The sequence below is a fragment of the Rhodococcus quanlei genome (assembly GCF_055231015.1).
This window is the reverse complement of the sequence record NZ_JBUYWD010000001.1, coordinates 57106-114776: the sequence shown is the minus strand read 5'-3', so window position 1 is coordinate 114776 and position 57671 is coordinate 57106. Positions and strand designations below refer to the sequence as shown.

At 64.2% G+C, this 57671-nt stretch carries 53 protein-coding genes and 1 pseudogene (2 of these 54 only partly in view); 18 read left to right on the top strand and 36 right to left on the bottom strand.

Going from position 1 to position 57671, the window contains the following annotated elements; translation table 11 throughout:
• Positions 1–956 carry the start of a cobaltochelatase subunit CobN gene (locus ACZI8Q_RS00570; protein WP_463371551.1) on the bottom strand. 2665 nt of this gene lie to the left of the window's left edge, so 956 of the gene's 3621 nt are visible here — the first part of the coding sequence; it begins with the start codon at positions 954–956; its stop codon lies beyond the left edge, outside the window.
• 195 nt (positions 957–1151) lie between these two features.
• On the opposite strand from ACZI8Q_RS00570, the gene cobG reads away from it, so the two are divergent.
• The 3 genes from cobG to cobJ are packed head-to-tail and all read left to right on the top strand — an operon-like array spanning position 1152 to position 4424.
• Positions 1152–2285, top strand: coding sequence for a precorrin-3B synthase (gene cobG, locus ACZI8Q_RS00565; protein ID WP_463371550.1), 1134 nt, complete (start codon positions 1152–1154; stop codon positions 2283–2285).
• Between the two features lie 34 nt (positions 2286–2319).
• Complete coding sequence (locus ACZI8Q_RS00560; protein ID WP_463371549.1) at positions 2320–2946, top strand: precorrin-8X methylmutase; 627 nt, start codon at positions 2320–2322, stop codon at positions 2944–2946.
• Entirely contained in the window at positions 2943–4424 is a 1482-nt protein-coding gene (cobJ, locus tag ACZI8Q_RS00555) for a precorrin-3B C(17)-methyltransferase (protein ID WP_463371548.1), read from the top strand. The genes ACZI8Q_RS00560 and cobJ overlap by 4 nt, the downstream gene beginning before the upstream one ends.
• Positions 4425–4453: 29 nt before the next feature.
• Here the strand turns inward: cobJ and ACZI8Q_RS00550 are convergent, their stop codons facing one another.
• The 4 genes from ACZI8Q_RS00550 to ACZI8Q_RS00535 all read right to left on the bottom strand — a co-directional run bounded on the left by ACZI8Q_RS00550 (position 4454) and on the right by ACZI8Q_RS00535 (position 7847).
• Positions 4454–5068, bottom strand: coding sequence for a hypothetical protein (locus ACZI8Q_RS00550; protein WP_463371547.1), 615 nt, complete (start codon positions 5066–5068; stop codon positions 4454–4456).
• 188 nt (positions 5069–5256) lie between these two features.
• Positions 5257–5997 (bottom strand): Clp protease N-terminal domain-containing protein, encoded by a 741-nt coding sequence (locus ACZI8Q_RS00545; RefSeq protein ID WP_463371546.1) that lies wholly within the window; start codon positions 5995–5997, stop codon positions 5257–5259.
• Positions 5998–6045: 48 nt separating this feature from the next.
• A complete protein-coding gene (locus ACZI8Q_RS00540; protein ID WP_463371545.1) occupies positions 6046–6957 on the bottom strand; it encodes a serine hydrolase in 912 nt (303 codons plus the stop codon).
• The gene (locus ACZI8Q_RS00535) at positions 6954–7847 is read right to left on the bottom strand and encodes a LysR family transcriptional regulator (RefSeq protein WP_463371544.1); all 894 of its coding nucleotides are present in this window, start codon (positions 7845–7847) and stop codon (positions 6954–6956) included. The genes ACZI8Q_RS00540 and ACZI8Q_RS00535 overlap by 4 nt, the downstream gene beginning before the upstream one ends.
• Positions 7848–7960: 113 nt before the next feature.
• On the opposite strand from ACZI8Q_RS00535, the gene bla reads away from it, so the two are divergent.
• Positions 7961–8932 carry a class A beta-lactamase gene (bla, locus tag ACZI8Q_RS00530; RefSeq protein WP_463371543.1) on the top strand — a complete coding sequence of 324 codons (972 nt, stop codon included), beginning with the start codon at positions 7961–7963 and terminating at the stop codon, positions 8930–8932.
• A gap of 18 nt (positions 8933–8950) precedes the next feature.
• Here the strand turns inward: bla and ACZI8Q_RS00525 are convergent, their stop codons facing one another.
• From ACZI8Q_RS00525 to ACZI8Q_RS00505, 5 genes are all read right to left on the bottom strand, one after another.
• Complete coding sequence (locus ACZI8Q_RS00525; RefSeq protein WP_463371542.1) at positions 8951–9430, bottom strand: transglycosylase family protein; 480 nt, start codon at positions 9428–9430, stop codon at positions 8951–8953.
• A gap of 165 nt (positions 9431–9595) precedes the next feature.
• Positions 9596–10336 (bottom strand): cobalt-precorrin-6A reductase, encoded by a 741-nt coding sequence (locus ACZI8Q_RS00520; protein ID WP_463371541.1) that lies wholly within the window; start codon positions 10334–10336, stop codon positions 9596–9598.
• A gap of 2 nt (positions 10337–10338) precedes the next feature.
• Positions 10339–11088 (bottom strand): precorrin-4 C(11)-methyltransferase, encoded by a 750-nt coding sequence (gene cobM / locus ACZI8Q_RS00515; protein WP_463371540.1) that lies wholly within the window; start codon positions 11086–11088, stop codon positions 10339–10341.
• Positions 11085–12308 carry a precorrin-6y C5,15-methyltransferase (decarboxylating) subunit CbiE gene (gene cbiE, locus ACZI8Q_RS00510; RefSeq protein WP_463371539.1) on the bottom strand — a complete coding sequence of 408 codons (1224 nt, stop codon included), beginning with the start codon at positions 12306–12308 and terminating at the stop codon, positions 11085–11087. The genes cobM and cbiE overlap by 4 nt, the downstream gene beginning before the upstream one ends.
• Positions 12305–13075: an SDR family NAD(P)-dependent oxidoreductase gene (locus ACZI8Q_RS00505; protein ID WP_463371538.1), complete on the bottom strand. Its 771-nt coding sequence runs from the start codon at positions 13073–13075 to the stop codon at positions 12305–12307. Before ACZI8Q_RS00505 ends, cbiE begins: the two co-directional genes overlap by 4 nt.
• A 30-nt stretch (positions 13076–13105) precedes the next feature.
• On the opposite strand from ACZI8Q_RS00505, the gene ACZI8Q_RS00500 reads away from it, so the two are divergent.
• Positions 13106–13516 (top strand): TIGR03618 family F420-dependent PPOX class oxidoreductase, encoded by a 411-nt coding sequence (locus ACZI8Q_RS00500; protein ID WP_463371537.1) that lies wholly within the window; start codon positions 13106–13108, stop codon positions 13514–13516.
• 9 nt (positions 13517–13525) lie between these two features.
• On the opposite strand, the gene ACZI8Q_RS00495 is transcribed toward ACZI8Q_RS00500, so the two are convergent.
• Positions 13526–14662 (bottom strand): M24 family metallopeptidase, encoded by a 1137-nt coding sequence (locus ACZI8Q_RS00495; RefSeq protein ID WP_463371536.1) that lies wholly within the window; start codon positions 14660–14662, stop codon positions 13526–13528.
• A 38-nt stretch (positions 14663–14700) separates the two neighbouring features.
• Between ACZI8Q_RS00495 and ACZI8Q_RS00490 the strand changes: the two genes are divergently transcribed.
• Entirely contained in the window at positions 14701–15669 is a 969-nt protein-coding gene (locus ACZI8Q_RS00490) for a 5'-3' exonuclease (protein ID WP_463371535.1), read from the top strand.
• On the opposite strand, the gene ACZI8Q_RS00485 is transcribed toward ACZI8Q_RS00490, so the two are convergent.
• The 7 genes from ACZI8Q_RS00485 to pafA all read right to left on the bottom strand — a co-directional run bounded on the left by ACZI8Q_RS00485 (position 15666) and on the right by pafA (position 24120).
• Positions 15666–16325 (bottom strand): DUF4333 domain-containing protein, encoded by a 660-nt coding sequence (locus ACZI8Q_RS00485; RefSeq protein WP_463371534.1) that lies wholly within the window; start codon positions 16323–16325, stop codon positions 15666–15668. The two genes, ACZI8Q_RS00490 and ACZI8Q_RS00485, sit on opposite strands and share 4 nt — an antisense overlap.
• 114 nt (positions 16326–16439) lie before the next feature.
• Entirely contained in the window at positions 16440–19205 is a 2766-nt protein-coding gene (locus ACZI8Q_RS00480; protein WP_463371595.1) for a DEAD/DEAH box helicase, read from the bottom strand.
• An 18-nt stretch (positions 19206–19223) separates the two neighbouring features.
• Positions 19224–20174, bottom strand: coding sequence for a twin-arginine translocase subunit TatC (gene tatC / locus ACZI8Q_RS00475; protein ID WP_463371533.1), 951 nt, complete (start codon positions 20172–20174; stop codon positions 19224–19226).
• Positions 20175–20268: 94 nt separating this feature from the next.
• Positions 20269–20538, bottom strand: coding sequence for a Sec-independent protein translocase subunit TatA (gene tatA, locus ACZI8Q_RS00470; protein WP_463371532.1), 270 nt, complete (start codon positions 20536–20538; stop codon positions 20269–20271).
• Between the two features lie 135 nt (positions 20539–20673).
• Positions 20674–21702 carry a helix-turn-helix transcriptional regulator gene (locus tag ACZI8Q_RS00465; protein WP_463371531.1) on the bottom strand — a complete coding sequence of 343 codons (1029 nt, stop codon included), beginning with the start codon at positions 21700–21702 and terminating at the stop codon, positions 20674–20676.
• Between the two features lie 20 nt (positions 21703–21722).
• Positions 21723–22733 carry a helix-turn-helix transcriptional regulator gene (locus ACZI8Q_RS00460; protein ID WP_463371530.1) on the bottom strand — a complete coding sequence of 337 codons (1011 nt, stop codon included), beginning with the start codon at positions 22731–22733 and terminating at the stop codon, positions 21723–21725.
• Positions 22734–22761: 28 nt separating this feature from the next.
• Positions 22762–24120 carry a Pup--protein ligase gene (gene pafA / locus ACZI8Q_RS00455; protein ID WP_463371529.1) on the bottom strand — a complete coding sequence of 453 codons (1359 nt, stop codon included), beginning with the start codon at positions 24118–24120 and terminating at the stop codon, positions 22762–22764.
• Positions 24121–24204: 84 nt separating this feature from the next.
• Between pafA and ACZI8Q_RS00450 the strand changes: the two genes are divergently transcribed.
• Positions 24205–25656 carry a phosphatase PAP2 family protein gene (locus ACZI8Q_RS00450; RefSeq protein WP_463371528.1) on the top strand — a complete coding sequence of 484 codons (1452 nt, stop codon included), beginning with the start codon at positions 24205–24207 and terminating at the stop codon, positions 25654–25656.
• Positions 25657–25665: 9 nt separating this feature from the next.
• Here the strand turns inward: ACZI8Q_RS00450 and prcA are convergent, their stop codons facing one another.
• The 5 genes from prcA to ACZI8Q_RS00425 all read right to left on the bottom strand — a co-directional run bounded on the left by prcA (position 25666) and on the right by ACZI8Q_RS00425 (position 29847).
• Positions 25666–26415 (bottom strand): proteasome subunit alpha, encoded by a 750-nt coding sequence (prcA, locus tag ACZI8Q_RS00445; RefSeq protein ID WP_463371527.1) that lies wholly within the window; start codon positions 26413–26415, stop codon positions 25666–25668.
• Positions 26412–27296 carry a proteasome subunit beta gene (gene prcB / locus ACZI8Q_RS00440; protein ID WP_463371526.1) on the bottom strand — a complete coding sequence of 295 codons (885 nt, stop codon included), beginning with the start codon at positions 27294–27296 and terminating at the stop codon, positions 26412–26414. The genes prcA and prcB overlap by 4 nt, the downstream gene beginning before the upstream one ends.
• Positions 27293–27487, bottom strand: a complete 195-nt coding sequence (locus ACZI8Q_RS00435; protein ID WP_463371525.1) for a ubiquitin-like protein Pup — start codon at positions 27485–27487, stop codon at positions 27293–27295. The genes prcB and ACZI8Q_RS00435 overlap by 4 nt, the downstream gene beginning before the upstream one ends.
• 147 nt (positions 27488–27634) lie before the next feature.
• Positions 27635–29134, bottom strand: a complete 1500-nt coding sequence (gene dop / locus ACZI8Q_RS00430) for a depupylase/deamidase Dop (protein WP_463371524.1) — start codon at positions 29132–29134, stop codon at positions 27635–27637.
• Positions 29135–29232: 98 nt separating this feature from the next.
• Positions 29233–29847: a hypothetical protein gene (locus ACZI8Q_RS00425; protein ID WP_463371523.1), complete on the bottom strand. Its 615-nt coding sequence runs from the start codon at positions 29845–29847 to the stop codon at positions 29233–29235.
• Between the two features lie 558 nt (positions 29848–30405).
• On the opposite strand from ACZI8Q_RS00425, the gene ACZI8Q_RS00420 reads away from it, so the two are divergent.
• Positions 30406–30948: an NUDIX domain-containing protein gene (locus ACZI8Q_RS00420; protein ID WP_463371522.1), complete on the top strand. Its 543-nt coding sequence runs from the start codon at positions 30406–30408 to the stop codon at positions 30946–30948.
• Positions 30949–31023: 75 nt separating this feature from the next.
• Here ACZI8Q_RS00420 and arc read toward each other — a convergent pair whose 3' ends face one another.
• Positions 31024–32799: a proteasome ATPase gene (arc, locus tag ACZI8Q_RS00415; RefSeq protein WP_463371521.1), complete on the bottom strand. Its 1776-nt coding sequence runs from the start codon at positions 32797–32799 to the stop codon at positions 31024–31026.
• A 183-nt stretch (positions 32800–32982) separates the two neighbouring features.
• Here arc and ACZI8Q_RS00410 point away from each other — a divergent pair, with 183 nt between their 5' ends.
• The gene (locus tag ACZI8Q_RS00410; protein ID WP_463371520.1) at positions 32983–33477 is read left to right on the top strand and encodes a WKL family lipoprotein; all 495 of its coding nucleotides are present in this window, start codon (positions 32983–32985) and stop codon (positions 33475–33477) included.
• 77 nt (positions 33478–33554) lie between these two features.
• Here ACZI8Q_RS00410 and ACZI8Q_RS00405 read toward each other — a convergent pair whose 3' ends face one another.
• Positions 33555–34409 carry a tRNA (adenine-N1)-methyltransferase gene (locus tag ACZI8Q_RS00405; protein WP_463371519.1) on the bottom strand — a complete coding sequence of 285 codons (855 nt, stop codon included), beginning with the start codon at positions 34407–34409 and terminating at the stop codon, positions 33555–33557.
• A gap of 68 nt (positions 34410–34477) precedes the next feature.
• Between ACZI8Q_RS00405 and ACZI8Q_RS00400 the strand changes: the two genes are divergently transcribed.
• Entirely contained in the window at positions 34478–35389 is a 912-nt protein-coding gene (locus tag ACZI8Q_RS00400) for a RecB family exonuclease (protein WP_463371518.1), read from the top strand.
• Positions 35386–36204: a thioesterase family protein gene (locus tag ACZI8Q_RS00395; RefSeq protein ID WP_463371517.1), complete on the top strand. Its 819-nt coding sequence runs from the start codon at positions 35386–35388 to the stop codon at positions 36202–36204. Before ACZI8Q_RS00400 ends, ACZI8Q_RS00395 begins: the two co-directional genes overlap by 4 nt.
• Here the strand turns inward: ACZI8Q_RS00395 and hisG are convergent.
• From hisG to metH, 6 genes are read right to left on the bottom strand one after another with little or no spacing between them, the layout of a single operon-like run.
• A complete protein-coding gene (hisG, locus tag ACZI8Q_RS00390; RefSeq protein ID WP_463371516.1) occupies positions 36182–37033 on the bottom strand; it encodes an ATP phosphoribosyltransferase in 852 nt (283 codons plus the stop codon). The two genes, ACZI8Q_RS00395 and hisG, sit on opposite strands and share 23 nt — an antisense overlap.
• Positions 37034–37086: 53 nt before the next feature.
• Positions 37087–37368 carry a phosphoribosyl-ATP diphosphatase gene (locus ACZI8Q_RS00385; protein WP_463371515.1) on the bottom strand — a complete coding sequence of 94 codons (282 nt, stop codon included), beginning with the start codon at positions 37366–37368 and terminating at the stop codon, positions 37087–37089.
• Between the two features lie 30 nt (positions 37369–37398).
• On the bottom strand, positions 37399–38292 hold the full coding sequence (locus ACZI8Q_RS00380) for a pseudouridine synthase (RefSeq protein ID WP_463371514.1): 894 nt from the start codon (positions 38290–38292) through the stop codon (positions 37399–37401).
• A 6-nt stretch (positions 38293–38298) separates the two neighbouring features.
• Entirely contained in the window at positions 38299–39159 is an 861-nt protein-coding gene (gene trhO, locus ACZI8Q_RS00375; protein ID WP_463371513.1) for an oxygen-dependent tRNA uridine(34) hydroxylase TrhO, read from the bottom strand.
• A gap of 59 nt (positions 39160–39218) precedes the next feature.
• Positions 39219–39932 carry an HAD family hydrolase gene (locus ACZI8Q_RS00370; protein WP_463371512.1) on the bottom strand — a complete coding sequence of 238 codons (714 nt, stop codon included), beginning with the start codon at positions 39930–39932 and terminating at the stop codon, positions 39219–39221.
• A complete protein-coding gene (gene metH / locus ACZI8Q_RS00365; protein ID WP_463371511.1) occupies positions 39925–43494 on the bottom strand; it encodes a methionine synthase in 3570 nt (1189 codons plus the stop codon). Before metH ends, ACZI8Q_RS00370 begins: the two co-directional genes overlap by 8 nt.
• 51 nt (positions 43495–43545) lie before the next feature.
• On the opposite strand from metH, the gene ACZI8Q_RS00360 reads away from it, so the two are divergent.
• The 6 genes from ACZI8Q_RS00360 (at position 43546) to ACZI8Q_RS00335 (ending at position 54355) form a co-directional block, all read left to right on the top strand.
• Entirely contained in the window at positions 43546–44475 is a 930-nt protein-coding gene (locus tag ACZI8Q_RS00360; RefSeq protein ID WP_463371510.1) for a PAC2 family protein, read from the top strand.
• Between the two features lie 269 nt (positions 44476–44744).
• Positions 44745–45842, top strand: a complete 1098-nt coding sequence (locus ACZI8Q_RS00355) for a helix-turn-helix domain-containing protein (RefSeq protein ID WP_463371509.1) — start codon at positions 44745–44747, stop codon at positions 45840–45842.
• 174 nt (positions 45843–46016) lie between these two features.
• Positions 46017–47141 (top strand): hypothetical protein, encoded by a 1125-nt coding sequence (locus ACZI8Q_RS00350; RefSeq protein WP_463371508.1) that lies wholly within the window; start codon positions 46017–46019, stop codon positions 47139–47141.
• Between the two features lie 229 nt (positions 47142–47370).
• The gene (locus tag ACZI8Q_RS00345) at positions 47371–48822 is read left to right on the top strand and encodes a TIGR02677 family protein (protein ID WP_463371594.1); all 1452 of its coding nucleotides are present in this window, start codon (positions 47371–47373) and stop codon (positions 48820–48822) included.
• Positions 48819–50171, top strand: coding sequence for a TIGR02678 family protein (locus ACZI8Q_RS00340; RefSeq protein WP_463371507.1), 1353 nt, complete (start codon positions 48819–48821; stop codon positions 50169–50171). Before ACZI8Q_RS00345 ends, ACZI8Q_RS00340 begins: the two co-directional genes overlap by 4 nt.
• Positions 50168–54355, top strand: coding sequence for a TIGR02680 family protein (locus ACZI8Q_RS00335; RefSeq protein ID WP_463371506.1), 4188 nt, complete (start codon positions 50168–50170; stop codon positions 54353–54355). The genes ACZI8Q_RS00340 and ACZI8Q_RS00335 overlap by 4 nt, the downstream gene beginning before the upstream one ends.
• Before the next feature lie 66 nt (positions 54356–54421).
• Here the strand turns inward: ACZI8Q_RS00335 and ACZI8Q_RS00330 are convergent, their stop codons facing one another.
• The 3 genes and pseudogenes from ACZI8Q_RS00330 to ACZI8Q_RS00320 form a co-directional block, all read right to left on the bottom strand.
• Entirely contained in the window at positions 54422–54724 is a 303-nt protein-coding gene (locus tag ACZI8Q_RS00330; protein ID WP_463371505.1) for an addiction module antidote protein, read from the bottom strand.
• Entirely contained in the window at positions 54721–55035 is a 315-nt protein-coding gene (locus tag ACZI8Q_RS00325) for a type II toxin-antitoxin system RelE/ParE family toxin (protein WP_463371504.1), read from the bottom strand. The genes ACZI8Q_RS00330 and ACZI8Q_RS00325 overlap by 4 nt, the downstream gene beginning before the upstream one ends.
• A 104-nt stretch (positions 55036–55139) precedes the next feature.
• Positions 55140–55274: pseudogene (locus ACZI8Q_RS00320) on the bottom strand (cysteine--1-D-myo-inosityl 2-amino-2-deoxy-alpha-D-glucopyranoside ligase); the annotation flags it as partial.
• A 287-nt stretch (positions 55275–55561) separates the two neighbouring features.
• On the opposite strand from ACZI8Q_RS00320, the gene ACZI8Q_RS00315 reads away from it, so the two are divergent.
• Positions 55562–55687, top strand: coding sequence for a hypothetical protein (locus ACZI8Q_RS00315; RefSeq protein ID WP_463371503.1), 126 nt, complete (start codon positions 55562–55564; stop codon positions 55685–55687).
• Positions 55688–56020: 333 nt separating this feature from the next.
• On the opposite strand, the gene mshC is transcribed toward ACZI8Q_RS00315, so the two are convergent.
• On the bottom strand, positions 56021–57265 hold the full coding sequence (gene mshC / locus ACZI8Q_RS00310; protein ID WP_463371502.1) for a cysteine--1-D-myo-inosityl 2-amino-2-deoxy-alpha-D-glucopyranoside ligase: 1245 nt from the start codon (positions 57263–57265) through the stop codon (positions 56021–56023).
• 118 nt (positions 57266–57383) lie between these two features.
• Positions 57384–57671 carry the final stretch of an SCO1664 family protein gene (locus ACZI8Q_RS00305; RefSeq protein WP_463371501.1) on the bottom strand. 516 nt of this gene lie beyond the right edge of the window, so 288 of the gene's 804 nt are visible here — the last part of the coding sequence; the start codon falls outside the window, past its right edge; the stop codon is at positions 57384–57386.

Below are 57671 nucleotides of genomic sequence, written 5' to 3'. Positions count from 1 at the left end.
CCCGCCACGCGGGCGGCACGCTCCGCGTCCGGTACGTACGTCGAAAGACCGTCCTCGTCGATCTCCTTGAACGAGAACGGCACGGTGATGAGCCGTCCGTCGAACTCCGGAACTGCCACCTGCGTGGCCACGTCCATGGGTGAGAGACCGTCGTCGTTCGCCTCCCATGCCGCCCTGCTGCTCGTCAGGCACAGACCCTGCAGGATCGGCACGTCCAGCGCGGCAAGTTCCGCCACGTCCCAGGCTTCGTCATCTCCGCCTGCTCCGACGGTCGCGGGTTTGGTGCCACCCGCGGCGAGCACCGTGACCACGAGGGCGTCGGCCTCGCCGAGTGTCTTCAGCAGTTCGGGTTCAGCCGTGCGCAGCGAGGCACAGTAGATCGGCATAGGGTCGCCGCCGGCGGCATCGATCGCCTCGCACAGCGCTTCCACATACCGCGTGTTCCCGGCCAGGTGCTGCGCCCGGTAGTACAACACCCCCACCTTCGGCTGTGAGTGGTTGACGAGTCCCTGGACTCGCTTCTCACTCACAGAGGAAAGGTGCCCCCAGCTGGGCAGGTGGACGGGCGGTTCGAACCCGTGCCCGGTGAGCAACAGCGTGTCGGACAGAAAGTTGTACAGCTGCCCCAGGTTGTCTGCGCCACCCTCGGCGAGATAGTTGTGCGCCTCGGCAGCAACACCGGCAGCGACGGTGGAATGTTCCATCAGTTCGGCGTCGGGTGCGTGTTCACCGCCGAGTGCCACGACGGGAATACCGGACGCCAGCACCGCGTCCAGGCCTTCTTCCCACGCCCTGCGTCCGCCGAGGATGCGCACCACGACGATGTCGACGCCGTCGAGCAGCGCAGGGAGGTCTTCGTCGACGAGCAGGCGCGCGGGGTTCGCCCACCGGTACTCCGCCCCGCTGGCGCGGGCGCTGAGCAGGTCGGTATCGGACGTCGAAAGCAGCAGGATCACGAGATGAAGCCTTCCTGGGGTGTCGCGCCCCGTGGCAAGAGTCGAGTGTGCCGCAGGTGAGGGTCTGGCTCGCCCGATCGTCATCCTGAACGAGCGGGCACACAGTGGCGCGACCGCACCGGATTCACACCGGCTTCCTCTCCTGCAGTCGCAAGTGCTCGTGATGCTACCGGGGTGCCGCAGTAGCCTGTGAGCATGGCCCGATCCCGTTCTCAGCCCGACGCCTGCCCTGGTGCACTACAGGTTCACCAGGCTGCCGACGGCGCGTTGGCTCGGGTCAGGCTGCCCGGCGGCATTCTCACGTCGACGCAGGTTCAGATGCTGGCGGAGGCCGCTCACACCTTGGGCAACGGTGAGCTCGAGCTCACCTCCCGAGGAAACATCCAGCTACGCGCGGTCAGCGATCCGACCGAGTTCGCCGCACGTCTAGCCGACTCCGGGCTGTTGCCGTCGCTCACCCACGAGCGCGTCCGGAATATCCTCGCGTCACCGCGCAGCGGCCGCAGCGGTGGCGAATCCGATGTGCGCAGCCTGGTGCGTGACCTGGATCAGGCACTGTGCGCCGAGGCTGCACTGGCCGGCCTGCCCGGCCGGGTCCTGTTCACTCTCGACGACGGCCGTGGCGATGTCACACCTCGCGGCGGTGATTTCGGGATCCAGGCGGTGAACTCCACACAGTCCGCGCTGATCCTCGCCGGCCGCGACACCGGCGTTCGGATCTGCACCGCAGATGCGGTGTCGGTGCTGATCCGGGCTGCGCACGTATTCGCATCGATCAGAGAGGCGGAGTGGCGGCTCGGCGAAATCGAGGACGGTGCGACCCGGGTGCTGGCCGAGCTGGGTCTGGCACCTACCGCCATCCCGGACGGTGCCGCCGTTGAGCCGACGGCACCGATCGGGTGGATCGGTCAGGACGACGGCCTCGTCACCCTCGGTGGCGCACTGCCGTTCGGGGTTCTGGGTGCCAGACTGGCCGAATTCTTGGCAGCGGTCGAACGGCCTGTGATCGTCACACCCTGGAAGACGCTGCTGCTGTGCGATCTCACCGAGCACATGGCGGAGCAGGTGGTTCGCGTCCTCGCACCGATGGGCCTGATCTTCGACGAGAACTCGCCCTGGCTGCACGTCACCGCGTGCACGGGCAAGCCCGGCTGCAACAAGGCGCTGGCCGACGTTCGGGCCGACGTTCGCACCGCTATCGAGGCAGATCAGCTACCCGTATCCGACGACCAACACTGGTCGGGCTGCGATCGCCGGTGCGGACGGCCCCGCGCCGATGTCACGGACATTGTCGCGACCACCGCCGGATACGAGTACCGGACTCCCTGACCCGCTCTTTCCGCGGACCTCTATCGTCTAGCCCATGATCGAGTACATCCGGGACGGCGCAGAGATCTACCGCCAGTCGTTCGCCACGATCCGTGCAGAAGCCGATCTCGACAGGTTTCCGACGGACGTTTCGCAGGCCGTGGTCCGGATGATTCACGCAAGTGGCCAGGTCGATCTGGCTGCGGATATCGCATTCACCGGGGGCGTCGTCGCTGCAGCTCGTGACGCCCTGAAGAACGGCGCACCCGTCTTGTGCGACGCACACATGGTGGCCGCTGGGGTCACCCGTACGCGGCTGCCCGCGGACAACGAAGTCGTCTGCACACTGCGCGACTCCAGGGTTCCCGACCTCGCCGAGAAGATGGGCGATACGCGCTCCGCCGCAGCTCTGGAACTGTGGGGAGACAAACTCGACGGCGCGGTCGTCGCGATCGGCAATGCGCCCACCGCACTCTTTCACCTCCTGAACATGATCGAGGCGGGGGCTCCCCGCCCCGCCGCAATCGTGGGTGGCCCGGTCGGATTCATCGGTGCCGCCGAGTCGAAAGAGGCACTCATCGAGTACTCGAGTCACATCGAGTACCTGGTCGTTCGCGGTCGGCGCGGGGGTAGCGCCATCACCGCGTCGGCGGTCAACGCGATTGCGAGTGATGTCGAATGAGCGGCAAATTGTGGGGCGTCGGTATCGGTCCCGGTGACCCGGAACTGGTCACTGTCAAAGCTGCCCGGGTGATCGGCGACGCCGATGTCGTTGCCTTTCACAGTGCCCGTCACGGCAAGAGCATCTCGCGCGGGGTCGCCGCGCCGTACATGCGCGAAGGTCAGATCGAGGAACACCTCGTCTACCCGGTCACCACCGAGACGATCGACCATCCCGGCGGTTACCAGGGCGCGATGGACGAGTTTTACGAAGAGGCAGCCGAAAAACTTGCCGCACACCTGCAGGCGGGGCGCACCGTTGCCTTGCTCGCGGCGGGTGACCCACTGTTCTACAGCTCCTACATGCACATGCACAAACGACTGGCGCACCGATTCGATGCCGAAATCGTCCCCGGCGTCACGTCGATCAGTGCAGCGTCCGCGACGCTGGGTACCCCGCTGGTGGAGGGCGAGGAAATCCTCACCGTGCTGCCCGGCACACTGCCGCCTGCCGAACTCACCCGACGTCTCCGTGAGACGGATGCTGCCGCGATCTTGAAGCTCGGGCGCACGTACCCGCATGTGCGGCAGGCGCTGACCGACTCGGGCCGGTTGGACGAGGCCCGATACGTGGAGCGTGCGAGCACCGAGAAGGAACGGGTCACCGCTGCAGCCGATGTTGCCGATGACGAGGTGCCGTACTTCTCCATCGCGGTGGTTCCCAGCCCGTCGAACAACCCGGACCTGAGCGATGACTCAGGCAAGGGAGAGGTCGTCGTGGTCGGTCTCGGACCGGGTGATCAGCGGTGGACCACCCCAGAGGTACAGCACGAACTATCGCGTGCCACCGATCTGGTGGGATACGGCCCGTACATCGACCGTGTTCCGCACCGGCCCGGGCAACGGCGCCATTCGAGCGACAACCGGGTCGAGGCCGAACGTGCCGCCATGGCCCTGGATCTTGCGAAGAACGGCTCGCGTGTGGCGGTTGTATCCTCGGGTGACCCTGGTGTCTTTGCGATGGCTGCCGCCGTTCTCGAGGTTGCTGCCGACGAACAATGGCGAGACGTTCCCGTGCGCATCCTGCCCGGTATGACAGCGGCGAACGCTGTTGCCAGTCGTGTCGGAGCACCACTCGGACACGACTATGCCGTGTTGTCGCTGTCCGACCGGCTCAAGCCGTGGGATGTGGTGGCACAACGCATCTCTGCTGTGGCCGGCGCCGATATGGCGTTCGCCGTCTACAACCCGGCCTCGAGATCACGTACCTGGCAGGTGGCGGCCATGCGTGATCTCGTGCTCGAGCACCGCTCCCCCGACACCCCGGTCGTCATCGGTCGTGATGTGGCGGGTGCCGAGGAGAACGTGCGGGTCGTGCGCCTCGCCGACCTGAACCCCGCGGATGTCGACATGCGGTGCCTGTTGATCGTGGGGTCGTCCACAACGACGGTGATCGGTGACGCATCGCGCGTGTTCACCCCGCGCCGCTACCCGAACTGAGCCGTTCAGCGATTCATGGAACTTGGGATTCATGGAACGTGGATGGTTCTCGCCGCACCCAGGTGGGGGAAGTTGGTCGCCACTGCCACCTGCACGCGTCCGTGCCCGGTGGGCAGGTACAGCTCGTAGCCATTGCGGGGAGGACCTGGAGGCTCCGGCGCGAACGGGGTCAGGAGCTGACTCACCGCACCGGCAGCTCCGGTGTCCAGATTGGTCCAATGCACGGTGGCGGTGACACGGCAGGCAAGGATGCTCACATCGGAGACCTGGTCGAACAATCCCCGACCCGATTGGAGTGTGACCTGCACCGAGTGCGGAAGGTTCGGTTCGGGCATCGTGTACGAAGGTGAGCCGACGCCCGCTTGGATCAGCCGGCCGTCATAGGCGACCAGCCCGACACGGACGACACCACCACACACAGGCCCGTGCCCAAGGGTCCACACCCGCATCCCTGCAGTGCTGGTCTCGCACACTCGATACCCGAACACTTCCCCTTGGGGCCTACTTCCCGAGTAGTACGGCAGCGGCAGGGCACACTCCGATGCGGATGTGTCTGCTGACGCCACGGCCGGTGTGACGACCGGCGCCGCCGCTGCTAACGCCAGCGCTGCACACAGGCAGAACAGAGTTCGCAATCCATGCATCGCATCTCCTCGGTCATCAGGAGTACCGGACTCAGTGTAGGCAGCCCTTCCGAACGAGTGGGACTATTCAGCCCCTTCCTTCCCCACACAAGCAGGCCCCGACCGCAGCCCCCAACGCGCCGCCCCACCTGCACGGGCTCGAGTATGACGGCGGGCACTGGCAGCCACCACGGGATAGACGCCCACACTCAATCCTCGGCTACCGCGCGCGCCGCCTCCTCCACGAATGCAAGGATTCGCGCCTCGGCCGCGGGCTTCGCGATGCCCAGGCCGGACAGGACGCCCTGCCCGTTCTCGTGCTCGAGCAGTGCAAGCAGCACATGTTCGGTGCCGATGTAGCTGTGGCCTAGCCGAAGTGCTTCTCTGAACGTCAGTTCCAGCGCCTTCTTGGCGCCGGAGTCGAACGGAATGAGTGTCGGTACGTCCGTGGCGGCATTCGGTAGCTCCGCTGCTGCGGCACTTCGGATATCGTCGAGCGAGACACCCAGATTCACAATCGTCCGCGCCGCAATACCTGCCGGTTCACTGAGCAGCCCGAGTACCAGGTGGTCGGGCACGATCGTGTCGTTGCCCGCATCGCGCGCCTCGTTCTGCGACGCCATCACGACATTGCGTGCGCGCGGCGTGAACTGGTTGAAACCCTCGTTCGGGTCGAGTTCCGCCCCACTCGCAGGACCTTTGGGAACGAACCGCTTCTGCGCGGCTTGTTTGCTCACTCCCATGCTCGTTCCGATGTCCGTCCACGATGCGCCGGAGCGTCTGGCCTGATCGACGAAGTGCCCGATGAGGTGATCCGCGACATCACCCAGGTGATCCGCCAGTAACACCGCGTCGGACAACTGACTCAGCGCGTCCGGGTGAAGCTGCTTGATCGTGTCGATCAGCTCATCGAGTCGGACTGGATTGTTCATCTTCACTGTTCCGCTCATACGTCAACCATAAGTTGACGTCACTGTTTCGTCAACCTTCCATTGACGCTAATCCAGCTTGCCGGACCTGAGCTCCGTCACGGCGATCTGAGCTGCCCGGCCGATTGCCCGGTCGACCAGTGGCAGCATCGGGTCAGCACGCGCAGCGCGCGTGAACACCGAAACCGCCACCGGCGCTTCACCCGGAAAGTTCACCACCGCAACCTCATTACGAATGGCACCTATCGTTCCGGTCTTTCCTGACACCGTGACGTCCACATAGGGGAAGCCGGAACGAATGCGATGCGACCACACCTGCGCTGCCATGATTTCCCGCACGAAGGCCGACTTCTCCGCAGACAGCAACCGGTCGGTCCAGATCGCCTCGAGCAGGTCGGTCATCTCTCGGGGCGTCGTTGCGCTTGCATAGGACGGATCGTAAGCCGACACGGTCCATGCCTCATCGTTGTCCGCGAGAGACGCGAAGGCCTCGGCGGTGGTGTGCGCGTGCGCATCGATCACCAGCGCACGATGTGCGTCGGCCGTGCCACCGACGATGCGTGTGCGTGTGAGACCGGCGTCCAGCAGAATCGATTCTATGCTCGGCAAACCCACCTGCCCGAGTATGAGATCTGCTGCCGCGTTGTCGGAAACGGTCATCATCGATGTCGCCAGATCACGCCAACTGAGCGTGACGGGATCCCGAAACAACGACACGCCAGTCGGGCCGGGTGTGCAGTCGGCGGGTTCGACACGTACACGCGCCAGTGGATCGATCTCCCCCGCCTCGAACGAACGACACAGTGCCAGAAGTAATGTCAGCTTGTACACCGATGCGGTGACCACCAGGTCATCCGCGCCGACGGCAACCTCCCCGCCCGCAGTGCCTCCGGATGTGTCGATGCGGCGCGCGTGCAGCCACCCGACGCATCCGGCATCGGCGAAGACATCGAGGATGCTCTTCTCGGTGTCCGTCGTCATCGTCCCGCTTTCAGAATCACACGATCGAGGGCCCGAACCTCCATGTCAGGTGAGTGACCCTGCCTCCACGCGATGCGCATTCGGGCAGCGAGTCCTCGACGCAACAGGTCGACCCACACGACACCGGGCATCGAGCGCGGCGCCTCCGATGTCACGCCGAAACAGCCGCCGGCGGCAACCTGACCAACCAGATCGCGGAAGTCCTTCGAGACGCGCACCTCCGGGTCTATCCCTTTGGCCCGAAAAAGGTCGAGAAGTAGGTCGTGCCCAGGCTGATTGTCGGATCGGGGCCGCGTCGTCAGGCTCAGTCCCTGCAACATTCGCAGTTGCGGCTTCTGTGCGATCGCGACTGGGTGGCCTTCGGGAACAACCACCCAACGACGAAGTGAGAGCACGGGACCGCACTCGAGGCCCGTGACAATCGCGGGATGATCAACTACGGCCACATCGAGGGCTCCGTTACGGAGCGCATCCACGAGTTCGTTGGTCGAGGCCGTCATAGTGGACACGCGCGTTTCGCGGCGAGAGTCATTACCGCCGAGCGCTTTCACGCACCCGACAACCACCTCGTCCGGAACAGCGGCACTGACCCCCCATCTGACAACTGCCCTGGGACCGCCCGCCACTCTACGTGCCTCGTCGTCAAACCTTGCAGCATCCGCAACCAGAAGGCGGGCACGAGGAAGAAGTTCTCGCCCCGCTTCGGTAAGCAACACCGAACGAGCACCCCGATGAACGAGCTCGGTCCCGATCCGCTGTTCGAGTCTTCGCATACCCTGCGACAGCGGAGGTTGCGTCATACCGAGCCGTTCCGCGGCATGGCCGAAGTGCCCTTCCTCCGCCACCGCTACGAAGAAGCTCAGATGCCGAATCAGATCCATGGAGGGCATTCAACCAGGTAGTCGGGTCTCTTCGTGTCCATGAGATAGACCGCATATACGCGTAGGCAGACCAGCACCCATATCGTTCCCGACTCGCACCAACCCCGTCATCGTATTTGTGAATGGCAAAGGACGACCCGAGATTGTTCGACATGACATGGAACTCGCGAGCATCTCGTGGCGCCATTGCCAGCGCTGCCGCCCTCCCTCTCCTTCTCGCTGGGTGCGCCAGCGCCGATACCACTCCCGTCGTTTCAGAGCCGACAGCAACCTCTGCTCATGTCACGGACGAACACACCCGACTCGACGCCGTACTGCGCGACCTCGAAGACTCCACCTCCACCCGCATCGGCCTGGCAGCCCTGAACACCGTCACCGGGGAGTCGTACGAACATCGCGGTGACGAATCGTTCGCGCTGTGTTCGACATTCAAAACCTATGCGGCCGCGCAGGTGCTTCGCCTCGAGGACGCCGGTGAGACGTCACTCGACAAAGAAGTGATGATCGACCCCGCGAAAATCGTGGAGTATTCACCGGTCACGGAGCCGGCCGCGGGCACCACCATGACCCTCGCAGAACTGGCCGCGGCCGCGCTCACTCGCAGCGACAACACCGCAGGCAACTACCTCCTCGAGGAGATCGGTGGGCCGCCCGCAGTCACCACGATCGCCCGCGACATGGGCGACGACAGCACTCGCCTGGACCGCTGGGAACCCGAACTCAACGAGGCACTCCGAGGCGACCCTCGTGACACATCCACACCCGGCGAGTTGGCCGAGGGGTACGAGGAGCTCCTCCTGGGCGACGGTCTGACCGGCTCCGCCCGCGAGCAGCTCGTCGAATGGATGCGCGGCAACACCACCTCGGATGAACGCATCCGTGCAGGCCTGCCGACCGGCTGGACTGCAGCTGACAAGACCGGTGGAGGGAAGTTCGGTACCAACAACGACGCCGGGGTCGTGTGGACGCCGGAGGGTGATCCGATCGTCCTCGTGTTCCTCACCGACAGCAGTACCGGTCTTCCCGACGTGAAGGCCGACAACAGTGTGATCGCCGAATCGACTACCGCAGTGATCGACGCGCTGAAGCAATGATCGGGCAACGGGGGCTGGTTATCCTTCGGAGCTCGGGCCCGTCGCTCGCTCTGCGGCAAGCTCACGCGCACCGGCGAGAGCTGTTCGAGCAATCGCATCCGCCTCGTCGGAACCGGTTGCGGCCGAACCACCCCAGGCCGACTCACTTTCACCGGGGTCGGCAAGGGTGAGGTACTGGCCGCACACCGGCCACGCACCCGGGCCTTGAGTCTTGAGAACCCTTTCGGCCACCAGGATCTGCTCGGCCTTGCTCGCTTCCGATGCAAGCCCCTCACCGCCGTGGGACTTCCAGGTTTCCGGAAGGAACTGCAATCCGCCGAAGAAACCGTTTCCGGTGTTCGTGGTCCAGTCACCGCCGCTTTCGCATTGCGCAACCTTCTCCCAGTTGTGTGGTGCGGCTGCGGCGGTTCCGGCGCCCAGCCCCAGCACGGCGGCGCATACCACTCCGACGACGGTGATCAGGCCCGCTGTGAATTTTCTCGATCTGCGTTGGATCATGCTGGCTCAATCCTCTCCGCTTCTGCGGAAATAGGCGTGCCGGCAACGTTGCGTTGTCAGCCAACGTGATAGACGTTCGACTGCCGACTATCCGAGTGACTGAAGTGATACGTGTTCGGTTCTGAGGTTTTGTGATGGCTTCGACACCGTGTCGCAACCAGTCTGTTATGTTAAGGATGCGATCCACGTGACTGCGCCGGGCACGTCAACCACCGTCGCCACACCGGCGGGCAGCGGTGGGCGCTCGATGACGACGACCGGTATATCGAGCTGACCAGCAGCTTCCAGTTTCGCCGCGGTCTGCTCGCCGCCACTGTTCTTGGTGACGAGCACGTCGATTCGGTGCCGGCGCATCAACGAGGCTTCTCCGGTCACCGTGAACGGACCGCGGGCCAGAGTCAGCTCCGATCGAGGAGGCATCTTCCCTTCGGGTGGATCGATCGAGCGAATCAGAAACCACATCATGTCCAGCCCAGCGAAGGCATCGACCCCTTGCCTGCCGATCGTGAGGAACGCTCGGGTTCCGACCGAGGGAAGCAGTTCCGCGGCGGCCACGGTATCGGACACGCTGTTCCAGTTCGCGTTGTCGGGCGCGTACCATTCGGGCCGCCGCAGCACTACGAGTGGAATGCCGCACTGCTCGGCTGCGAACGCCGCGTTCTTGGTGATCCGTGCGGCGAAAGGATGGGTCGCGTCGACGATCGCGTCTATCGACTGTTTCCGAATCCATTGCGCCAGTCCGTCCGCACCGCCGAATCCTCCGGTGCGGACCTCGCCGGGCGGCAGGGTCGGGTTCGCCACTCGCCCCGCGAGCGAAGACACCACCTGCATGTCTGGTATTTCCGCGAGCGTCGCAGCGAGCGCACGAGCCTCCCCGGTGCCGCCGAGAATCAGAATGCGTGGCACGGTCAGTGGGTGCCGCGCGAACGGGTAGCGGAGTACAGGTAACTGTCCGGAAATCCTTCGGCAGCAAGAACTCCACCCACAATCACCACCGCGGTCTTGGTGATTCCGGCTTCCTTCACCTGACCGACGAGAGTCGCCAGCGTTCCTCGCAACACGATTTCGTCGGGACGCGATGCGAATGCCACCACCGCTGCTGGGCAGTCGGTGCCGTAGTTGTCCGACAGTTCTTCTACGATCTGCTCGATACGATGCGCTCCGAGGTGCACAACCATCGTGGCGCCGCTGCGGCCGAGAGTGCGCAGGTCTTCGCCCTCTGGCATCGCCGTCGACAACGTCGACACTCGGGTCAGCACGATCGACTGCGACACACCGGGAACGGTCAGCTCACGCCCGAGAGACGCGGCAGCGGCGGTGAATGCGGGAACGCCTGGCACCATCGTGTACGGAACCCCCGCCGCATCGAGGCGTCGTGCTTGTTCTGCCACGGCGCTGTAGATCGACGGGTCACCGGAATGCAACCGGGCAACATCGTCGCCGGCCTCGTGCGCTTCGACCAGGAGGGCAACGATCTCGTCGAGGCTCAGTCGTGCGGTGTCGATGAGCCGCGCATCCGCTGGGCATTCCGCCAATAGTTCGGTAGGAACGAGACTGCCCGCGTACAAGCACACGGGGCTGCTCGCGATGATCCGCTGCGCGCGCACGGTCACGAGATCTGCCGCACCTGGTCCGGCACCGATGAAGTACACGGTCATCGTCGTTCGTCCTTCTCTCGTTTCGTCACCGACCACTGCACGACAGGCAGTTGCGGTCGCCACGTGGTGAACTCGCCGAGCGGCTCACCTCGATACATCTGAAATTTGCGTAGCTGACCACCGTGCGCGGCATACCACGCGAGAAGCAACGCTTCCGATTCTGCGGTGACCGCGTTGACGACAAGACGGCCGCCTTCAGGCAGTGTCGCCCAACATCGCTCGAGCATCCCCTCTTGGGTGGCACCGCCACCGACGAAGATTGCATCCGGGACCGGCCCAGCTGACGAGAACGCGGCGGGCGCTTCGCCGCCGACAATCAGGTCCGGAACACCCAGTTCGACCGCGTTGCTTCGAATCTGGTCGCACCTGTCGGTCTCACGCTCGAACGACACCGCTCGACAGCGCGGGTGCGTTCGCATCCATTCGATCGCGATGGTTCCGGAGCCGCCACCCACGTCCCACAACAATTCGCCCGGTGCCGGTGCCAGCGCGCACAGAGTCAGCGCCCGAATCTCCTGCTTCGTCATCTGGCCGTCCCCGGAGTAGGCGCTGTCCGGAAGGCCCGGCAACCGCCCCCGTCGGCTGGCAGCGACGTCGGCGCAGCACTCGAGCGCGATCACGTTCAGAGCGGTCGACGGATCATGTGCCCACGTTCGGGCGATGCCGTCGATGCGTGACTCCTTCTCGCCCCCGAGTTCGGCGAGCACCGTCATGCGTGTGTCGCCGAAGTCATGCGCGGCCAACAACGCGGATAGCCGTACCGGAGTGTCTTTGTCGCGACCGAGCACCAGCAGGCGCCCACCGTCGCGTAGATCCGGTAGGACGGTCTCGAGCGCCCGAGAAACCACGCTCCGCACCGGAGTCTCGTGTGCGGCCCATCCCATTCGCGCGCAGGCCAAGGCCGCTGACGAGGGGTGCGGCACAATCCGAACCCGATCCGCACCCAACAGATCCACGAGGGTCACGCCGATACCGTGGAACATCGGGTCGCCGCTCGCCAGTACGCACACCGAGCGGTTGACGTACTCCTCCATCAGGGCAGGCAACGCGGGAACAAGAGGCGACGGCCAAGCAACCCGCTTCGCGGCGGAACCCGGCACCAGATCCAGCTGCCGGGACGAGCCCATCAACACCTCTGCGGCGTTGACCTCGCGCTGCGCGGCAGGCGAGAGACCGTCCCAGCCGTCTGCGCCGATACCCACGACAACGATCTCCGTCATCGCGGCATCCGTCGCCAGACTGCTTGTGGAACCATCCGCATCACGAAGAACGCCAAACGCAGCTTCCCCGGGACCGTCACGCGGATCGCCCCACGCCTCAAACCGTCCACCACTGCGTCGGCAACCTGACCGGGCGTGCTCGACATCGGTGCGGGCGACATGCCCTCGGTCATCCGACCGATCACGAAACCCGAACGTACGAGCATCAGCGACACCTTCGTGTCGTGCAGTGCGTCGCCGAGTCCGCTGGCAAAGCCGTCGAGCCCTGCCTTCGCGGATCCGTACACGTAGTTGGCCCTACGCACCCGCACACCCGCGATCGACGAGAACACCACGATGCGACCGGACCCCTGCGTCCGCAGGAGGTTCGCCAGGTGCGTCAGCACGCTCACCTGGGCGACGAAGTCCGTGTGGATGACCTGGACGGCGTGGCCTGCATCCCGCTCTGCGCGCTCTTGATCCCCGAGAATGCCGAAGGCCAGGACCGTGACCGCCAAGGGCCCATGTTCGGCCGCCACCGACGAGAGAAATGATTCGTGCTTGTCGACCTCGTCCGCGTCGAACTCGGTGCACACCACGGCGGCTGCGCCCGCGTCCAGCAGTCGTTGCCGCTCGGACTCCAGCTGGTGGCTGCGCCGAGCAGCCAGGATGATCGTGCGTCCCGGCGCCAGACGCGCGACGATCTCGAGGCCTATCTCGCTGCGACCACCAAGGAGCAGCACTGCGCCACCGCCTGGCAACTCATTCCTTCTCGATCCCACGCTCACTCCTCAATAGTCCTGGATTACCGTTTCCGTATGGACCGCACCCCCGACAAACCGCTCCGTTTGAACGATGCCGCGCTCGTCTTCCTCTCCGAGTACCACCTCGGGACGCTGACCACCATGCGCAAGAACGGCACACCGCACGTCGTCGCGGTCGGGTTCACCTGGGACCAGGAACACGGGCTGGCGCGGGTGATCACCAATGCCGGATCGCAGAAAGCGATCAACGCGGAGCGAGGTGGCTACGGCGCCGTCAGCCAGGTGGAAGGTGCCCGTTGGCTCACCCTCGAGGGTCCCAGTCGAGTGCTCACCGACCCGGAATCGGTCGCTGACGCCGAGAACAGGTACGCCGCCCGGTATCGGCAGCCGAGAGAGAATCCCAACCGGGTCGTGGTGGAAATCGCGGTCACCCGGATCCTCGGCTCGGCGACGCTGCGTTCCTGACGACTGGCATCAGCCGAGAACGGTCAGCCCGTGAGGCCGGACGTTCACCGGTTCGCACCCATCCGCGGTGACGACGACAATGTCCTCGATACGTGCACCCCACTCGCCGCGGAAGTAAATTCCCGGCTCGACGCTGAAGGCCATTCCCTCTGCGACCTCGTCGGTGTTTCCTTCAACGATGTAGGGCTCCTCGTGCACCGACAAACCGATGCCGTGTCCGGTGCGGTGGACGAAATGCTCGGCGAGTCCTTGCGCGGCCAGCACGTCGCGCGCAGCGGCGTCGATCGCTTCCGCTGTCACCCCCGGCCGGATCAGATCGACGGCTGCTTTCTGGGCTTCTTCGAGCACTGCGTACTTCGCTGCAACATCCGGATGAGGCTCACCCATGCTGTAGGTGCGGGTGCAGTCGGAGTTGTATCCCGGTTCCACCGGTCCCCCGATGTCGATGACGACCACGTCGCCCTTTTCGATCACCCGGTCCGACACCTCGTGATGTGGGTCGGCGCCGTGCGGCCCGGAACCGACGATCACGAACGCGGCCTCGGTGTGTCCTTCTTCGAGAATCGCTGCCGTGATGTCTGCCTCGACCTGCCGCTCGGTACGTCCGACGACGAGAATCTCGCCCATGCGGGCGTGAACGCGGTCGATTGCCTGGCCTGCCCGGCGCAAGGCTTCTATTTCCTCGTTGTCCTTGATCATGCGCAACTCGCGGAGCACGTCGGTCGCCAGCACCGGCAACGCGCCGAGGCTGGTCGCGAGTGGTACCAGGTGCAATGCGGGCATCGCGTCCGCCACGGCCACAAGCGCCGGGTGTGGCAACCCGTCGGCGACGATCGCGTAGGGATCCACGCCGTCGACCCAGTCCACGGTCGTCAGACCCAACTCGCCCACGGCCGAATCGTTCAGCGCCGCAAGTTCGAGCCGAGGCACCACCACCGAAGCGGGGTCGCCGTTCGACGGAATCACCAAACAGGTGAGCCGCTCGAAGGATGCAGCGTTCGATCCCAACAAGTACTGCAGGTCGGGGCCGGGCGTGATCAGGAGGGCGTCCAAGCCCGCTTCCCGGGCCGCTGCCGCGGACCGGACGAGGCGATCGGCGTAGACCGCTGAGGAGAATCGAGTGCTGGCTCCGGCATGAGTGCTCATGGCCCACACGTTAGCGCCGTTTGGCAGGATGGAGAGCCATGAGTGGAATCTTGCGGAGTGGACCGTTGCTTGTCCTCGACGGCGCCAGCCTCTGGTTTCGTGCGTACTTCGCGCTTCCCGATTCGATCACGGCGCCGGACGGGCGACCGGTCAACGCCGTGCGCGGTTTCACCGACATGGTCGCCGCCCTCGTCGCGAAGCATCAGCCGTCCCGATTGGCGGTTTGCCTCGACCTGGACTGGCGGCCCCAGTTCCGGGTAGACGCGGTACCCACCTACAAGGCGCATCGAGTGGCCGAGGAGTCCGACGGCACGTACGAGGAAGTCCCCGACACGCTCACGCCGCAGGTCGACATGATCATGGACGTACTCGACGCCTTCGGGATCGCCACGGCCGGCGCCGAAGGCTTGGAGGCCGACGACGTGCTGGGCACTCTTGCGGCGCAGGAGAAAAGCGACGTGGTGGTCGTGGTGAGCGGCGACCGCGATCTCCTGCAGGTGGTCTCCGACGACCCGGTTCCGGTTCGGGTGCTGTACGTGGTGCGCGGACTCGCCAAGGCCGAGTTGTTCGGCCCCGAGGAAGTTGCCGCAAAGTACGGAGTGCCCGCACACCGAGCCGGACCGGCCTACGCGGAATTGGCCACGCTACGCGGAGACTCCTCCGACGGACTCCCAGGCGTGCGCGGCGTCGGTGAAAAAACTGCGTCCACCTTGCTGCAAAGATTCGGGTCGCTGGAGGCACTCAGAGCTGCTGTCGCCGATCCCGGATCGGATATGGCGAACGGCATACGGGCCAAGTTGAACGCTGCCGCCGATTATCTCGATGCGGCACTGCCGGTGGTTCGGGTCGTCACCGACGCAGACGTCTCGATGTCGCGACCAGACCGGTTGCCTGCCGAGCCGGCCGACACCGACCGACTCGACACGTTGGCCGACGAGCTCGGGATTCACAATTCCGTCGAGCGTCTGACGAAGGCACTGGCAGCGGCCGCGGCCGCGCACGCCTAGCTGGGTCGACTGACCTCGTAGGTTCCCTCGTCGTCGGTGAAAGTCACCGTGACCTGCTTCATGGTGCCTTCGACGGTCAGTTCACATTCGAAACTCGCGCCCTCTTGCAGCTCTTGCCCGGCGGGGCAGGACACGCCCTCGACCTGTTCGGCGCCGTAGGACTCGGTCACGATCTTCGCGACGCCAGCCTGTGCGGCTTCCTGATCGAGCGTGTGGGTTCGGAGCGTCAAACCGGCCACCACTGCTCCGGCGACTGCCAAGAGCAGCACGAACACGCCGAGGCCGATGAACAACGGTGCTTTCGACTTCTTCGCGGGCGCCTGCCCAGGCTGCTGACCCCACTGTGGTTGCCCGGGTTGCTGACCCCAGTGCGGATCACCCCACTGCTGATCCGGGTTCTGCCCCGGCTGCTGAGCCCACTGCGGCTGCTGTTGCTGAGGTTGGGGTTGCTGCGGTTGGCCTGCCCATTGCGGGGGCTGCCCTGCCCATTGCGGAGGCTGGCCGAACTGCGGCTGTCCTTGTGCGGGTGGTTGTCCCTGTGTGGGCGGCTGGGCGGGCTGACCGAACTGCGGTGCACCGGTTCCCCCATTCGGATCGGGGTTGCCTCCCGGTGCCCACTGACCATTCGGGTCGTTCGGTCCATAAGGGCCGCTCATCTTCGCCTCCCGCTCGCATTGCCTAGTCGTAACCACCGTAGCGTCCGCGCCCGATTCGAGCGTCGGACAGCATCCGGATCACACCACGTGCGGAATCCAACCACAGGTGACAAATCACCCTGCGTCCACACCGACCACACCCCTACGGATGCTGGCCACAGCTCGGCCTGCAGCCTTCGCGACGTCGGGGTCGGGAGACGTCGAGCGCACCTGCTCGAGCAGATCGATCACCTGCCGGCACCATCTCACGAAATCCCCGGCAGACAGCGCCCGCCCGTGGTCTCCGGCGGCGATCAGCGCCTCCATGAGGGAGTTCTCGCTCGCCCACTGGTAGATCGCCGAAACGAAGCCCAAGTCCGGCTCACGAGTGGGCGGAAGTTTGAGCCGAATCTCGTCCGAGCGCAGCTCCCGCCACACCCGAACCGTCTCGGCCAGGCCATGCCGCAACGGTCCCGTCGGTGCGTATTCGGTGGTGTCGCCTTCTCGTCGTGACTCGTATACGACGGACGACACAACTGCGGCCAGCTCCGGCGCACCGAGGCCCTTCCATACGCCTTGGCGAAGACATTCGGCGACCAGCAGATCACTTTCGCAATAGATCCGACTGAGCCGGGCACCGTCCTCGGTGGCCTCCGGGTGCTCGCCAGTAGTGACGTACTCACGTTCCGTGAGTAGTGCGAGGATGCGGTCGAAAGTCCTCGCCAGCGAGTTCGTGGTCGCGGCCACCTTCTGCCGCATCGTGTCCGTCTCGCGTGCCAGCCTGTTGTGCCGCTCCCCCAGTCTGGTCAATTGCTCACGGTCGGGCCAATTGTGGCAAGGGTGCTGCCGAATCGCCTTCCGCAGACGTGTGACCTCGGCATCCGATGAGCCGGACTTCTTCCGCTTTTTCCGACCGGGCACGACAATGCCGGTACTCCGTAGCGCGGACGCCAGATCACGGCGACCGCGTGCCGTGTGGTGATCGAACCGTTTCGGCAGGCGCATGGCACCGAGCACCCTGGTCGGTTCCGGGAAATCCGCTGCCGAGACGCGACCCGACCATTTGTCGGCGGTGAGCACCACAGGCCGCGGGTCGTCGCGATCGTGGTCCGGTTCCAACACCACAGCCAGCCCCGAATGCCGTCCCACCGTCAAGCCCACGATGTTTCCGCGCCGCAACGTGGCGAGTGCCTCGGCGGACGCCTTCCGGCGTTCGGCTCGGCCTTGTTGCTCGAGTGACTTCTCACGCCGACTCAGCTCACCCTTGAGCGCCACGTATTCCAGGTACTCACTGTCCTCACCGCCGAGCCGTTCACGAAGCTGACGCAACGCCACCTCGTTCTTTTCGATCCCCCGGATCATGCCCACCACCGATCGGTCGGCCTGGAACTGGGCGAACGAACGTTCCAGCAACGACCTGGACTCGGCGACGCCCATGCGATCGACGAGGTTTATGGTCATGTTGTATGCAGGCCGGAACGAACTGCGCAGCGGAAAGGTGCGGGTGGATGCCAGCCCGGCGACGTCGACAGGTTCCACACCCGGCTGCCATAGCACCACCGCATGACCCTCGACGTCGATGCCCCGGCGGCCTGCCCGCCCGGTCAACTGCGTGTACTCGCCCGGCGTCAACTCGGCGTGTGTTTCACCGTTGTACTTGACGAGCCGTTCGAGCACGACGGTGCGGGCGGGCATGTTGATGCCCAGCGCCAACGTTTCGGTGGCGAACACCGCCCGCACGAGACCCTTGACGAACAGCTCCTCCACCGTCTGACGGAACACGGGCAGCATTCCTGCGTGGTGGGCGGCCAGGCCACGTTCGAGAGCTTTCCGCCACTCCCAGTAGCCCAGAACTTCGAGGTCGCCACGAGGGAGGTCCGACGTGTGCTTGTCGATGATCTCGCGGATCTCGGCGACCTGCTCGTCCGTCGTCAGATCCAGTCGTGAACGCAGGCACTGGCCGAGAGCAGCATCGCAGCCTGCCCTGCTGAAGATGAACGTGATGGCCGGCAGCAGCCCCTCGTCGTCGAGGCGAGCGATGACCTCAGGCCGAGGCAGGGGGCGGAAGGTGCTGCGTCCACCGAATCCGCCACGAGGTCCCCCACGCTGACCACGACCACGATCGCGTGGTTGCCAGCGGTCTTCGCGATCCTGCATCTGGCGCTGTTTCACATAGCGGACCAGATCCTGATCGACGACCAGTTCCTTCTTGGTCGGATCTGTGCGTTCGGTCGAATCCGAACGCAATGCACGTACGTCGAACAGGTCGAAGAGTCGGCGCCCGACCAGGATGTGTTGCCACAACGGAATCGGTCTCGTTTCGTCGACGACTACCGTGGTGTCGCCGCGCACGGTCTCCCTCCATGCGCCGAACTCCTCGGCATTGCTGACCGTCGCTGAGAGACTGACCAGGCGCACGTCCTCCGGCAGATGGAGGATGACTTCCTCCCACACCGCGCCGCGGAACCTGTCTGCCAAGAAGTGCACCTCATCCATGACCACATGCGAGAGCCCGCGCAGCGCCGGAGAGTCCGCATACAGCATGTTCCGCAGTACCTCCGTGGTCATCACGACCACGGGAGCATCCGCGTTGATGCTCGAATCACCGGTCAGCAACCCGACCTCGTCGGTGCCATAGCGCTCCACGAGCTCGGCATATTTCTGGTTGCTCAGCGCCTTGATCGGGGTCGTGTAGAAGCACTTACGGCCCGCACCCAATGCGAGGTGGACGGCGAACTCGCCGACCACGGTCTTGCCGGCACCGGTCGGCGCACACACCAGGACGCCGTGCCCGGATTCGAGCGCACGGCAGGCCTCGATCTGGAACGGATCCAACTCGAACCCCAACTGCGTCGCGAACGGATCGAGCTGCGTTCCGAGCTTCGGTTCCTCAGGTGTCACAGCCACCCCGCCAGGTTGTCACAACGTGTCGGAGAAGTCCTGCCCGCGCCCGGCGTGCGAGGTGCGCGGTGCGTCGTCGAACTCGTCGTCCAGGCTGCTCGGACCGCCGATCGTGGACGCTTCGTCGTCTCCGACCGCGTCCCAGTCACCACCCTTGCGGGCCTTCCTGCGGTCGTTCAGACGCGCCACCTGTACCGCGAACTCGAACAGAACGGTGAGAGCAAGCGCCAGGGCCAACATGGAGAACGGATCCTGGCCGGGTGTGGCTATCGCCGCGAACACGAAGAGACCGAAGATCAGACCACGTCGCCACGCCTTCAGCTTCTCGTAGGGCAGGATGCCGACGACGTTCAACGCCACTATGAGCAGTGGAATTTCGAAGCTGACCCCGAAAATGATGAGCAGATTGATGATGAAACCGAAGTACTCGTTACCGCCGAGTGCCGTGATCTGCACGTTGTCGCCGATGGTGAGGAGAAAGTGCAACGCCTTGGCGACCACGAGGTAGGCCAGCACTGCGCCCGAAACGAAAAGCAACGCCGCCGAGACGACGAATCCGACCGCGTAGCGGCGTTCCTTGACGTACAAACCAGGGGTGATGAATGCCCACAACTGGTAGAGCCACACGGGACACGCCAGGACGATGCCGGCGGTGATGGCAACCTTGAATCGGAGCATGAACTGTTCGAACGGGCCCGTCGCCAACAGGCGGCACGTGCCGTCCGAGCTGAGATCGGCGCGACTACTGTCCGGCAGCGAACAGTAGGGTCCGCGCAGCAGTTCGCCCAGGCTTTCGATACCGAGGATCGAATGGGCGTACCAGAAGAACCCCACCACCGTGGTGACCAGGATCGCCAGGATCGCCCACAACAGTCGTGTTCTCAGTTCGTACAGATGATCGACCAACGACATGGTGCCGTCAGGATTGGTCCGCCGCTTGCTACGACGAGGATCGAACGGAATGCGCACGTGGGCCCTGGTTCCTCGGTCTACAGGAGAAAGGTGGTTCGGTCAGCACTGACCCGGGGTGAAACATGCTCACCCCGGTACGCTGCCTGTGGAACTACGCGGACTTGGGTTCGGTGTGCTGCTCGGCAGTAGGCGAAGCGGCAGGGGTCTGGCCCGACGGGAGTTCGGCAGACTGGGCGACACCTGATGCGGCGGTGTTGTCCGACCGCGAGGAGTCGTCGTTCTGCATTTCCTTGACTTCGCTCTTGAAGATGCGCAGCGAACGGCCGAGTCCGCGGGCAGCGTCAGGCAACTTCTTCGATCCGAACAGGATCAAAAACACCACTGCTACGACAACCCAGTGCCAGGGGCTCATGGCTCCCATGTGAAACCTCCAATAGATCAGTTGGCGCAATGGTACCGGACAGAGTGGGCACCGCGCTGACCGAAGAGACCCGTCGACTACCGTTAACCTGCCGTTTTTCTCCATGTCGAGTGTGATCGCAGGTAGGCAGCCCTCTCAGGTGCCGATCGCGTCGTACACCGCCAACGCGTCTGCCGCACGGGAGCGAACCTCGTCGACCAGTTCTGCTGGTGCCAGCGCTGTGATACCGGATCCGAACCCCAGCACGAGTCGAGCCATCCAATCCAGCGTCGCATAGTTCATGGTGGCCTCGACGGTGCCGTCGTCCGCGATCTCGACGACGTCCATCGGGTAGTAGTCGATCACCCATGCGCTGTCGGCCGCGATCCGCAAGTGCGCCTGTGGCAGCGATGAGTCGCCGCTGAACAGTTCGAGATTCGCGTCGTCGTCGAGCGCCTGCTGCGGTGGTGCGGACGGTTCGTCCAGCGCCGTGACCGCGTCGATTCGGTCGAGCCGAAACAACCTCACGCCTTCGGCCTGGCGACACCAAGCCTGCACATAGCTGTGCCCGTCGACGAGGACCAGCCGGACGGGATCCACCGTTCGTTCGCTGACCTGATCACGCGATGCGGAGTAGTAGGTCAAGTGCAACGCGGTTCCCTCACGCAATGCCGAGCGCACCGTAGCCGCGGTAGGGCTTTCCGACACCCGCTCGGCTGCGATGCCGGCCCCCGTGTCCTGGTGGTCCGGGTGGGCTGCCGCGGTCCCGGCAGCATTCTCGATGCGGGCGATGGCCCGCAGCGCCGCCGAGGGGTCGACCGTCCCTGGCATCTCGACCAGCGAACGCAAGGCGATGAGCAATGCGGTGGCCTCCGTCCGCGTCAGTCGCAACGGACGATCGATACCGGCCGAAAACGTGACCTCGATACTCTCCTCGGAAAACGCCAGGTCGATCAGATCGCCCGGACCGTATCCCGGAAGGCCGCACATCCACAGCTGGTCGAGATCGGTCATCAACTGGGCAGTCGTGACACCCAATTCGGCCGACGCCTCCGCCGCGCTGATGCCCGGGTTCGCCAGAAAATAGGGCACCAGATTGAGCAGACGTCCAAGCCGTGTCGACAGTTTGCTCCCCGCCGTCCTCGGCTTGCTACTCGCGGATTTCGGGCTCCTCTTCGAAGACACGGGACTGCTCGTTGACTCCGTCATCGGAACAACCCTTCTGTCGAGTCGGCGCCCTCGTCGGCGGACGCCGTCAATTTGGCAAGGACCTCCTGCCGCAGCTCCGCAGGCTCGAGAACCAACGCGTCGACCCCGTGACCGGCCACGACACGCGCAATCCAATCGCGCGAACGCACCGGCACCGACACCACGGTCCCCGCGCGACCGGCAAGTTCGCGCTCCCCCACTTCCGTACCGAGCCGACGCAACTCGTAGGCGCGTTCACTCGCCACCCACACCGTGGCAGTGCCGGTGACAGCACCGGAAGCGGTGACTCGGTCCACGATGTCGCGAAGGTCCACGCCATCCGGTTTGTGCACCACGCCGGCCGGACCGCATTCGGTGACGTCATCGTCGATGCGCGACAGGCGAAAGGTGCGAACAGCATTGCGATCGACATCGTGCCCCACCAGATACCACCGGCCATGAGTGGTCACCACACCCCACGGCTCGACCGACCTCTGGACGAACGGCTCGTTCAGTGCACTGCGGTGGGAGAACCGAACAGCACGGCCGGCGTCGATCGCGGCAAGCAGCCTCCCCAGTGCCGGCTCCGATCCGCGGGTGCGTGCCGGCACCGCCGTGACCGGAGCTCGCGGCGACTCCGGGTCCACCTGCACACCCGCGGCGCGCAGCTTGAGCAACGCACCCTGAGCCACCGCGATCAGCTCGGGCGATTCCCACAAGCGAACCGCGACGGCCACAGCTGCCGATTCCTCACTGGTCAATTCGATCTCGGGCAGTTCGTACGCATCCCGGTTGATCCGGTACCCCTCCACCGAGCCGTACCGCGAGGCCTGCCCCGTCTCGAGCGGTACGCCCAGGTCACGCAACTCGTTCTTGTCACGCTCGAACATTCGACTGAACGCTTCGTAGCTCGCCGAGTCGTCGTACCCGGCGACGCTCTCGCGAATCTTCTCGGCAGTGAGGAACTGTCGGGTGGACAGCAGGCAGATGACCAGATTCATCAACCGCTCGATCTTGGAAGTCGCCACGTCCGGCAGCTTAGTGGGTGAGCTCGCCTCACATCGAGGCGATCAGCCGCTCCACTCGCTCGTCAACCGAACGGAACGGGTCTTTGCACAGCACAGTGCGCTGGGCCTGATCGTTGAGCTTGAGGTGCACCCAGTCCACAGTGAAATCTCGACCTGCCTTCTGCGCTGCCGAGATGAACTCGCCGCGCAGTTTCGCACGAGTGGTCTGCGGTGGATTGTCGACTGCTTCCTCGATCGACTCGTCCTCGGTGACTCGTTTGGCGAGCCCCTTCCGTTGCAGGACGTCGAAGACACCACGCCCACGTTTGATGTCGTGGTACGCAAGATCGAGCTGGGCGATCTTCGGGTCGGCGAGATCGAAGCCGTGCTTGTCCTGGTACCGCTGGAAGAGCTTCCGCTTGATCACCCAGTCCACTTCGGTATCCACTTTCGCGAAATCCTGAGACTCGACCGCGTCGAGCATGCGCCCCCAGAGATCGACCACCTGTTCGATTTGCGTGTCGGGTTCACGGTTCTGCAAGTGCTCGACCGCGCGCGCATGATACTCACGCTGGATATCGAGTGCACTGGCCTGTCGGCCTCCGGCCAGACGCACCTGGCGGCGCCCTGTCACGTCGTGACTGACCTCGCGAATGGCTCGAATCGGATTGTCGAGAGCGAAGTCCCGGAAAGACACGCCCGCCTCGATCATCTCCAGCACGAGTGCCGCGGTGCCCACCTTCAGCATCGTGGTGGTCTCGGACATGTTGGAGTCACCGACGATGACGTGGAGGCGTCGGTACTTCTCGGCGTCCGCGTGGGGCTCGTCACGGGTATTGATGATCGGACGCGACCGGGTCGTAGCCGACGACACACCTTCCCAGATGTGCTCGGCGCGCTGTGACAAGCAGAACGTTGCCGCCTTCGGGGTCTGGAGAACCTTTCCAGCGCCGCAGATCAGCTGACGGGTGACCAGGAACGGAAGGAGAACGTCGGAGATGCGGGAGAACTCCCCGGCTCGTGCGACGAGGAAGTTCTCGTGGCACCCGTAAGAGTTTCCGGCGGAATCGGTGTTGTTCTTGAACAGATAGATGTCGCCGCCGATGCCCTCTTCGGTCAATCGCTGCTCGGCATCGATCAGCAGTTCCTCGAGCACCCGCTCTCCGGCCCGGTCGTGGTTGACCAACTGCACGAGATCATCACACTCGGCGGTCGCATACTCCGGGTGCGACCCGACATCGAGGTACAGGCGTGCACCGTTGCGAAGGAACACGTTGGAACTACGACCCCACGACACCACCCGCCGGAAAAGGTACCGCGCAACCTCGTCCGGGCTCAGCCGCCTGTGCCCGTGAAAGGTGCAGGTCACACCAAACTCTGTCTCGATGCCCATGATTCGTCTCTGCACACCTCGACAGTACAACGGCTCCGCACCGAGACGAGCGATTAACGACGGCAACGGCGTCGACGCCGATTGCCTACGCTGATGTCTATGGACCGGCCGCTTCGCAAGTTGCATCTCGCCGATGTCGAACTGATGGACCGGGGGGCCGCACTGCGACCCTCTCGTGCCGACCGCGTCCTGCAAGCACTCAGTCGCTCGGCCGACCACGGATCGCTGTGGTGGGCGGTCGCGGGGATACTCACGCTCGTCGGTGGCCGCCCGCGACGCGGCGCTGTACGTGGACTGTTCTCACTTCTGTGTGCCAGCGCCGTGGCCAATGGCGTACTCAAACCGACAATTCCTAGGCGCAGGCCGCCACCACGAGTGTGGAGCACGCCCCTGCGCGGTGTGCCGACCCCTCGATCCTCGTCGTTTCCCTCCGGACATGCGGCGTCGGCCGCAGCATTCGTCAGCGGCGTCGGATTGGAGTCACCGGTTGCAGGGATCGCGCTGGCTCCGCTTGCCGCAGCGGTGGCCTATTCGCGAGTACACAACGGCGTCCACTGGCCGACCGATGTCGTTGCGGGAACCATGGTGGGCGGCGCGGTTGCGTTGAGCACCCGGCGTTGGTGGGCATTACGGCCGGTGGATCAGGCCGCCGAAGGCCACCCGGCAGATGCACCGGTGCTCCCCCGCGGTGATGGGCTGTTGGTGATCGTCAATCGCACGTCCGGCGACACCGACTCCGATCCCACCGAGGAACTGGAATCAGCCCTTCCATGCGCACGCCTATGCGAACTCGACTCCACAGAAAACTTCTCCCGCCAGATCGACCAGGCCGTCTGTCGATACCGCCCGACGGCACTCGGGGGCCACGGTGGAGACGGAACCGTCCGGGTCGTCGCCGACGCCGCTGTCCGGCACTCGCTTCCGCTGGCCGCATTCGCGGGCGGAACTCTCAACCATTTCGCCACCGATATCGGCACACCCGACATCGGAGATACCGCGGCAGCAGTCGAATCCGGGTCCGCCACCCTCGTCGACTGCGGCACGGTGTCCATGGGGTCACGCACCATTCGGTTCCTCAACGCGGCGAGCCTCGGCGGCTACCCCGACGCAGTGCGACTGCGCGAGAAATGGGAGCCGAGGTTCGGCAAATGGCCGTCCGCCGCCGCCGCGATGATTCGCGTCCTCGGCAGGGCAGAACCCATCCGCCTGTCCATCGACGGTCAACACGTCTCTGCGTGGATGTTGTTCGTCGGGAACGGTCACTACTCACCCGGAGATCAAGTTCCCATGTCGAGACCGGACATCACCGGCGGTCTCCTCGACGTCCGGTGTGTGCGTGCAACCGGACCTGGGTCACGATTGCGCCTCGTCCTGGCAGCAGCGACAGGCACTCTCGGACGATCCCGCGTCTATCAGCGCGTGCGGGTGTCCTCATTGACCGTCGAAGTTCGCGGAACGCCGGTCGCACTCGCCTGTGACGGCGAAGTCGTCGGGGACTCACGGAACTTCGAGTTCGCCTCGGAACCGCAAGCAGTCGTCGTGTACCGCTGACAGTAACTGTCACGCGGTGCTGCCGGGAGAACCCTTACCCGAAGACTTACCGGTCTCCGTGCCGGGCAACAGCGCCTCGAGACGGGCACCCGCAATTCTCCGGAAGGCGCGTCGCGGTCGGGCTTGCTCGAGCACAGCCACCTCGAGCGCATCGACCCCCAACGTCCGGCCCTCCCCTTCGGGGCCGCCATGCTGCAAAGCCTTCACAGCCACCGCCACCGCCGATTCCAGGTCCAGATCGAGGCGGAAGGACTCCTTCATCGCCGCCGTGATCGGCTCCGTGGTGCCACCCATCACGACGTAACCCTGCTCGTCGACAATCGAACCGTCGTAGGTGATGCGATACAACTGTGCCGGCGCCGGCGAGGAGAACCGCCCGATCTCCGCCACACAGATCTCCACCTCGTACGGCTTGGGCTGTTCCGTGAAGATGGTGCCCAGCGTCTGCGCATAGGCATTCGCCAGCGACCGTCCAGTCACGTCGCGCCGATCGTACGAATAGCCGCGCATGTCCGCATGCACGATGCCGGCACGACGAAGATTCTCGAACTCGTTGTACTTGCCGACCGCCGCGAATCCCAACCGGTCGTAGAGTTCGCTGACCTTGTGCAGAGCCGTGGACGGGTTCTCGGCAACGAACAGCACACCACCGTCGTACGTCAGGACCACGACGCTGCGCCCCCGCGCGATACCTTTGCGTGCCAGTTCCGAGCGGTCCCGCATGATCTGCTCGGCAGATGCGTAATACGGCATCGTCATTGCGCTGCGCCTCCTTCCACCGTTCGGTCACCGACGACAGCACGCGCCAACTCGGATGTGCGCGTCTGAGGAACCTCCACGGCGCCCGCATCGGTGATGGTCACCGCCGTTGGATAAATACCGCGGGTCACGTCGGGGCCGCCGGTAGCGGAATCGTCGTCCGCGGCGTCGTACAGCGCCTCGATGGCGACACGGAGCGCGGAATCTTCGTCGCTTCCAGCCGAATACAGCTTCTTGAGCGCCGACTTGGCGAACAAGGATCCCGAACCGACCGCATGATATCCGGCGCGCTCCTCGTACCGGCCACCCACCACGTCGTAGGAGATGATCCGGCCGGCGCGGTCCGGGTCGTCGGAGTCGACGTCGAAGCCGACGAGAAGCGGTACGACGGCCAGGCCCTGCATGGCGGCACCGAGGTTGCCACGCACCATCGACGCCAACCGGTTCGCCTTACCGTCGAATGTCAGCGGGACGCCCTCGATCTTCTCGTAATGTTCGAGTTCGACCGCGAACAGCCGAACGAGTTCGACCGCGATTCCGGCGGTCCCGGCGATGCCCGCCGCCGAGTACTCGTCCGTGACGTACACCTTGTCCACATCACGACTCGCGATCAGGTTCCCCTGAGTGGCACGCCTGTCCCCGGCGATCAGAACGCCCCCCTTGTACGTGAGCGCGACGATCGTGGTGCCGTGTGGCGCCAGATCGCTCCCTTCCATGCCGTCACCACCTCGGGACGAGGACGAACGAATACCTACCCGATTTTCCGGCAGCAACTCGGGTGCGTGACTACGCAGGTAATCGCTGAACGACGACAGATTCGAACCGAACCCGTCACCCAGACCTGCGTCGGCCGCACGAAGTGCCGGTCGATCGGCCGTCACTCGCCGCCCTTCTGGACATACGCGCGAACGAAATCTTCGGCGTTCTCCTCGAGCACGTCGTCGATCTCGTCGAGGAGATCGTCGGTGTCCTCGGCCATCTTCTCGCGGCGCTCCTGACCTGCAGCCCCGTCGCTGCCGGGGGTGTCGTCGTCTTCGCCGCCGCCCGCACGCGTGGTGTGCTCCTGCGCCATAGCCGGCCTCCTCGTGTGAAGGACGCTCTCTTCCGAGCGTCCTGTTCTGCCAAGCAGTCTGACATCGGTGATCCCGCTCGGACCTTCACCCTACCGACGCCGCCGCCCGTGCGTGCCGCGACGGCGCGGCGTGTTTCCAGGCTGTCGTCAGTTCGTGAGCTGATCAACCAGTTCAGCAGCGGATTCGACTGATTCCAAAAGCTCGCCGACATGCGTTTTGCTGCCACGCAAAGGCTCGAGAGTGGGGATCCGAACCAAGGAATCGCCGCCGAGATCGAATATCACGGAATCCCAGCTTGCCGCGGCAATATCCGCACCGAATCGACGCAGGCACTCACCCCGGAAGTATGCCCGCGTATCCACAGGAGGCGCCGACACGGCGTCGATCACCTGTTGTTCGGTGACAAGTCGCTCCATCGAGCCCCGGGCGACGAGCCGGTTGTACAGACCCTTGTCCAGTCGTACATCGGAATATTGGAGGTCGATCATGTGCAGCCGCGGCGCCGACCATGCCAATCCCTCTCGGGTCCGGAACCCCTCGAGCAGTCGCAGTTTCGCTGGCCAGTCCAGTAGATGTGCGCATTCCATCGGGTCGCGCTCCAAGAGGTCCAGAACGTGCGCCCACTTTTCGAGAATATCCTGAGCCCTTGCGTCGTAATCGGTCTCCGACGCAAGGTAGCTCGCTACTCGCTCGTGATAGATCCGCTGCAACGCCAACCCCGTCAGTTCGCGTCCGTCCGCCAACGCAACGGTGGCGCGCAGGGTCGGATCGTGGCTGATGTGATGGACGGCCGTGACCGGGCGCGCCAGCTGGAGGTCCGTCAGATCGACGCCGGCCTCGATCAAGTCCAGAACGAGCGCGGTGGTGCCGACCTTCAGGTAGGTCGACATCTCGGCCAGGTTCGCGTCACCGATGATCACGTGCAGTCTGCGGTACTTGTCCGCATCCGCATGCGGTTCGTCGCGAGTGTTGATGATCCCCCGCTTGAGAGTGGTCTCGAGACCTACCTCCACCTCGATGTAGTCGGCGCGCTGAGACAACTGGAATCCGGCATCGTCACCCGACTGCCCGATACCCACCCGGCCGGACCCGCAAATCACCTGCCGGGACGCGAAGAACGGGGTCAAACCATTGATCGCGGCAGAGAACGGGGTGTCGCGCGACATCAGATAATTCTCGTGTGTGCCGTACGAGGCGCCTTTGCCGTCGACGTTGTTCTTGTACAACTGCAAGCGGGGTGCACCGGGAACGCTCGAGGCGTGGCGTGCTGCGGCCTCCATCACCCGCTCGCCTGCCTTGTCCCAGATCACGGCGTCCAGAGGGTCGGTCACCTCGGGCGCGGAGTATTCGGGATGTGCATGATCGACGTACAGCCGTGCACCGTTGGTGAGAATCATGTTGGCTGCACCGATCTCGTCGGCATCGATCACCGGAGCGGGACCACTGGACCGTCCCAGATCGAATCCGCGCGCGTCCCGCAGAGGCGACTCCACCTCATAATCCCAGCGTGTGCGCTTGGCCCTCGGAACACCTGCAGCGGCCGCGTAGGCCAGGACGGCTTGCGTGGACGTCAGGATGGGATTGGCCGATGGGTCGCTGGGTGAGGAGATGCCGTATTCGACCTCGACTCCGATGATCCGCTGCATGGCCCGAGCCTAAGGGATGGTGTTCCTGGACAGCGAGGCATACTCGATACCCAGCTAGCCGACTCGACCTCATCGAGCAGCAAGAGCGTCGAATGATATCAGGGCGTGAACTTCCCGACTGCATCGAGGTTGGCGAATTGCTCGCCGGGCACCACTACGTCGGCTCCAACGAGTTCGTTGAAGACCTGCGCGAAATACGGGGTGAAGTAGAACGGCCAGTATGTGGGACCGATACCACCACCGTGCGGCGTCATGAGCGTCGGCAACATCTGGTTCACGTCGTAACTCGACACCATCCGCTCACCTTGGGAAACCCCGTTGATATCAACCGTGCCGTAGGCGCCGTCCATTCGCAGCCAAATGTCCACGACTGAAACGGAAGTCCCCGACTTGCTGGTGAATTTCGGTCCGCCGGGGTAGTACACACCCAGGCACGCGTCGATATGGTTGTTCTGCGATCCGATCGGTAGTTCGAGGCCTGTCTTCCCGGATTTGGCGTGAAACGGCGCGATTCCCTCGACGGCAATGTCGTTTTCGTTGAGTAACCCAACTATCCGCGGGGGGAAATCGAAGTTGGCGTACCCGAATGGGGTGAAGTACGGCATGGTCATGCACGAGGGCTGGGCGGCCGCAATGGGAGCGTGAAGAGTCAGTGCCAGAACCATCATGATCGTGCACCCGACCGAACCCACGAATGCACCCAAGACGCGCATCTTTACTCCAAGTTCCGGAAGAAACCCAAGTTCCTCGATTACGAGATCCAAGTTCCTCGATTACGAGATCGTCCGCATATGAGGATACGCCTTCGGCACTGACATCACATACCCCAAATAGTCACCACGGGTGGATCGGCTGCAGAGAGTCGACGGCACGCCGAGGCTCACGACCGATGCAACACGACAGCAAGTGAGAACGGGCGGCACCGTTCAACCGTTCCCGACTTGCAGGCGTTCGCGGTCTCGTGTTCGAACCGACAGGTTCTTGACACGCAAATGGAGATCACGGGGACGGACTGAAACACTCTGTGCCAACCGACCTCCAAGGTTCTGGCCCGCCGGACTCCGGAGGCCTGGCTCAACGCCGAGATTTGGTCCGTTCGCTGGATGACATTTCCCAAAAGCTGCTCATGCAGGCTCCGCGGGCCAGAAGCGCCCTGGCCTCGCCGAGCGAACCCTGCATCTCCCCAGGCCCCCGGGCGGAGTCCGGAATCGCCAACGCCGGGCGGAACCCTATTGACGTCCGCTCGGCCACGCAACTGGCATCATCGACACATGCATTCGCCACACGGGCCCGCTTCGCCCGCAGATGAAGTGGTGGCGGTATTCGACCGTTCCGGACACGTGTGCGGAACGGCTAAACGGAGCCGTGTGTATGCGGAGGGGCTCTGGCACGCCAGTGCAGGAGTACTCGTCCGTTCCACGGACGGGAAACAAATCTACGTTCATCGGCGGTCCGACACCAAAGCGGTGTTCGCGGGTCATCACGACTGCCTCGCCGGTGGGGTCGTCGACCCGGGAGAAACACCCGAAACCACCGCACGCCGCGAACTCGGCGAGGAACTCGGTGTGGAGGGCGTCGAACTCACACCGCTGGCTCAGACGTCCTGGGACGGCAGGTGGAACGGACGCCCGCTGCGATGCCACCTGTATGCGTTCGAGACCCGCCACGACGGCCCCTTCGTGCACCAGCCGACCGAGATTGCCGACGGATGGTGGTGGACACACGAGCAACTGCTCGAGCACCTCGCAGACCCCTCGTGGCCGTTCGTCCCGGATACCCGAGTCCTGCTCGCCAACTTTCTGACCGCACCCTGACCTCGCCGCCCGGCGAATGTCACACCGGTTCGCCTGAGGCGAACCGGTGTGACATTCGTAGTGGAGGAGGGTGAGTCAGAGGTACTGGCCGGTGTTGGTTTCGGTGTCGATGGCGCGGCTTGCACTGGCGTTCTTGCCGGTCACCAGGGTGCGGATGTACACGATCCGCTCACCCTTCTTTCCCGAGATCCGCGCCCAGTCGTCCGGGTTGGTGGTGTTGGGCAGATCCTCGTTCTCCGAGAACTCGTCGACGATGGAATCGAAGAGATGCTGCACCCGCAAACCGGGGTTACCCGTCTCCAGAACCGATTTGATCGCGTACTTCTTCGCACGGTCGACGATGTTCTGAATCATGGCACCCGAATTGAAGTCCTTGAAGTACAGGACTTCCTTGTCGCCGTTTGCATACGTGACTTCGAGGAACCGGTTCTCGTCGCTCTCGGCATACATGCGGTCGACGACCCGCTCGATCATCACCCGCACGCATGCTGTGCGGTCGCCGTCGAACTCGGCGATGTCGTCGGCGTGCACAGGAAGTGCTTCGGTGAGGTACTTCGAGAAGATGTCCTGGGCCGATTCCGCGTCCGGACGCTCGATCTTGATCTTCACGTCCAAACGACCGGGACGCAGGATCGCGGGATCGATCATGTCCTCGCGGTTCGAGGCACCGATGACGATGACGTTCTCGAGACCCTCGACACCGTCGATCTCACTCAGCAACTGCGGGACGACGGTCGTTTCCACGTCCGACGACACACCCGACCCACGTGTGCGGAAGATCGAATCCATCTCGTCGAAGAACACGATCACGGGGGTTCCCTCGGACGCCTTCTCACGGGCCCGCTGGAAGATCAACCGAATGTGCCGTTCCGTCTCACCCACGAACTTGTTGAGCAACTCCGGACCCTTGATGTTCAGGAAGTAGGACTTGGCTTCTTTGCTGTCCTGCCCGCGCACTTCGGCGATCTTCTTCGCCAAGGAGTTGGCAACCGCCTTGGCAATGAGGGTCTTACCGCAGCCAGGTGGGCCGTAGAGCAGCACACCCTTCGGCGGGCGCAGTGCGTACTCGTGGAACAGATCTTTGTGCAGGAACGGCAGCTCGACCGCGTCCCGAATCTGCTCGATCTGACGACCGAGCCCACCGATGTCGTCGTAGTGGACGTCCGGCACCTCTTCCAGCACGAGGTCCTCGACCTCTGCCTTGGGGATGCGTTCGAACGCGTAGCCGGCCTTGGTGTCCACCAGCAGCGAGTCCCCCGGACGAAGCTTGCGGGTCGGCGAGTCCAAGTCGTACTCGACGTCCGCATTCTCGGCGTCGGCAAACACTTTCGCGAGCGGTGCGGACAACCACACGATGCGCTCCTCGTCGGCATGTCCGACGACCAGCGCCCGGCGGCCGTCGTCGAGAACCTCCCGTAGTGTGCTGATCTCACCCACACCCTCGAAGCCGGTGGCTTCGACGATGGTGAGTGCTTCGTTGAGGCGCAATGTCTGACCGAGTTCCAGGGTGTCCGCGTCCACGTTCGGCGAGCAGGTCAGCCGCATCTTACGACCGGACGTGAACACATCCACCGTCTGATCGTCGTGCGTTGCAAGCAACACACCGTAGCCACTCGGCGGCTGGCCGAGCCGGTCGACTTCCTCACGGAGTGCGATGAGCTGTTGACGTGCTTCCTTGAGCGTGTCGAGCAGCTTGGTGTTTCGGATGGACAACGAGTCCACCCGCGATTCCAGCTCACGCACCTGATCCGGCGACTCCGCGAGTCGGTGCCGCAGCGCCGCCGCCTCGGCACGCAACGACTCGAGCTCACGCACGGCCTCGTTGGGATCGGGGTTGTCAGTTGAGCTCATGTGCGTCTCCTCCCACTACGGTCTGTCAACGCTACCGGCAACGGCCGGAAAGTGCGTTCTGACACGGATTCCTTCGAGTACCGGATCGAGAAAAACATCTCATGCCAGCCACCGACCCGCCATGTTAGCCTCACCTATCCTTGAACGGATTCACCTCTGTTCTCTGTAACGAAAGGTTCTGCCTTGATAATCCGCAAATCGGCAATTGCCGCGGGTGCGATCGTCATCGCACTGGGAATGTCCGCATGTTCGTCCGATGATTCGAGTGACGCCGCCGACGCCACGAGTTCGACATCTTCCTCGGTTTCCGCGGGCGAGCAGGAGACGACGGCGGCTGATCCGGCCGCACCCACCGCTGACGAGCTCCAAGCCACACTCGCTGTGCTCGTGGATCCCCAGGCCCCCGTCGACGAAAAGGTCGCGCTCGTCGAGAACGGCGACGAGCGTAGAACCAATATCGAGGCGATGACCGCTGCGATGCAGAACTACCAGGTCGGCTTCGAAATCACCAACGTGCAAGTCGACGGCACGACCGCCACCGCAGACGTCGCCGTCACCAGCCCGCACGGTACTGCCGGTGCCACCCCGTGGACCTGGGAATATGTGGACGGGACCTGGAAGGTATCCGACGGAAGCACCTGCGATCTGCTCGGTATGGCCATGGCCCCCTGCAGCTAGCCGAAACAGAGCCGAGCCGGGTTCGGAGCCGCCCCCGACGCGCGTCACCGAACCCGGACGGCGCTCAGCGCGGCGCGCTAACCTTTGCCGGAGCGGCGTTGAGGTTTCGGGGTGACGGTACCTTCGGCGAGGCGCCGGACACTCACGAGGAACGCCGTGTGACCTTGCATTCGGTGCTCGGGGCGCACGGCCAGGCCGACCACGTGCCAACCACGAACGATCGATTCCCACGACCGCGGTTCTGTCCAGCATTCTTGTTCACGCATGGCTTCGACGACTCGTGACAGTTGGGTCACCGTCGCGACGTATACGACAAGCACTCCGCCGGGAACCAACGCCTTCGAGACCGCGGGCAGCGCGTCCCACGGGGCGAGCATGTCGAGAACCACGCGATCGACCGGCCCACCGGCGGTCTCGGCGTCGAACTGGGCGACGTCGGCGATCGTCAGATCCCAGTTCTCCGGACGCTCACCGAAGAAGGTTTCGACGTTGCGCACCGCATGTTCAGCGTGATCGTCGCGCACCTCGTACGAGATCACCCGGCCTTCCGGTCCCACTGCGCGCAGCAGCGAGCACGTCAGCGCACCCGATCCGGCACCGGCCTCGAGGACCCGGGCGCCGGGGAAGACGTCGCCCTCGTGGACGATCTGCGCAGCGTCTTTCGGGTAGATGACCTGGGCGCCTCGCGGCATCGACAGCACGTAGTCGACCAGTAGTGGACGCAGCGCCAGATACGGCGTGCCGTTGGTGGATTTGACGACGCTGCCCTCGTCCGTGCCGATCAGGTCGTCGTGCAGGATGCCGCCACGATGGGTGTGGAACTCTTTTCCCGCCTCGAGATTGACGGTGTAGTGACGCCCTTTGGCATCGGTCAGTTGGACTCGATCGCCCACTCGAAACGGTCCGCTCGGTCGCGTCTCACGCCCAACCATCGTCGAATACTCCTTGTTCGGCATGTCCGGCCGACGTCGTGTCGGACCCCCCACCTACCCTGCCAGGTGTGAGCATTGCAGCGTCGTCAGCCCCCATCGGCAAGGGTGCCACGTCACAAGAATCCGCTGATCCGATCGCACCCGAACGCATCGCTCTGTCACCTTCGCGGGCCGGGGATTTTCGGCAATGCCCACTGCTCTACCGGTTCCGGGCAATCGACCGAATCCCGGAGCAACCAACCAAGGCGCAGGTCAAGGGCACGGTGGTTCATGCCGCCCTGGAGTCTCTGTTCACGCTCCCAGCCCATGAGCGTGACCAGCAAAGCGCTGTCGACCTCGTGGCACCGTCATGGGAACGTCTCGTCGGCGAATCACCGGAACTCGAAAACCTCGTCGAGGGCACCGATGGGCGCGAGCAATTCCTTCGAGAAGCTGCGAAGCTCGTCTCCTCCTACTACCGCCTAGAGGATCCGACCAGGTTCGACGCCGAGTCGTGCGAACTCAAGGTCGAAACAGAACTCGACAACGGCGTCGTACTCCGCGGGTTCGTGGACCGAATCGACGTCGCCCCCACCGGGGAGGTCCGCGTTGTCGATTACAAGACGGGGCGTGCACCGACCGAAGCCATGGAGTCGAAGGCGCTGTTTCAGATGAAGTTCTACGCTTTGGTGCTTCTGCGCACACGAGGGGTCGTGCCCGCACAATTGCGGCTGTTGTACCTGGCGTCCGAGACCGTGTTGACCTATGCCCCGGACGAGGAAGAACTGCTGCGATTCGAGCGCACCCTCTCTGCGTTGTGGAAGGCCATCCTGGCGGCCGGCGCCAGCGGTGACTTTCGACCCAAACCAGGGCGATTGTGCAACTGGTGCGACCACAAGGCGCTCTGCCCCTCCTTCGGCGGCACCCCTCCCCCGTACCCCGGTTGGCCCGATTCCACGACTACGTTGGATGCGACTACCTCGACTGTGGAGCAGACATGAGCGACGACGCATACTTCGTACCACTGGGGCCGGGGGAATCGGACGGTACCGAACGATTCCTTGCGACCGACCACACGGTGAGCCTGTGGGCCCCGACCATGCAGCACGGCGCCCCACCGTCTGCCCTGCTGGTGCGCGCTCTTCAGCGCTGCGCCCCGAGAGACGGCGCCCGGCTCACTCGTGTGGTGGTCGAAATTCTGGGGCCGATTCCCATCGCCGAACTCGACGTTCGCGCCTGGGTTCAGCGTCCGGGCAGGCGTGTCGAGCTTGTGTCAGCCGAGTTGTCGGCAGCTATGACAAACGGTGAGCGCCGCGTCGTCGCCAGTGCAACCGGCTGGCGCATGGCCACCGCAGACAGCACAGCAGTGCGCCACGCTGCAGATCCGGTTCTTCCGCCGGTCACCGACGGTCGGGAGGGCAAAATGGACGGCATGTGGGGCGTCGGCTATCTCGACACCCTCGATTGGCGCTGGATCGACGAGATCGGCGGCGAAGGCCCCGGCCGGGTGTGGGTTCGACCGAAACCCGACCTCGTTCGGGGAGAATCGCTCACACCCCTGGATCGGCTCTTCTCCGTGGCAGACATCGCAAACGGCGTCGGAGCCAAGATCGATCCCGAAGAATGGACGTTCTTGAACACCGACATCACGGTGCACGTGTTCCGTGTACCCGACGGTGAGTGGATCGGTGTCGGCGCCGAGACCTCCATCGGTCCCGACGGTGTCGGCATGTGCGCCGGAGTGCTCTACGACGAGAACGGTCCGGTGGGCCGCATCGCGCAGACCGTTCAGGTCAGAGAGCGCGCACGGACCTGATGTTCGACGCAAGGATGGCCTTCGCACCGAGCTGTGCCAGCTGATCCATCACGTCGTTGTGCCCCTTGATCGGAACCATGGCGCGCACGGCGGTCCACCGATCGTCGGCCATCGGCGACAACGTCGGCGATTCGAGTCCCGGCGTGATCTTCAGTGCGTCCTCGAGGATCGTCTTCGGGCAGTCGTAGTCGAGCATCAAATTCTGCTGAGCGAACACGATGCCCCGAACCCGCTCGATCAGCTGGTTACGCGCCGCATTGTCGGCGGGCGACCCGGCCTGCTCGATCAGCACACCCTCCGAATCGCAGAGCACATCGCCGAATGCGACGAGGTTGTGCTGCTTGAGGGTGCGCCCGGAGCCCACCACATCGGCGATCGCATCTGCGACGCCGAGTTGGATGGAGATCTCGACGGCACCATCGAGACGGATCACCGATGCTTCGATTCCGTGCGCCTCCAGGTCGGCGCGTACGAGGTTCGGGTACGAGGTGGCAATCCGGCGCCCCGCGAGGTCTTCGACAGCCCAGTCGCGGCCGGCAGGTGCGGCGTAACGGAAAGAAGAACGCCCGAAACCGAGCGACAGCCGCTCAGCGACCGGAGCGCCGGAGTCACGGGCAAGATCACGCCCGGTGATCCCGAGATCCAGCTCGCCCGAGCCGACGTAGATGGCGATGTCCTTGGGACGAAGGAAGAAGAACTCGACCTGATTGGACGGGTCGAGGACGGTGAGATCACGCGAATCCGTGCGGCGACGGTAGCCGGCCTCGCTGAGAATTTCGGCGGCGGACTCGGACAGGGAGCCCTTGTTGGGAACTGCAACTCGCAACACGACGGTGCCTTTCGGGGATACGAAGGAAGATGGGGTCCTGTGAACGGCGCGGTTCACAGATGTCGGTAGACGTCCTCGAGCTTCAGACCTTTACCCACCATCAACACCTGAACCCAGTACAGCAGCTGGGAGATCTCTTCTGACAGTGCCTCGTCGCTCTCGTGCTCGGCTGCGATCCACACTTCACCGGCTTCTTCGAGGATCTTCTTACCCTGCGAATGGACGCCGGCGTCCAAGGCGGCAACGGTGCCGGAACCCTCGGGGCGGGTTTCGGCACGCTCGGTCAGCTCGGCGAACAGGGATTCGAAGGTCTTCACGGGTAGCCATTGTTTCATGACGTCATAGAGTGCCCCGATCGGGACTCCTCACCAGCTCAGGGAGCGCCCAGTTTCGAATCTGCGATGACCCCCTCCCAGCGGATCCTCGAATTCGATCGCGGAGGAGAGCAGTCGCAGCGGCGTCGAGAAGTCGCCAGGAACAGACCGTGAGAACTCGGGGTAGTAGTTGTCTCCCTCGATCGGAATCCCCAGCGAAGACATATGCATTCGCAACTGGTGAGTTCGACCGGTTCGGGGTTCGAGGTGATACAGGGCACGCTTCCCGCGAACCTCGACCAGGTCGATGGCAGTTTCACTGTTGGGCTCCCCTGGCACCTCCTCCGCAGTCATCACACCGTGCTCCTTCACGATCCGGCTGCGGATGGTGCGCGGAAAGGTGAGGTTCGGGTCGTATTGCGCCACCGCGCGGTATTCCTTGCTCACCTGCCGGTTCACGAACAAGTCCTGGTAGGGACGTCGGTGACGCTGCTGAATCACGAATACCAGCACACCTGCGGTCATTCGATCGAGGCGGTGCGCAGGCGTCAGTTCCGGGAGATCGAATTTCTTTCGCATACGCACCACAGCGGTCTCCGTGATGTGGGCGCCGCGTGGGATCGTCGCCAGAAAGTGTGGCTTGTCCACGACCAGCAGTTCGTCGTCTCGGTGTAGTACTTCGATGTCGAATGGGACGGGAATCTCCGGCGCCGGTTCACGATAGAAGTACAGGAATCGCGTCGGCGCGTACTTCGTGTTCCGGTCGACGACCCGCGCGTGTTCGTCCACGATCTCCCCACGGTCGACCATTTCGAGCCACTTTTCGGTCTCGCCGGGAAACTGCCCCGTCAAGAACTCCACGACGGTCGTGATGTCGAGCCCTGCCCGCATACGGATTCTGTCCGGCCCCAGCCCGTCCCGAATGGGAAGTGGTGCGTTTGCCACGGGCGGTCACTCGCTCCCGGCTGCGTCGGCGCACGCGTCGCACATCAGCACGAGCGTGCGCTCGGGTTTCGTGTCGTCGTTCTCGTAGCGAGAAGTGGGTGCCTCACACAGCGAGCAGTGACCCAGGGTTATCGCGCTATCACTGAATTCGATGTTCATCCGGTTGTCGAAGACGTAGAGCGAACCCTCCCACAATCCGCTGTCCTTGTACTTTTCCCCGTATCGGACGATTCCACCGTCCAGTTGGTACACCTCGTCGAATCCACGGGACCGCATCAGCGCGGACAGAACCTCGCACCGCACTCCCCCGGTGCAATAGGTGACCACTGCTTTGTCCTTGAGATGGTCGTATTTTCCGCTGTCCAGTTCACTCACGAAATCACGTGTCGTGGCCACATCCGGAATCACGGCGTCCTTGAATCGACCGATCTCGGCCTCGAACGCGTTACGGCCGTCGAAAAACACGACGTCGTCGCGCCGATCGTCGACGAGTCGATGCAGTTCGTCGGGTGCCAGGTGCACCCCGCCACCCACCACGCCGCCGTCGTCGACCTCGAGTTCGTCCGGTGCCCCGAAGGTGACTATCTCGTCCCGCACCTTCACGCTCAGACGCGGAAAATCGTTCCCGAAACCGTCCGACCACTTGATGTCCGCAGCCTTGAACGGCGCGTAGCTGCGTGTTCCCTTCACATACCGCTTGACGTTCGCAAGTTCTCCACCGATCGTGGCGTTGATGCCGTGCGGGGACACGATGATCCGACCGGTCAGGTTGTGAGTTTCCGCCAGGGTCTGCTGCCACAACCGAATCGCCTCCGGGTCCGGAAGCGGGGTGAACATGTAGAACAGGACGATCTTCGGTACAGCCACGGGAATCTAGATTACCCAGTCCTGCACCGAAGGCGTCACGATGCGCAATGCACGATGCTTCACCCGCGAGAGCCGGTAGCCCACACGTCATGGAGTTCCGCACCGGTCAAACCTTCGAGGCTGGTCCGGAAGACACGGGCCGGCGATTCGGGAACCGGAACCTCGCACGGCACGACGAGAACCGAACACCCGGCCGCTTCGGCAGCTGACGCACCGGTCGGCGAATCCTCGACCGCGAGACAACTCGACGGATGCAGTCCCAACAGGTGCGCGCCGCGCCGATACGGACCCGGGTGCGGTTTTCCTTCTGGAACATCGTCGCCGCACACCGCGTCGTCGAAGTACTCGCGTCCCAACCTGTCGAGCGCACGATCGACCAACCGGCGTTCTGTGTTGGTGACGAGCGCAGTTTTCAGTCCTTGCTCGCGCGCGAGTGCCAACGCTCGCTGGGCGCCCGGTCGCCACCGCACGTCGACGAACAGCTCCTCGACCCGCGAGTACATCCAGTCCTTGGCCTCGGAAAGTGCGTCGGGATGGGGTTCGAGACCCAACGAGTCGAAAATGATCGCCAACGCGTTCGTACTGGAGGCACCGATCGTCTTGCGGCGAGTGTCCTCGGTCATCGTGCCGCCGAGATGTACGGACAGCTCACGCACCGCAACGTCCCACATCCGCTCGGAGTCGAGCAGCGTCCCGTCCATATCCCACATGACGCCCGCGAGCCTGCCGTCGGCCGTGCTCGCTGGGCCGAAGTCCGTCAACACCTCAGACATTGAAGTACTTGGCCTCCGGGTGGTGCAGCACGAATGCGTCTGTCGACTGCTCGGGATGAAGCTGCAATTCTTCCGACAACTTCACGCCGATTCGTTCGGGCTCGAGCAAAGCCATCAGCTTTGCCCGATCCTCGAGATTCGGGCAGGCACCGTATCCGAAGGAGTAGCGGGCACCCCGGTATCCCAGATCGAAGAACTCTTGAACGTCCGCCGGATCCTGAGTGGCGAGGTTGACGCCATCGGGAAGCACCAATTCCTGGCGCACGCGCTGATGCCAGTATTCGGCCAACGACTCGGTCAGCTGGACGCCGATCCCATGCACCTCGAGGTAGTCGCGGTAGGAATTGGCGGCAAACAATTCGTTGGCGAAGTCCGCGATCGGTTGTCCCATCGTGACCAACTGGAACGGCAGAACGTCCACAGTCCCCGAGGCCTGCGCATCCTTGCGTGAACGCACGAAGTCTGCGACACACAGGAATCGGCCACGCTGCTGACGCGGGAAGCTGAACCGGCACCGCTCCGCTGCATCGGGCTGTGAACCCTCGAGGACTACGACGTCATCGCCTTCCGACACGGCCGGGAAGTACCCGTACACAACCGCTGCGTGCGCGAGAATGCCCTCCGTGCTGAGCCGGTCGAGCCAGTACCGCAGCCGCGGACGACCGTCGGTCTCCACCAGTTCTTCGTAGGTCGGACCGTCGCCCTTGCGTTGACCTCTCAGCCCCCACTGGCCGAGGAAAAGCGCGCGCTCGTCGAGCAGATCCGAATACTCGGACACGGCAACACCCTTGACGATCCGGGTGCCCCAGAACGGCGGCGTCGGAACCTCCAGGTCTGCCGCCACATCGGACCGTTCCGGAACCACGACCGGAGTTGCCTCCGCCTTGCGCTTCTCTGCGATCCGCTTCGAACGCTCGTGGCGGGCCTTGCGCTCGGCAGCCTTCTCACGTGCGGCAATGGCCTCGGGGCTGTTGGGATCGGGGCCCTCGCCTCGTTTGATCGCCATGATCTCGTCCATGAGGTGCAGGCCTTCGAATGCGTCACGTGCATAGGAGATGTCGCCCTCGTACACCTCGGCGAGGTCGTTCTCGACGTAGGACCGCGTGAGCGCGGCCCCACCGAGAAGAACCGGGAACTGTTCCGCCACACCACGCGAATTAAGTTCTGCCAGGTTGTCTTTCATCACTACCGTCGACTTCACCAGCAGACCGGACATGCCGATCACGTCAGCCTTGTGCTCGATAGCAGCATCGAGAATGGTGGCGATCGGTTGCTTGATTCCCAGATTGACGACGTCGTATCCGTTGTTACTGAGAATGATGTCGACGAGGTTCTTACCGATGTCGTGAACGTCACCCTTCACGGTCGCGATGACGAGTCGGCCCTTGCCGTCGTCGTCCGTTGCCTCCATGTGCGGCTCGAGGAAGGCCACCGCCGCCTTCATCACCTCGGCCGACTGAAGCACGAACGGCAACTGCATCTGGCCGGAACCGAACAGTTCTCCGACGGTCTTCATTCCGGACAGCAGCGTCTCGTTGATGATCTCGAGCGGGGGTTTCTCTTTCATTGCCTCGGCCAGATCTTCGTCGAGACCGTTCCGTTCGCCGTCCACGATGCGATGTTCGAGCCTCTCGAACAGCGGAAGCGCCGCCAGTTCCTGAGCACGCGATTCACGTGCCGAGGCCGCCGACACCCCCTCGAACAGCTCCATCAGCTTCTGCAGCGGGTCATAACCCTCGCTACGGCGGTTGTAGACCAGATCGAGCGCCACCTCACGGTGCTCGTCCGGGATACGGGCCATCGGCAGGATCTTCGATGCGTGCACGATCGCCGTGTCCAACCCTGCCTGGGTGCACTCGTGCAAGAACACCGAGTTGAGGACCTGGCGCGCAGCCGGGTTCAGGCCGAACGAGATGTTCGACACTCCGAGAGTGAAGTGGATACTCGGGTAGAGCTCCTTGAGCTGACGGATCGCCTCGATCGTCTCGATGCCGTCGCGCCGTACCTCTTCCTGGCCCGTGGAGATCGGGAAAGTGAGTGCGTCGATGATGATGTCGGACTCGCTCAGACCCCAGTTGGTCGTGATGTCCTCGACCAGACGCCGCGCGATCCGGACCTTGTGTTCAGCGGTTCTGGCCTGGCCCTCTTCGTCGATCGTCAAGGCAACGACCGCCGCACCGTGCTCGCGCACGAGCGTCATGATCCGTTCGAACCGGGAACCGGGGCCCGTGCCGTCCTCGTAGTTGACCGAGTTGACGGCGCACCGACCACCCAGATGTTCGAGCCCGGCCTGCAGAACCGCCGGCTCCGTGGAGTCGAGCATGATCGGCAGGGTGGACGCGGTCGCGAATCGGCTTGCGAGGGCAGCCATATCGTATGCGCCGTCCCGCCCGACGTAGTCGACGTTGAGGTCGAGCATATGGGCGCCGTCACGTGTCTGCTGCTTCGCGATGTCCAAGCACTTCTGGTAGTCCTCCGCGATCATCGCTTCACGGAACGCCTTCGACCCGTTCGAGTTGGTGCGCTCACCGATGACGAGGATGCTCGCGTCCTGTTCGAACGGAACCGACGTGTAGAGCGACGACGTACCCGATTCGTGAACAGGATTGCGCGTGCCACGCTCGACTTCCCGAACCGCTTCTGCCACCTGGCGAATGTGCTCGGGAGTGGTGCCGCAGCACCCGCCGACGAGATCGAGGCCGAACTCACGAACGAACCCGCTCAGGGCCTCGGCCAACTCTTCGGCCGTGAGCGGGTACTCCGCACCTTTCGGTCCGAGCTGTGGAAGACCGGCGTTCGGCATCACCGATACCGGAATCGACGTGTTCTTCGACAAGTGACGAAGATGCTCGCTCATCTCGGCCGGACCGGTCGCACAGTTGAGTCCGATCATGTCGACACCGAGCGGCTCGAGCGCCGTCAATGCGGCACCGATCTCACTACCGAGCAGCATCGTGCCCGTGGTCTCCACGGTGACGTGGGTGATGATCGGCAACCGTCGGCCGAGCTTTTCCATCGCCCGCCGACTACCGAGCACGGCAGCCTTCACCTGCAGTAGATCCTGGCAGGTCTCGACGAGGATCGCGTCGGCGCCGCCGTCGATCATGCCCATGGCAGCTTCGACGTACGCATCCCGCAAGTCCGCGAACGGCGCGTGACCCAGGGTCGGCAGCTTGGTACCGGGCCCCATCGAACCGAGGACGAAGCGTCCCATCCCGTCGCGACCGGGCCCCATCTCGTCGGCGACGTCACGGGCAATCCGGGTGCCTTTTTCGGACAGCTCACGGATTCGGTCGGCGATGTCGTAGTCGGCGAGGTTGGGCAGGTTGCAGCCGAACGTGTTGGTCTCGACCGCGTCCGCGCCGGCCTCGAAGTAGGCTCGGTGAATCTCGCGCAGCACGTCAGGTCGAGTTTCGTTGAGGATTTCGTTGCAACCCTCGAGGTTCATGAAGTCGTCGAGTGTGAGCTCGGCGTCCTGCAACATCGTGCCCATGGCCCCGTCGCCGATCACAACGCGCTGAGTCAACGCATCGAGCAGGGCAGAGTGAAATGGGGCAGACATGCCGTCCACAGTAGTAGGCGCGCTCGGTTGCTCTGGTCGTAGGCTGGGCCTGTGAGCGCCAGTGAGTTCCCCGTCACGTCCGGAGAGCCGGACGACACAGCCGAGCGCAAGGAGTCCTTCGACGAGATTCCCGTACTACGCGACCCGATCCTCGTTGCCGCGTTCGAGGGGTGGAACGACGCGGGGGACGCCGCCAGCGGTGCGGTCGAGCACTTGGAACTCATCTGGGATGCGCAGCCCTTGGCCGAACTCGACTCCGAGGACTACTACGACTACCAGGTCAATCGGCCCACGGTGCGCCAGGTCGAGGGTGTGACCCGCGAGATCGTGTGGCCTGCCACACGCCTGTCGGTGTGTTCACCTCCGGGGAGCAAACGGGACATCGTCCTGCTCCGCGGGATCGAACCCAACATGCGGTGGCGCAGTTTCTGCGACGACCTGCTCGAGCTGGTGGACGATCTGAAGATTCACACGGTCGTCATTCTCGGCGCCCTGCTCGCCGACACCCCGCACACTCGCCCCGTACCCGTGACCGGTTCCGCATACAGCCGCGAAGCCGCGGAAAGATTCAACATCGAACAGACCCGCTACGAGGGTCCGACCGGCATCACCGGCGTCCTACAGGACACGTGTGTTCGAGCGGGTGTTCCGGCGGTCTCGTTCTGGGCTGCGGTCCCCCACTACGTGTCACAACCGCCGAACCCGAAGGCGACGGTTGCCCTTCTCCAGCGCGTCGAGGACGTTCTCGACGTCGAGGTCCCGCTCGGCGAACTGCCGAGCCAGGCCGAGGACTGGCAGGAAGCCGTCACGGACATGACGTCGGACGATGAGGAAATCGACGAGTACGTGCGCACTCTCGAAGAACGCGGCGACGCCGAAACGGATATTTCCGAGGCCATCTCCAAGATCGACGGCGACGCTTTGGCGGCGGAGTTCGAACGATACCTGCGCCGCCGCGGGCCCGGCGGTTTCGGAGCCTGACGCCGGCCGAACCGAGCCGAACGATGAGCTCTACCGCGATCCGGTCAAGGAGACACGGAGCCGGGCGACGGCCGGGGGATCGAACTCGCCCAATCGAGCGACCGAGCTGATAGCAGCCTCACGGATCGACAAGATCGAACCCCCTCCCCTCGATGCTGGTGGGTGGTGAGTGGTTGGTAACGGGACGATTGACGAGTGGCGATCGGTGTCGTCACCTATTCTGACTATCCAGCGATTCCGTCCGCGACCGATTATGGTACATTGTGGTCGTGCCCACCGATCGGAGCAAGACGACCGTCCCCAAACCCGAGCGCGACATCGACCTCTACCGGCGAGCCACCGCTGCGCTGCGGGCCGCACTCCCCCCTGGCTGGGATATCGAGTCCGGCAAGTCCCGCTCCCTCGCCGACGCGCCGGAGCGTTTGTCGATCTCCTCCCCCAATGGCGAGGTCGCGTCGTTCGCGGTCATCGCGGCGCGTGGCGTGCTCGCAGGGGACGCCGCCAAATTCGCCGAGAGCGTCGCAGGATCGGACCGGGGCTTCGTGTGCGCCCGTTACCTGTCGGAACCCGTCCGTAAACAACTAGACGACAAAGGACTCTCGTACGCCGACGCGACCGGCAACACCTCGGTGTTCGCGGACAGGCCGGCAATCTGGGTCCGCGATCGCGGCGCGGACGCCGACCCGTGGCGCGGCCCGGGCCGCCCTGCCGCACAGTTGACCGGTGATCCGGCCGCCCGTGTGGTTCGCGCCCTGGCCGATCATGTCGGCGAACTCACGGTGCCGGAACTCATCAGACTGTGCGGAGCCTCGACGGGAGCCACTTACCGCGTTGTCGAGACTCTTGTCGAGCGCAACTTGATCGAACGCTTACCGCGCGGCCCCATCATCAGCGTCAGATGGCAGGACATGCTTCGCGCGTGGAGCGCGGACAGCAGATTCCGGGACTGCCCCACCACCAGTTACTTCGCGCCGGGTGGAGTGGCGTCGGTCTTCGGCGGGTTGGCGAAGCATTCCGGGCTTCTCTACGCAGTGACCGGTTCTGCGGCCGCATCCCAGTGGACCGAGTACGCGCCTAGCACCCACTTGCAGATATACGCAGACAATGCCGACGCATTGGCCGAGGCTTTGGGGCTACGGGCGACCGAGGACAGCGGCGACGTCATCCTCGCCACGCCGCGGTCGGCGGCGATATTCGACCGGACGATCTTCCGCGACGACGTCCGTTACACCTTCCCGACGCAGGCCTGCGCCGACCTACTCACCGGCCGGGGACGGCAACCCGAGGAAGGTTCGCATCTGCTGACCTGGCTCGCGGACAACGAAACCGAATGGCGGGTTCCACTTCGCAAGAAGAAGCCGTCGTGACAGACCGCCGAAGGATGCAACGGGCCCATTCGCATCACTGTGGACTCTGTAGGGTTGCGCCCTACACGGTCTCGGATCGAAGATGACAGCGATCGAGCATCACGGAAACACAAGAGTTTCGGAATCGCGTGGCGGGGAAGAGCATCCGCCTGCAGCCGGAGTAGGGGTAGTCGTATGGCCATGGGAGTCGGGCTCAGGGTCGGCAACGTCGTGTCGACGGCCGTCGTGGCGTCGAACGACCCGGGTTCACCCGACCCGATCGTCATCGCCCGCGACACCGTCCTGCACATGTGCGGCGACGACAGCGCCGTCCTCGGTGGTTCCGCACCGGTGGACGTTCCCGGCGGGACGCAATCCGTGTCCGGCTTTCTGCCCCACGTGGGTGACCCGTCGGGCGTGACCACCAAAGACGGTTCACTGTTTCGCGCCGAAGACATCGTCGCCGGCGCAATGCGCTGCCTTCTTCGCGAGTGCGAACCGCTTCCCGATCACGGTGGCCGCACCGGTGGCGCACCCGACATCATGGCTGCGTATCCGACCAAATGGGACGCCACAGCAGTAGACGCTCTGCGTGATGCGCTCGATTTCGCCGACCTGTCATACGTGTCACTCATGTCCGACGCCGAAGCGACAGCAACGTGGTTCGAGTCCGAAATCGCCGAACGTCCAGGCAAACTGGTCGGCATCTATCACATCGACGACACCGGAGCCACCGTCGCACTCGTCCGCTCCGGTGTCGCAGCAGGTAAGGCATTTCGCTTCGCCGCGAGTGCCGACTCCTCCCCCACTTCCCGCATCGCGACAGCACTCGGAGCTTTCGGATGGCTGCCGGCCAACCTCGATGCAGTGGTCGTCACCGGCGACGGCCTGATCGCCCGAGACTCCACTGCGATCGCGGCAATTGCCGACACGGTCGGAACGAAGTTCGATGTGCACTGTGTCGTCGGCCCCGGGCCCGAGCAGACCGCAGCTCTCGGTGCAGCGATTCGCGCCGCCGGATTCAATCCGACCACCCACCGGGTGACCCCGATCGGGCTCCCTCCGTCCTACGACGTGACAGAGGTGATCGATGCCGTGGCATACGAGAAGCGCAAATCCGAACGCGACGGCGCATCACCCACACCGCCCGAATCTCCTGCCGGTGCCGGCAAGAAACAACCCCCTTTCACCAAGAAGTCGAAAGGGGCCGACAAATCGAAGAAGCGCCCTCGCCGGCGCTTGTTCGGCATGGTCGCAGGCATCACTACAGGCACTCTCGTCGCCCTTCTCGGAGTCTCGTACTTGGTTTTCGAACTCTGAAAGATCCGCACTGGTGCTGACCACGTCTACGTCGTAAACCGCAGCTCTCGCCCACGTGTTCGTTATATCCATGCATTCCGTCCGCGTCCGAGTCGTATCGCGGTTTCGCGGTGTCGAATCGACCGACAGCGTCACCGCCTAACCTGTCACGGTGACCGAATCCGCCGACCCCACCGAGTGGTCGCCCACGCCGAGCCGACTCGCCGGCCCCCTGGCCCAGGACGGCCGGTTGAAGCTGTTCGCGTTCGCGACCGCAGAGAAGCGAGCGGAATATCTCTGGGTACTGCGGGCCTTCGACAGCGCTCGGGCCAACTACGTCGTACTCCTGCATGCCGCCGAAGTGGCCCGCATCTTGGAGAAGATCGCCGCGGACGACCCGGCCGGGCTCCTCTCCCCTACCGAGATCGGCCCGTTGCTCGAGCAACTCCACGCCTGGGAGGTTCTCGAGCGCAGCTACGACGGCACTCGCGCCGCCACCCTCGCCGAATACCGAAACCGGCACTTCGTCTACCAGTTCAGCCAGGGCGGTTACCACACCTTCCGGGCGGTCGAAGGTGTGCTGGCGGCCAGGCACGACGAGGCTTCCCTGTCACGTCTGGCCCTGCCCGATCTCCTGGACGACCTGGTGGATCTGGCTGCGGCGAATCGCGGTGGAGACGAGGACGCGGTGTACCGCAAGCTCGGCCGTCTCGACGCCACGCTCTCCGAGATCGCGACCCGAGCGTCACATTTCTATCTGACTCTGGGAGATCTGGTGCGCACCACCGAGATCACCCCTGAGTCCTTCCTGTCGCACAAGGACGCACTGCTGACCCACATGCGGGAGTTCGGTTCCGATCTGGCCCGATACACACCCAAGATTGCCGACGCCATCGCGAACGTCGAGGCCACCGGAACCCAGGAGATGTTGCAGCGAGCGGCACGCTCCGACGAGAGAGTGTTCCTTCCGTTTGCCGAGCGACTCGACGACTGGACGGCTCGCTGGGCCGGAGTGACCAAGTGGTTCGTTGCGGAGCAGTCGGGGCGAAGCGAGTCCGAACGACTGGGTGACGGCACGATGAGTGCGATCAGCGCCGTTCTCGCCTTGTTGCGCCGGGTCACCGAAACCCGCAAGGGTGGGGTGAGCCGCGAAAGTCAGTTGCGTCACCTTGCCGGCTGGTTTGCGGCCGCGCCGTCCGAACCTGCCGCACACGCCTTGTTTCAGGTGGTATTCGACCTCGGTAGACCTCGGCATCTCGCGGTTGTCCATCCCGACGCGGACCTGATCCCCGACTCGCGATCCTGGTGGGACGCGCCGCCCATCGAGATCTCTCGCACTCTCGCCGAAACCGGCCGTCCGCCGTCACCGGGTCTTCCTGCACGCGTACAACGCAACGACGGCGGTGTACGCCGATTACGTGAAGAACAGCTGACGAAGCAACAAGCGCGAGCATCGGCAGCACGCTCGCTCGCCGACGGCGGCGCGTACGAGCGCACACTCGACGACGCGGAGACCGATGTACTCCTGAGTCTGCTAAACACTGCGCTCACTGCCCGGGTGCCCGTGAGTGGACGGATCGAGAAGGCAAGCGGATCCGAGAACGGAGTGAAATTGACGCTCAGCCCGCACGACGAATCCACTACGGTCCACACTGCCCGCGGCTCGCTGCACCTCGACGGGCTACGGGTGAGCATCCGGTGAGGGCAGAGCACATATCGCCGCTGACCCTCGATTCCTACCAACGCGCAGCGCGGGTCGTTCTGTCCCATCACCTGGTGACCCGGTCCTATCCGGATCGAGCCGCACTCCCCCAGGTCCGCCGGTGGGCCACGGAACTGCGCGATGACCTTCTCGAGCTGTTCGGATATCGACTCGAGGTCACCGAGACCACCGCGCGATTGTTCACCGTTGCCGATCACCTCGATCCCGCGATACCGGCCAGAACTCCCAGCGATCGAGTTTTCGACCGTTGCCGCTACGCGTACCTGACCCTGTGCTTGGCAACTCTCGGACGGGCCGGGAATCAGATCACGCTCTCCGAATTGGCCAACCACGTTGCTGCCTCGGCCGCCCAGGTCGACGGCGTCGACCTGTCCACCGAACGCGCGGCCGACCGCGATGCCTTCGTGGACGCCGTTGGTTGGCTCGCCGCTCGTGGAGCCATTGGTCTCACCGATGGCGACGCCAGCGGGTGGGCCGCGAATCCGGATGCGGGAGAGGCGCTCTACGACATCGACCGCGCTGTGGTGGTCGCGCTCTTCCGGCCTCCGCAGGCGCTCCAGCATCTACGGTCCGTTCAGGGCCTTCTCGTCGATCCCCCAACCGACGCCAAGGCAGTGCAGCGACGAGTCCGCCGCGCCCTGGTGACCCAACCAGTGCTGTACGCGGCGGAGCTGGACGACGACGAGCGCCTGCAGTTGGCACTGCCGCGCACCACATCGGAACTGGAGCTACTCACCGGCCTCGTAACCGAGCGACGCGCAGAAGGCGTCGCGATGATCGACACTTCGGGCCGCCTGTCCGACACGCGATTCCCTGGTACCGGCACCGTCTCACAGGTTGCCCTTCTCCTCGCCGGCGAAATTGCCGACCGCGTCTCGAATCCTGATGCGCCCGAGCTGACGCACCTTCCGCTTCCCGCGCACTCGACGGCACTGATCGACGAACTCGACGCCGCTATCCCCCGCTCGGGAATCTTCGAGGGCCTGGCCGACGAACTCGCGGCCGATCAGGATGCGCAGGCCCGGGTCGAGCGTGACGAAGTCACGACCTTCCCACTCATCGAGCACAGCTGGGTGACCGACACTCTCCACACCCTCGTGGATCGTTTCGGTAAGACGTTCGCAGCCGCATGGCAGGTCGACCCGGAGGGCCTCGGAAAGGCGGCAATCGACCTTCTGGAACGCCTCGGCCTGGTGACTTCGGTCCCAGGCGGCATCCTGATTCTGCCCGCGCTCGCACGCTACCGAGGGGTGACCGTCACCATCCGAGAACGCACTCCCGAGATCGACCTGTTCCAGGCCACCAGCAGTGAGGACACCAACGCATGAAGAACGCACGCTTTCGTCCCACGCGCGCCGGCATCATCAATCTGTGGGACTACCGGGATCAGGAATTCTCGTTCGCCGACGGCAGGCTCGTGCTGCGGGGACCGAACGGATCCGGTAAGACCAAGGCTCTCGAGGTGCTCTTCCCGTTCGTGTTCGACGGCAGAATCGAACCGCGTCGCCTCAATCCGTTCGCGGGCGAGGAACGCACGATGAAGTCGAACCTGCTCTACCGCGGCCAGGAAAGTGCCTACTCGTATGTGTGGATGGAGTTCTGCCGCGGCGCCAAGGATGATCCGGAAGCCGTCACCGTGGGGATAGGCATGCGGGCCAACCGCACCAACGACAAAGTCACCCGCTGGTACTTCGTCGCGGACGGGCGGGTCGGAATCGACTTCTCCCTCCTCGGCAGCGACGATCGCCCGCTCACCAGAAAGCAGCTGGCCGAGCAGATCGGCACCGACTGCCTCGAGGATCGTCCGGTCGATTACCGCGCCGCGATCGACGCCAGGCTGTTCGGCCTGGGAGTGGAGCGCTACGACCAACTCATCAATCTCATCCTCACGCTACGGCGGCCTCAGCTGGCGAAGAATCTGGACCCGAAGGGGTTGTCCCAGGCCCTGACCGATGGGCTACGTCCCCTCGACGAACAGCTCGTCCTCGAGGCGGCACGGTCGTTCAGCGACATGGAAGAAGTGGGTCGCGCACTCGAGGGCCTGACCGTTGCCGATCAGGCCGCTCAGAGTTTCGTGGGCGTCTACACCTGCTACCTGAAGCAACAGGCCAAAGCAGAAGTCGACCAGCTCACCGTTCGGCTCGACGCAGTTGCCCGGTGTGTGTCAGACCTGCACTCGGCCACGGCTGAACAAGAGCGTGCCCGTTCGGCGCGCAGTGCTGCCGAAGACGAGTTCGCCGCAGCCGAGCGGGAACTGGACCAAGCCACCGCGAATCTGGATGCACTCACCCGGTCGAGCGCGTACGAAGGTCGAACTCAACTCGATGACCTGGCGCAGGCCGTCTCCACCCTCGAACGTTCCACTGCGGCACAAGTGGACAAGGCGGGGAAGGCCGCAGTCGCCCTCGAACAGCGCTCCGAAGAAGCGGCGAGGTCACGCGACGCCGTCTCACGTGCGGCCGAGACACTGGTGCGCGCCGAGGACGACCTGCAGGCCGCTGCGGAGGACGCCGGAATCATGTGGACCGCGCTTCCGGAATCTGCACGCAGCGACCAGTTGACCAATGCACTTCGCGGCCACGCCGAAGAGCGTGACGGCGACGTGCGTGCGGTTCGCGCTGCCGCTGCAACCGTCGAGAAGGCCGCGGCGGCGCGTGAGCGTGCTGCTACTGCGACGCGCCGCAGTCAGGATCAACACGAGGCCGCACGGGCGGCGATCCTCGAAGCCGAGGCCGCGGTGACGGCAGCGCGAAGCGAATGCGGTGTCGGACTGCGCTCGTGGTGGACGAACAATTCCGACCTCTTCCGGGAACTCGGTGTGCCCGACACGCTCTTCGACGAACTGGACGCGGCACTCGGCCGCGTGGAGGACGACGACGCACCTTCCCTGGCCGAAGTCCTGTCACGACTGACCTCCGACGCGGCGGAAGCAGTGCGCGCAGACAGACACCGCGCCGAGGGGAGGGTCGAGGCAGCCGAGACGACGTTGACCGAACTGCAGTCGACGCGCCTATCGATCGAGGCAGAACATGACGATGCACCGCAACCATCGCCGTCGCGCACTGATGCCCGCACAGACCTTCCAGGCGCTCCCCTGTGGCGTCTGGTGCGGTTCCGTGCAGATGTGGAAGCGCCGGTAGCCGCAGCCGTCGAAGCCGCTTTGCAAGCTACGAATCTGCTCGATGCCTGGGTGACCGACGACTTCGACGCCCTCGCCAACGCCAAATCGGAGCAGTTCCTCCGTCCACTACCCGCGGGGCAGCGCCCCACGGACAACACGCTCGCAGATGTGCTCGAGGCCGAGGCCGACGCGGGAGTTCCGGAAAGGTTCGTGCGCGAAATACTGGCCTCCATTCAGTTGCTGGACAGCGTCTGGACGGATACCTCTCCGGCAGACGGCGCGATCTCACCAGTTCCCACTGCCCTGGACTCGACCGGGATGTTCCGTCAGGGTGTCCTGCTCGGCCGACACTGCAAGGCAGACGCCGAATACATCGGTGCAACGGCGCGGGAACGGCGCCGAGTTTCTCGGATTCACGAGCTCGACGAGTCGATCACTGCAGCCGAACGCACAGTGCAGGAAGCTCGCGCAGCCGAGGAGAGAGCGCGGATACTGCTGGCTCGGGCGGCCGAGGTCAGCTCGACTCTTCCGCGCACCAACAACATTCGGGCCACGCTGAGATCGGTGACCGAGTCGGCTGGTGTCCTGCGGACCAGATCCGAGTCCGCGACCGCCGAGGCTCGGACACTGGATCAGACGATCACCGAGCTCACTGCACAGGAGAAGAAGCTCCGCAGCACGGCTGCCACCCACCGGACATCTCACCTCGAACGTGAACTCGATTCGCTCGCCGCAGCAATTCGCCATTTCGAGCAGCGCGGCGAGACGGTCCTGCGGTGCAGGCGCGATCACGCACGCGACGTCGAGCATGCAGCGGAGTCCGCAGACAGGTTGACCGAGGCCCGTTTCACCGCGGAGGAGCTCGCGGAAGAGGCTGCCGTCGCGGAGGAGTCGCTCGTGCAGCAAGCCCAGCGCCTCGAGACTCTGCGTGAGTCGCTCGGTGCGAGCGCCGAGCAGATCGACGCACAGCTCGAGGAGGCGCACGCTCGTATCGAGGTGTGCAAGCGAGCGCAACGCACAGCCCGGAAGGCCGACAAGGATGCCGGAGAGGCGATCGGTAAGGCAGAAGGCGCGCACACCGCAGCGGTCACCGCTTTGCGGGTTGCTCTCACCGAGACTCACAACGATGCTTCGAGGCTCGCACCGTACGCGCGACGGGATCTGTTGGAACTCCTGGGAGTCGACACCGAGCATGCGTGGCCGGCCAGTGATTCTGCCTGGCTCACCCCGGATCAGTTGACATATCGCTTGCAGCACGGCGAAGACGTCGGCGTACTTCCGGCAGACGTACTAACGCTGCATCGGGCACTTGCTCAGGCCACCGAGTCGGTGCGTGCCGGCGGGGCCGCCCGCAAGTCCAGCCGAACGGCACTGACCGCCGCGCTGCAGGAGTTCGAATCGCAACTCGCCTCCTCCGGCCAGGATTACCGGCTGCAGTGGGACGCCCCGGAGGGTGTGACGAAGGTCCAGGTCCACGACGACGAGGGCACGTCCGCCGTCGGACAGTTCGCAACCAGAATTGCTGCGGCGCGGGCCGATCAGGAGCTTCTCCTCACCGATTCCGAGCGCCGTATTCTCGAGGACGCGCTGCTCACCGGCCTCGCGCAGCAGATCCACGAACGCACTGTCGACGCGCGCCAGTTGATCGCGAAGATGGGCGCCGAGATGCGCGAACGTCACATGTCCTCGGGCAGCACGATCGGCGTTCACTGGGTACTCGCCGACAATCTCGACGACAGCGCGCGGGCCGTGTCGAAGCTGTTGGAGCGGGATGCGACGGCACTCGGTTCGGACGAACTCGCCACCATGCGTGCACATTTCGCCGCGCAGATCCGTACGGCGCGGGCCGCTCATCCGGAGCGCTCGTATCCTGAGATTCTCTCTGCGGCCCTCGACTATCGTCGCTGGCGGGTGTTCTCGTTCACCCTCGTCGGTGCCGACGGCAGCGAGGACCGGCTCACGGTCGCGCGGCACAGCGCACTGTCGGGCGGCGAGCAGTCGGTGTCGCTGCACCTGCCGTTGTTCGCGGCCGCGCACGTGATGCTCGACTCCGCCGACCCGCACGCACCGAGACTCCTGGCGTTGGACGAAGCATTTGCCGGTGTCGACGACAACGGCCGCGCCGAACTACTCGGCCTGAGCGTGCAGTTCGACCTCGACCTGTTCATGACCGGCTACGACCTGTGGATCACCTACGCGGGTGTGCCGGGCTGCGCACATTACGACCTGGCGCATTCCTCGGCGGAGCAGACCGTGAGCGCGGCACTGCTCGTCTGGGACGACGGGGAACTCCTCGCCGAGCACGACGGTTCAGATCTCGCCAGTGCCCTCGGTTCGCCACTACGACGACGAGTTCCCACTCCTGCCGAGGGCGCACTCGAATTCGTGTGACCCACCCCTTGGTGGCCTTCCCAGTGGCGCCGCTAATCCAGACCAGGGACGTGCGAGCCCACCATGTCAGGCTTTGGCCTCGAAGTGCAGTCGAAGCCCGAGTGCGCGGGACACCTTGATGACGGTGGCAAGGCTGGGGTTACCTTCTGCGGACAGTGCCTTGTAGAGTCCTTCGCGGCTCATCCCGGCTTGCCGCGCGATCTGGCTGAAGTTGCGCGACCGAACGATGGATCCCAGCGCTCGGACAATCACCGTCGGGTCATCGTCGCTCTCGTCGATGACTGCCTCCAGATAGGCGGCGACATCTTCGACGGTGTTCAGGTAGTTCGCCGAATCGAATGGGGCGAAGTTCTCGGTTTTGGTGCTCATTCGTATGTTCCTTGTGTGCGACGCCAGGTGTCGGCGATGAGGTGGGCCGCCCTGATATCCGTCTCCTGAGTTGACTTGTCTCCGCCAGCCAGTAGCAAGATCAGACGGTCGCCTTCACGCAAGAAGTACACGCGGTATCCAGGTCCGTAGTTGATGCGCAACTCGGAGATGCCTCCGCCGACTGGCTTGACGTCTCCGTGGTTGCCGACCGCCAACCGGTCGATCCGGATGAGTGCGCGCGCGACCGCGCGACGGTCCTTCAGTTTTCGTAGCCATCGGTCAAATGTCGCTGATGTGGCAACTTCGACCATGTGTCAACTGTAGTTAACAGTTGGAGGGTGCTGCAACCCCTCCTGCCATTGTTCGCTTTCGCCGTGTCCGGTCCCGCCTGGTCCCGAGTGACCCGATCCCGCTGTCAGGACGCGATATCGACTCCACGAAGAGCGTCGACGGCATCGGCGACGAGCGACGGTGCGGCGGTCAACGCGTCCAGCGGTTTCGGTGTGTCCAGGTCATCGGCGAGATGCTGGCGAGCACGACGGTTCGAATCTCGCGAACGCCCTCGGTTTGCCACTCCGCCGCGCGCGAACCTGGAGAGAAGCCGGGCGAGCCGCCTCAGGCCATGTGGCCGGCAGGCCACGACTCGAAGCGTCACGGCGGCGACGCCGTGAACCCACCTACGGGGACCAGGGCGATTCATCGTGATGAGTTGTCCGTTGACAGTGAAGGCTGAGTGAGGGTGTTGATTTCACCACTCCAAGGGTGTCTATCGGAGTGCACATTTCCCATCTGAGAATGGATTAATCACATAGCCGCACAACCCGAAAGAAGGCCCCCATGCGCCGGATCGCATTCACCGCAATGACCGCACTCACCAGCGTTGTCGTGGCCGCGTCCGTGTCGACGGCCGCAGCCGCGTCGACTCGCGCCACCTCACGGCCCAGCTCTCGACGATGGTCCTGATGCAATATGCATCCTGATTCCACTTACTTGCGCGTCTGGGTTGAATGTCCAGGATCAGATGAGAGCACGGGCGTAGGTTCCGACCCACCTACAAGTCGCGACGAGGAGACCACTTCATCCTTTGTATCCAAACTCGCGAATTCTCGTCACATCCCGGCCGGACTGGCATGCCCCCAGCAAGAGGCGTTCGGCTATGGCCAGCACCGAATCGAGCTGGTGCTAATCGCCATGCGGGCCACGGTCATCCGCAGGCGCGAGCCGATCCGGCGGATACTATTCAGTGCCCCTACAGCTGTCACATCCAGCCGAGCCACGAGCGACCTGACCCCGCCGTCAGGACCGGAGATCGACTCCCAGTAACGCGTCGACTGCATCGGCGACGAGAGCCGGTGCGCCGGTGTCCGATCCGCCGTGGTCGACAGCGCGCCGTGCCCAACCGTCCAACGCATCCAGCGCCTTCGGCGTGTTCAGATCGTCTGCGAGGTGCTGTCGCAATCGGGCAACCGTGTCCTCCGCCGACTGGGCGGATTCGAGCGCAGCTGCCTTCCGCCACAACGCCAGCCTCGCCTGCGCGTCGGCGAGAACCTGGTCGCTCCAGGCACGGTCCTGACGGTAGTGCCCGGACAGAAGCCCGAGGCGAATGGCTGCGGGATCGACCTGCTCACCACGCAGTTTCGACACGAACACGAGGTTGCCGCGACTCTTCGACATCTTCTCGCCGTCGAGACCGATCATGCCCGTGTGCACGTAGTGTCGGGCGAACCGGCGCTCACCGGTGACCGATTCTGCATGGGCCGAGGAGAATTCGTGGTGCGGGAAAATCAGGTCGCTGCCACCGCCCTGGACGTCGAAACCGCTGCCGATCCGATTCAGCGCGATGGCAGCACACTCGATATGCCAGCCGGGACGGCCCTCCCCGAACGGTGACGGCCACTTCGGCTCACCCGGACGAGCCGCACGCCACACCAGGGCATCGAGCGGATCACGCTTGCCGGGACGGTCGGGGTCGCCGCCGCGTTCGGCGAAGAACTTCGCCATCGTTTCCCGGTCGTACCCGGATTCGTACCCGAACTGCTCGTTCGCATCGGCACTGAAGTACACGTCCGGGTACTCGGGATCGTCGACCGTGTAGGCAGCACCCGAGGCCACGAGCTTCTCCACGAGCTCGATCACCTCACCGATCGACTCGACAGCACCGATGTAGTCGCGGGGCGGGAGCACACGCAGTGCCTCCATGTCCTCACGGAACAGGGCCGTCTCCCGCATACCGAGAACGATCCAATCCTCGCCGTCGCGATCGGCACGCTCGAACAGCGGATCGTCCACGTCGGTGACGTTCTGCACATAGTGCACATCGTGGCCCGCGTCACGCCAGATGCGGTTCACCAGATCGAAAGTCAGATACGTGGCCGCATGCCCCAGATGCGTCGCGTCGTACGGGGTGATGCCACACACATACATAGTCGCCGTCGCACCCGGCGAGACCGGGCGCACCTGCCGGTCAGCGGTGTCGTACAACCGCAGCGGCGGCCCCTGGCCTGGTAGAGACGGGACGGCGGTATCGGACCAAGACTGCATGCACCCGAGAGTAATGGAGAACGCTGTCAGCCCGGATTCCGCCCGGCACCGCCGACAGTCGGAACGCCGCCTGTCACACCGCCGACAGTCAGAACGCCGCCTGTCACACCGCCGACAGTCAGAACGCCGGCCAGGGAATCGGGCGGTGTCCGTTCGGCCTCGGCATGACGGGCATCTCGATCAGAGTGTTCACTCGGTCACGGAGCGCGGTCACTTCCGCAGCCGTGATGTGTTCGGTGAGCTCCTCACCGAAACCCCCGCTCAACGAGTCCACCAGTGCTGCCATATCGACAACGAGGGCACCCGGAACCTCCTGGCCTGCCCACCCCCACAACACGGTGCGCAGCTTGTTCTCCGTGTGGAGGCACACGCCGTGGTCGACGCCGTACACCTCCCCGTCAAAGCC

Excerpts from the sequence above, each read along its gene's own strand:
- ACZI8Q_RS00450 (WP_463371528.1), top strand. The coding sequence starts at position 24,205 with ATGGACCGGCCGCTTCGCAAGTTGCATCTCGCCGATGTCGAACTGATG.
- ACZI8Q_RS00485 (WP_463371534.1), bottom strand. The coding sequence starts at position 16,325 with ATGAGCGGCCCTTATGGACCGAACGACCCGAATGGTCAGTGGGCACCG.
- prcA (WP_463371527.1), bottom strand. The coding sequence starts at position 26,415 with ATGACGATGCCGTATTACGCATCTGCCGAGCAGATCATGCGGGACCGC.
- ACZI8Q_RS00420 (WP_463371522.1), top strand. The coding sequence starts at position 30,406 with ATGCATTCGCCACACGGGCCCGCTTCGCCCGCAGATGAAGTGGTGGCG.
- ACZI8Q_RS00425 (WP_463371523.1), bottom strand. The coding sequence starts at position 29,847 with ATGCGCGTCTTGGGTGCATTCGTGGGTTCGGTCGGGTGCACGATCATG.
- ACZI8Q_RS00490 (WP_463371535.1), top strand. The coding sequence starts at position 14,701 with ATGAGTGGAATCTTGCGGAGTGGACCGTTGCTTGTCCTCGACGGCGCC.
- ACZI8Q_RS00435 (WP_463371525.1), bottom strand. The coding sequence starts at position 27,487 with ATGGCGCAGGAGCACACCACGCGTGCGGGCGGCGGCGAAGACGACGAC.
- ACZI8Q_RS00550 (WP_463371547.1), bottom strand. The coding sequence starts at position 5,068 with ATGCATGGATTGCGAACTCTGTTCTGCCTGTGTGCAGCGCTGGCGTTA.
- cobJ (WP_463371548.1), top strand. The coding sequence starts at position 2,943 with ATGAGCGGCAAATTGTGGGGCGTCGGTATCGGTCCCGGTGACCCGGAA.
- arc (WP_463371521.1), bottom strand. The coding sequence starts at position 32,799 with ATGAGCTCAACTGACAACCCCGATCCCAACGAGGCCGTGCGTGAGCTC.
- bla (WP_463371543.1), top strand. The coding sequence starts at position 7,961 with ATGGCAAAGGACGACCCGAGATTGTTCGACATGACATGGAACTCGCGA.
- ACZI8Q_RS00315 (WP_463371503.1), top strand. The coding sequence starts at position 55,562 with ATGCGCCGGATCGCATTCACCGCAATGACCGCACTCACCAGCGTTGTC.
- ACZI8Q_RS00525 (WP_463371542.1), bottom strand. The coding sequence starts at position 9,430 with ATGATCCAACGCAGATCGAGAAAATTCACAGCGGGCCTGATCACCGTC.
- cobG (WP_463371550.1), top strand. The coding sequence starts at position 1,152 with ATGGCCCGATCCCGTTCTCAGCCCGACGCCTGCCCTGGTGCACTACAG.
- ACZI8Q_RS00545 (WP_463371546.1), bottom strand. The coding sequence starts at position 5,997 with ATGAGCGGAACAGTGAAGATGAACAATCCAGTCCGACTCGATGAGCTG.
- tatA (WP_463371532.1), bottom strand. The coding sequence starts at position 20,538 with ATGGGAGCCATGAGCCCCTGGCACTGGGTTGTCGTAGCAGTGGTGTTT.
- ACZI8Q_RS00560 (WP_463371549.1), top strand. The coding sequence starts at position 2,320 with ATGATCGAGTACATCCGGGACGGCGCAGAGATCTACCGCCAGTCGTTC.
- cobM (WP_463371540.1), bottom strand. The coding sequence starts at position 11,088 with ATGACCGTGTACTTCATCGGTGCCGGACCAGGTGCGGCAGATCTCGTG.
- ACZI8Q_RS00325 (WP_463371504.1), bottom strand. The coding sequence starts at position 55,035 with ATGGTCGAAGTTGCCACATCAGCGACATTTGACCGATGGCTACGAAAA.
- dop (WP_463371524.1), bottom strand. The coding sequence starts at position 29,134 with ATGCAGCGGATCATCGGAGTCGAGGTCGAATACGGCATCTCCTCACCC.
- ACZI8Q_RS00335 (WP_463371506.1), top strand. The coding sequence starts at position 50,168 with ATGAAGAACGCACGCTTTCGTCCCACGCGCGCCGGCATCATCAATCTG.
- ACZI8Q_RS00350 (WP_463371508.1), top strand. The coding sequence starts at position 46,017 with ATGGCCATGGGAGTCGGGCTCAGGGTCGGCAACGTCGTGTCGACGGCC.
- metH (WP_463371511.1), bottom strand. The coding sequence starts at position 43,494 with ATGTCTGCCCCATTTCACTCTGCCCTGCTCGATGCGTTGACTCAGCGC.
- ACZI8Q_RS00495 (WP_463371536.1), bottom strand. The coding sequence starts at position 14,662 with ATGAGCACTCATGCCGGAGCCAGCACTCGATTCTCCTCAGCGGTCTAC.
- ACZI8Q_RS00330 (WP_463371505.1), bottom strand. The coding sequence starts at position 54,724 with ATGAGCACCAAAACCGAGAACTTCGCCCCATTCGATTCGGCGAACTAC.
- mshC (WP_463371502.1), bottom strand. The coding sequence starts at position 57,265 with ATGCAGTCTTGGTCCGATACCGCCGTCCCGTCTCTACCAGGCCAGGGG.
- ACZI8Q_RS00405 (WP_463371519.1), bottom strand. The coding sequence starts at position 34,409 with ATGGTTGGGCGTGAGACGCGACCGAGCGGACCGTTTCGAGTGGGCGAT.
- ACZI8Q_RS00395 (WP_463371517.1), top strand. The coding sequence starts at position 35,386 with ATGAGCGACGACGCATACTTCGTACCACTGGGGCCGGGGGAATCGGAC.
- ACZI8Q_RS00500 (WP_463371537.1), top strand. The coding sequence starts at position 13,106 with ATGGACCGCACCCCCGACAAACCGCTCCGTTTGAACGATGCCGCGCTC.
- ACZI8Q_RS00370 (WP_463371512.1), bottom strand. The coding sequence starts at position 39,932 with ATGTCTGAGGTGTTGACGGACTTCGGCCCAGCGAGCACGGCCGACGGC.
- cbiE (WP_463371539.1), bottom strand. The coding sequence starts at position 12,308 with ATGACGGAGATCGTTGTCGTGGGTATCGGCGCAGACGGCTGGGACGGT.
- ACZI8Q_RS00385 (WP_463371515.1), bottom strand. The coding sequence starts at position 37,368 with ATGAAACAATGGCTACCCGTGAAGACCTTCGAATCCCTGTTCGCCGAG.
- ACZI8Q_RS00535 (WP_463371544.1), bottom strand. The coding sequence starts at position 7,847 with ATGCCCTCCATGGATCTGATTCGGCATCTGAGCTTCTTCGTAGCGGTG.
- ACZI8Q_RS00540 (WP_463371545.1), bottom strand. The coding sequence starts at position 6,957 with ATGACGACGGACACCGAGAAGAGCATCCTCGATGTCTTCGCCGATGCC.